At 54.1% G+C, this 57,671-nt stretch carries 52 protein-coding genes (2 of these 52 only partly in view); 35 read left to right on the top strand and 17 right to left on the bottom strand.

Annotated features, from left to right (window positions below):
• The 4 genes from thrA to OGX80_RS01730 all read left to right on the top strand — a co-directional run.
• Positions 1-1,855 carry the 3' portion of a bifunctional aspartate kinase/homoserine dehydrogenase I gene (gene thrA / locus OGX80_RS01745; protein WP_112001209.1) on the top strand. Its footprint begins 608 nt before the window's first position, so 1,855 of the gene's 2,463 nt are visible here — the last part of the coding sequence; its start codon lies off the left edge, out of view; it ends in the stop codon at positions 1,853-1,855.
• Between the two features lies 1 nt (position 1,856).
• Positions 1,857-2,786: a homoserine kinase gene (gene thrB / locus OGX80_RS01740; protein WP_012134169.1), complete on the top strand. Its 930-nt coding sequence runs from the start codon at positions 1,857-1,859 to the stop codon at positions 2,784-2,786.
• 3 nt (positions 2,787-2,789) lie between these two features.
• Positions 2,790-4,076, top strand: a complete 1,287-nt coding sequence (thrC, locus tag OGX80_RS01735; protein ID WP_049010528.1) for a threonine synthase — start codon at positions 2,790-2,792, stop codon at positions 4,074-4,076.
• A gap of 237 nt (positions 4,077-4,313) precedes the next feature.
• A complete protein-coding gene (locus OGX80_RS01730) occupies positions 4,314-4,604 on the top strand; it encodes a DUF2502 domain-containing protein (protein WP_012134167.1) in 291 nt (96 codons plus the stop codon).
• Between the two features lie 98 nt (positions 4,605-4,702).
• Here the strand turns inward: OGX80_RS01730 and yaaA are convergent, their stop codons facing one another.
• Entirely contained in the window at positions 4,703-5,479 is a 777-nt protein-coding gene (gene yaaA, locus OGX80_RS01725) for a peroxide stress protein YaaA (protein ID WP_047459033.1), read from the bottom strand.
• A gap of 77 nt (positions 5,480-5,556) precedes the next feature.
• On the bottom strand, positions 5,557-6,987 hold the full coding sequence (locus OGX80_RS01720; protein ID WP_115182017.1) for an alanine/glycine:cation symporter family protein: 1,431 nt from the start codon (positions 6,985-6,987) through the stop codon (positions 5,557-5,559).
• 285 nt (positions 6,988-7,272) lie between these two features.
• On the opposite strand from OGX80_RS01720, the gene tal reads away from it, so the two are divergent.
• The 3 genes from tal (at position 7,273) to OGX80_RS01705 (ending at position 10,359) form a co-directional block, all read left to right on the top strand.
• The gene (tal, locus tag OGX80_RS01715; RefSeq protein ID WP_012134163.1) at positions 7,273-8,226 is read left to right on the top strand and encodes a transaldolase; all 954 of its coding nucleotides are present in this window, start codon (positions 7,273-7,275) and stop codon (positions 8,224-8,226) included.
• 113 nt (positions 8,227-8,339) lie between these two features.
• Complete coding sequence (gene mog, locus OGX80_RS01710; RefSeq protein WP_012134162.1) at positions 8,340-8,927, top strand: molybdopterin adenylyltransferase; 588 nt, start codon at positions 8,340-8,342, stop codon at positions 8,925-8,927.
• A 124-nt stretch (positions 8,928-9,051) separates the two neighbouring features.
• Positions 9,052-10,359 carry an MFS transporter gene (locus OGX80_RS01705; protein WP_012134161.1) on the top strand — a complete coding sequence of 436 codons (1,308 nt, stop codon included), beginning with the start codon at positions 9,052-9,054 and terminating at the stop codon, positions 10,357-10,359.
• 34 nt (positions 10,360-10,393) lie between these two features.
• On the opposite strand, the gene satP is transcribed toward OGX80_RS01705, so the two are convergent.
• Positions 10,394-10,960: an acetate uptake transporter gene (gene satP / locus OGX80_RS01700; protein ID WP_012134160.1), complete on the bottom strand. Its 567-nt coding sequence runs from the start codon at positions 10,958-10,960 to the stop codon at positions 10,394-10,396.
• A 401-nt stretch (positions 10,961-11,361) separates the two neighbouring features.
• Between satP and dnaK the strand changes: the two genes are divergently transcribed.
• The 4 genes from dnaK to nhaR all read left to right on the top strand — a co-directional run bounded on the left by dnaK (position 11,362) and on the right by nhaR (position 16,813).
• Positions 11,362-13,278, top strand: a complete 1,917-nt coding sequence (dnaK, locus tag OGX80_RS01695; protein ID WP_012134158.1) for a molecular chaperone DnaK — start codon at positions 11,362-11,364, stop codon at positions 13,276-13,278.
• A gap of 87 nt (positions 13,279-13,365) precedes the next feature.
• The gene (gene dnaJ, locus OGX80_RS01690; RefSeq protein ID WP_047463780.1) at positions 13,366-14,499 is read left to right on the top strand and encodes a molecular chaperone DnaJ; all 1,134 of its coding nucleotides are present in this window, start codon (positions 13,366-13,368) and stop codon (positions 14,497-14,499) included.
• Positions 14,500-14,682: 183 nt separating this feature from the next.
• On the top strand, positions 14,683-15,849 hold the full coding sequence (gene nhaA / locus OGX80_RS01685) for a Na+/H+ antiporter NhaA (protein WP_115182016.1): 1,167 nt from the start codon (positions 14,683-14,685) through the stop codon (positions 15,847-15,849).
• 67 nt (positions 15,850-15,916) lie between these two features.
• Positions 15,917-16,813, top strand: a complete 897-nt coding sequence (nhaR, locus tag OGX80_RS01680; protein WP_012134154.1) for a transcriptional activator NhaR — start codon at positions 15,917-15,919, stop codon at positions 16,811-16,813.
• 97 nt (positions 16,814-16,910) lie between these two features.
• Here the strand turns inward: nhaR and rpsT are convergent, their stop codons facing one another.
• A complete protein-coding gene (gene rpsT / locus OGX80_RS01675; RefSeq protein WP_001518655.1) occupies positions 16,911-17,174 on the bottom strand; it encodes a 30S ribosomal protein S20 in 264 nt (87 codons plus the stop codon).
• Positions 17,175-17,276: 102 nt separating this feature from the next.
• Here rpsT and OGX80_RS01670 point away from each other — a divergent pair, with 102 nt between their 5' ends.
• From OGX80_RS01670 to ispH, 6 genes are all read left to right on the top strand, one after another.
• Positions 17,277-17,477, top strand: coding sequence for a DUF2575 family protein (locus OGX80_RS01670; protein WP_049008862.1), 201 nt, complete (start codon positions 17,277-17,279; stop codon positions 17,475-17,477).
• Positions 17,478-17,502: 25 nt separating this feature from the next.
• Positions 17,503-18,441 carry a bifunctional riboflavin kinase/FAD synthetase gene (ribF, locus tag OGX80_RS01665; protein WP_115182015.1) on the top strand — a complete coding sequence of 313 codons (939 nt, stop codon included), beginning with the start codon at positions 17,503-17,505 and terminating at the stop codon, positions 18,439-18,441.
• A gap of 37 nt (positions 18,442-18,478) precedes the next feature.
• A complete protein-coding gene (ileS, locus tag OGX80_RS01660) occupies positions 18,479-21,295 on the top strand; it encodes an isoleucine--tRNA ligase (protein ID WP_114847976.1) in 2,817 nt (938 codons plus the stop codon).
• Positions 21,295-21,783, top strand: a complete 489-nt coding sequence (gene lspA / locus OGX80_RS01655) for a signal peptidase II (RefSeq protein ID WP_047459022.1) — start codon at positions 21,295-21,297, stop codon at positions 21,781-21,783. The genes ileS and lspA overlap by 1 nt, the downstream gene beginning before the upstream one ends.
• Before the next feature lie 180 nt (positions 21,784-21,963).
• The gene (gene fkpB, locus OGX80_RS01650) at positions 21,964-22,413 is read left to right on the top strand and encodes an FKBP-type peptidyl-prolyl cis-trans isomerase (RefSeq protein WP_012134150.1); all 450 of its coding nucleotides are present in this window, start codon (positions 21,964-21,966) and stop codon (positions 22,411-22,413) included.
• A 1-nt stretch (position 22,414) separates the two neighbouring features.
• The gene (gene ispH / locus OGX80_RS01645) at positions 22,415-23,365 is read left to right on the top strand and encodes a 4-hydroxy-3-methylbut-2-enyl diphosphate reductase (RefSeq protein WP_012134149.1); all 951 of its coding nucleotides are present in this window, start codon (positions 22,415-22,417) and stop codon (positions 23,363-23,365) included.
• Positions 23,366-23,412: 47 nt separating this feature from the next.
• Here the strand turns inward: ispH and OGX80_RS01640 are convergent, their stop codons facing one another.
• Both OGX80_RS01640 and OGX80_RS01635 read right to left on the bottom strand, forming a co-directional pair.
• Positions 23,413-24,105: a response regulator gene (locus tag OGX80_RS01640; protein WP_071257520.1), complete on the bottom strand. Its 693-nt coding sequence runs from the start codon at positions 24,103-24,105 to the stop codon at positions 23,413-23,415.
• Positions 24,095-25,732 carry an ATP-binding protein gene (locus OGX80_RS01635; RefSeq protein WP_012134147.1) on the bottom strand — a complete coding sequence of 546 codons (1,638 nt, stop codon included), beginning with the start codon at positions 25,730-25,732 and terminating at the stop codon, positions 24,095-24,097. Before OGX80_RS01635 ends, OGX80_RS01640 begins: the two co-directional genes overlap by 11 nt.
• A gap of 333 nt (positions 25,733-26,065) precedes the next feature.
• On the opposite strand from OGX80_RS01635, the gene OGX80_RS01630 reads away from it, so the two are divergent.
• The 5 genes from OGX80_RS01630 (at position 26,066) to OGX80_RS01610 (ending at position 30,821) form a co-directional block, all read left to right on the top strand.
• Positions 26,066-27,433: a 2-hydroxycarboxylate transporter family protein gene (locus OGX80_RS01630; RefSeq protein WP_012134145.1), complete on the top strand. Its 1,368-nt coding sequence runs from the start codon at positions 26,066-26,068 to the stop codon at positions 27,431-27,433.
• Positions 27,434-27,457: 24 nt separating this feature from the next.
• On the top strand, positions 27,458-28,321 hold the full coding sequence (locus OGX80_RS01625) for a fumarylacetoacetate hydrolase family protein (protein ID WP_071257526.1): 864 nt from the start codon (positions 27,458-27,460) through the stop codon (positions 28,319-28,321).
• Positions 28,322-28,469: 148 nt separating this feature from the next.
• A complete protein-coding gene (gene rihC, locus OGX80_RS01620; RefSeq protein WP_115182013.1) occupies positions 28,470-29,384 on the top strand; it encodes a ribonucleoside hydrolase RihC in 915 nt (304 codons plus the stop codon).
• A gap of 98 nt (positions 29,385-29,482) precedes the next feature.
• A complete protein-coding gene (locus tag OGX80_RS01615; RefSeq protein WP_115182012.1) occupies positions 29,483-30,046 on the top strand; it encodes a glucose-6-phosphate isomerase family protein in 564 nt (187 codons plus the stop codon).
• On the top strand, positions 30,039-30,821 hold the full coding sequence (locus OGX80_RS01610; protein ID WP_115182011.1) for a glucose-6-phosphate isomerase family protein: 783 nt from the start codon (positions 30,039-30,041) through the stop codon (positions 30,819-30,821). Before OGX80_RS01615 ends, OGX80_RS01610 begins: the two co-directional genes overlap by 8 nt.
• Positions 30,822-30,925: 104 nt before the next feature.
• Here the strand turns inward: OGX80_RS01610 and OGX80_RS01605 are convergent, their stop codons facing one another.
• From OGX80_RS01605 to OGX80_RS01585, 5 genes are read right to left on the bottom strand one after another with little or no spacing between them, the layout of a single operon-like run.
• Positions 30,926-31,744, bottom strand: a complete 819-nt coding sequence (locus OGX80_RS01605; protein ID WP_115182010.1) for a PTS system mannose/fructose/sorbose family transporter subunit IID — start codon at positions 31,742-31,744, stop codon at positions 30,926-30,928.
• The gene (locus OGX80_RS01600) at positions 31,744-32,538 is read right to left on the bottom strand and encodes a PTS mannose/fructose/sorbose/N-acetylgalactosamine transporter subunit IIC (protein WP_115182009.1); all 795 of its coding nucleotides are present in this window, start codon (positions 32,536-32,538) and stop codon (positions 31,744-31,746) included. Before OGX80_RS01600 ends, OGX80_RS01605 begins: the two co-directional genes overlap by 1 nt.
• Positions 32,539-32,548: 10 nt before the next feature.
• The gene (locus OGX80_RS01595; RefSeq protein WP_115182008.1) at positions 32,549-33,043 is read right to left on the bottom strand and encodes a PTS sugar transporter subunit IIB; all 495 of its coding nucleotides are present in this window, start codon (positions 33,041-33,043) and stop codon (positions 32,549-32,551) included.
• An 11-nt stretch (positions 33,044-33,054) separates the two neighbouring features.
• Complete coding sequence (locus OGX80_RS01590) at positions 33,055-33,483, bottom strand: PTS sugar transporter subunit IIA (RefSeq protein WP_115182007.1); 429 nt, start codon at positions 33,481-33,483, stop codon at positions 33,055-33,057.
• A gap of 4 nt (positions 33,484-33,487) precedes the next feature.
• Complete coding sequence (locus OGX80_RS01585; RefSeq protein ID WP_115182006.1) at positions 33,488-35,233, bottom strand: class I mannose-6-phosphate isomerase; 1,746 nt, start codon at positions 35,231-35,233, stop codon at positions 33,488-33,490.
• A gap of 187 nt (positions 35,234-35,420) precedes the next feature.
• Here OGX80_RS01585 and OGX80_RS01580 point away from each other — a divergent pair, with 187 nt between their 5' ends.
• The 5 genes from OGX80_RS01580 to caiF all read left to right on the top strand — a co-directional run bounded on the left by OGX80_RS01580 (position 35,421) and on the right by caiF (position 42,882).
• Positions 35,421-36,428, top strand: a complete 1,008-nt coding sequence (locus tag OGX80_RS01580) for a LacI family DNA-binding transcriptional regulator (protein ID WP_115182005.1) — start codon at positions 35,421-35,423, stop codon at positions 36,426-36,428.
• Positions 36,429-36,561: 133 nt separating this feature from the next.
• Positions 36,562-37,383 (top strand): 4-hydroxy-tetrahydrodipicolinate reductase, encoded by an 822-nt coding sequence (gene dapB / locus OGX80_RS01575; RefSeq protein WP_049010172.1) that lies wholly within the window; start codon positions 36,562-36,564, stop codon positions 37,381-37,383.
• 456 nt (positions 37,384-37,839) lie between these two features.
• Entirely contained in the window at positions 37,840-38,988 is a 1,149-nt protein-coding gene (carA, locus tag OGX80_RS01570) for a glutamine-hydrolyzing carbamoyl-phosphate synthase small subunit (protein ID WP_024130719.1), read from the top strand.
• Between the two features lie 18 nt (positions 38,989-39,006).
• Positions 39,007-42,231, top strand: coding sequence for a carbamoyl-phosphate synthase large subunit (carB, locus tag OGX80_RS01565; protein ID WP_012134136.1), 3,225 nt, complete (start codon positions 39,007-39,009; stop codon positions 42,229-42,231).
• Between the two features lie 258 nt (positions 42,232-42,489).
• Positions 42,490-42,882 (top strand): carnitine metabolism transcriptional regulator CaiF, encoded by a 393-nt coding sequence (caiF, locus tag OGX80_RS01560; protein ID WP_012134135.1) that lies wholly within the window; start codon positions 42,490-42,492, stop codon positions 42,880-42,882.
• 84 nt (positions 42,883-42,966) lie between these two features.
• Here the strand turns inward: caiF and caiE are convergent, their stop codons facing one another.
• The 6 genes from caiE to caiT all read right to left on the bottom strand — a co-directional run bounded on the left by caiE (position 42,967) and on the right by caiT (position 50,037).
• Positions 42,967-43,560, bottom strand: a complete 594-nt coding sequence (caiE, locus tag OGX80_RS01555) for a carnitine operon protein CaiE (RefSeq protein ID WP_115182004.1) — start codon at positions 43,558-43,560, stop codon at positions 42,967-42,969.
• Between the two features lie 64 nt (positions 43,561-43,624).
• Complete coding sequence (gene caiD, locus OGX80_RS01550) at positions 43,625-44,410, bottom strand: crotonobetainyl-CoA hydratase (RefSeq protein ID WP_058668554.1); 786 nt, start codon at positions 44,408-44,410, stop codon at positions 43,625-43,627.
• Positions 44,411-44,450: 40 nt separating this feature from the next.
• Positions 44,451-46,004, bottom strand: coding sequence for a crotonobetaine/carnitine-CoA ligase (caiC, locus tag OGX80_RS01545; protein ID WP_058668555.1), 1,554 nt, complete (start codon positions 46,002-46,004; stop codon positions 44,451-44,453).
• Positions 46,005-46,069: 65 nt separating this feature from the next.
• Positions 46,070-47,287: an L-carnitine CoA-transferase gene (gene caiB / locus OGX80_RS01540; protein ID WP_115182003.1), complete on the bottom strand. Its 1,218-nt coding sequence runs from the start codon at positions 47,285-47,287 to the stop codon at positions 46,070-46,072.
• A 56-nt stretch (positions 47,288-47,343) separates the two neighbouring features.
• Positions 47,344-48,486, bottom strand: coding sequence for a crotonobetainyl-CoA dehydrogenase (gene caiA, locus OGX80_RS01535; RefSeq protein WP_012134130.1), 1,143 nt, complete (start codon positions 48,484-48,486; stop codon positions 47,344-47,346).
• Positions 48,487-48,519: 33 nt separating this feature from the next.
• Entirely contained in the window at positions 48,520-50,037 is a 1,518-nt protein-coding gene (caiT, locus tag OGX80_RS01530; protein ID WP_012134129.1) for an L-carnitine/gamma-butyrobetaine antiporter, read from the bottom strand.
• Between the two features lie 480 nt (positions 50,038-50,517).
• Here caiT and OGX80_RS01525 point away from each other — a divergent pair, with 480 nt between their 5' ends.
• The 8 genes from OGX80_RS01525 to kefC all read left to right on the top strand — a co-directional run.
• A complete protein-coding gene (locus tag OGX80_RS01525; protein WP_115182002.1) occupies positions 50,518-51,288 on the top strand; it encodes an electron transfer flavoprotein FixA in 771 nt (256 codons plus the stop codon).
• Positions 51,289-51,303: 15 nt separating this feature from the next.
• Entirely contained in the window at positions 51,304-52,245 is a 942-nt protein-coding gene (locus OGX80_RS01520; RefSeq protein WP_110494691.1) for an electron transfer flavoprotein subunit alpha/FixB family protein, read from the top strand.
• A gap of 61 nt (positions 52,246-52,306) precedes the next feature.
• Complete coding sequence (locus tag OGX80_RS01515; protein ID WP_110494690.1) at positions 52,307-53,593, top strand: FAD-dependent oxidoreductase; 1,287 nt, start codon at positions 52,307-52,309, stop codon at positions 53,591-53,593.
• The gene (gene fixX, locus OGX80_RS01510; RefSeq protein ID WP_012134124.1) at positions 53,590-53,877 is read left to right on the top strand and encodes a ferredoxin-like protein FixX; all 288 of its coding nucleotides are present in this window, start codon (positions 53,590-53,592) and stop codon (positions 53,875-53,877) included. The genes OGX80_RS01515 and fixX overlap by 4 nt, the downstream gene beginning before the upstream one ends.
• A gap of 117 nt (positions 53,878-53,994) precedes the next feature.
• A complete protein-coding gene (locus OGX80_RS01505) occupies positions 53,995-55,326 on the top strand; it encodes an MFS transporter (RefSeq protein WP_024130715.1) in 1,332 nt (443 codons plus the stop codon).
• Between the two features lie 102 nt (positions 55,327-55,428).
• Positions 55,429-55,662 (top strand): YgdI/YgdR family lipoprotein, encoded by a 234-nt coding sequence (locus OGX80_RS01500; RefSeq protein WP_012134122.1) that lies wholly within the window; start codon positions 55,429-55,431, stop codon positions 55,660-55,662.
• A 104-nt stretch (positions 55,663-55,766) separates the two neighbouring features.
• A complete protein-coding gene (kefF, locus tag OGX80_RS01495; protein WP_047458991.1) occupies positions 55,767-56,297 on the top strand; it encodes a glutathione-regulated potassium-efflux system oxidoreductase KefF in 531 nt (176 codons plus the stop codon).
• On the top strand, positions 56,290-57,671 hold the 5' portion of the coding sequence (gene kefC / locus OGX80_RS01490; protein WP_115182001.1) for a glutathione-regulated potassium-efflux system protein KefC. 481 nt of this gene lie beyond the right edge of the window; 1,382 of the gene's 1,863 nt are visible here — the first part of the coding sequence; the start codon lies at positions 56,290-56,292; its stop codon lies off the right edge, out of view. The genes kefF and kefC overlap by 8 nt, the downstream gene beginning before the upstream one ends.

Below are 57,671 nucleotides of genomic sequence, written 5' to 3'. Positions count from 1 at the left end.
CCGCAACGGTTCTGATTACTCCGCTGCGGTGTTGGCTGCCTGCTTACGCGCCGACTGTTGTGAGATCTGGACTGACGTCGACGGCGTGTATACCTGCGATCCGCGCCAGGTGCCGGACGCCAGGTTGCTGAAGTCGATGTCCTATCAGGAGGCGATGGAGCTTTCTTACTTCGGCGCCAAAGTCCTTCATCCTCGTACCATCACCCCCATTGCCCAGTTCCAAATCCCATGCCTGATTAAAAACACCGGAAACCCGCAAGCTCCTGGTACGCTGATCGGCGCCAGCGTCGATGAAGATGAACTGCCGGTGAAAGGGATCTCGAACCTGAACAATATGGCGATGTTCAGCGTTTCCGGCCCAGGAATGAAAGGGATGATCGGGATGGCGGCGCGCGTATTCGCGGCAATGTCCCGCGCGGGGATCTCCGTGGTGCTGATCACGCAATCCTCTTCTGAATACAGTATCAGTTTCTGCGTACCGCAGGGCGACTGCGCGCGGGCCCAGCGTGCAATGCAGGATGAGTTCTACCTGGAACTGAAAGAAGGGTTGCTGGAGCCGCTGGCGGTGACTGAACGTCTGGCGATCATCTCGGTGGTTGGCGACGGTATGCGCACGCTGCGCGGCATCTCGGCGAAGTTCTTTGCGGCGCTGGCGCGCGCGAATATCAATATTGTCGCGATTGCGCAGGGCTCGTCCGAACGATCGATTTCGGTGGTCGTGAATAACGATGACGTCACAACGGGCGTACGTGTTACCCACCAGATGCTGTTCAACACCGATCAGGTGATTGAAGTGTTCGTTATCGGCGTTGGCGGCGTTGGCGGCGCGTTACTTGAGCAGCTTAAACGCCAGCAGTCCTGGCTGAAAAACAAGCATATCGACCTGCGCGTCTGCGGCGTGGCGAATTCGAAAGCGCTGTTGACCAATGTGCATGGCCTGAACCTGGATAACTGGCAGGCGGAACTGGCGGAAGCGAAAGAACCGTTTAATTTAGGGCGCTTAATTCGCCTGGTGAAAGAGTATCACCTGCTTAACCCGGTCATTGTTGACTGTACCTCCAGCCAGGCGGTGGCGGATCAATACGCCGACTTCCTGCGCGAAGGCTTCCATGTGGTAACGCCGAACAAAAAAGCCAATACGTCGTCGATGGATTACTACCATCAACTGCGTTTTGCCGCGGCGAAATCCCGACGTAAGTTCCTGTACGACACCAACGTAGGCGCGGGCTTACCGGTTATCGAGAACCTGCAAAACCTGCTGAACGCGGGTGACGAACTGCAACACTTCTCCGGCATCCTGTCTGGATCGCTCTCTTTTATTTTCGGCAAGCTGGATGAAGGCATGAGCCTTTCGGCCGCGACCACGATGGCGCGCGAGTTGGGCTATACCGAACCCGATCCGCGTGACGATCTTTCCGGGATGGATGTGGCGCGCAAATTGCTGATCCTCGCTCGTGAAACGGGACGTGAGCTGGAACTGTCCGATATCGTGATTGAGCCGGTGCTGCCGGAAGGTTTCGACGATTCCGGCGATGTCGCCACGTTTATGACCAATCTGTCGCAGCTTGACGACGCGTTTGCCGCCCGCGTGGCGAAAGCCCGTGATGAAGGCAAAGTATTGCGCTATGTTGGCAACATTGAAGACGACGGCGTGTGTCGCGTGAAGATCGCCGAGGTTGACGGCAACGATCCGCTGTTTAAAGTGAAAAACGGGGAGAACGCGCTGGCGTTTTACAGTCACTATTATCAACCGCTGCCGCTGGTTCTGCGCGGTTACGGTGCGGGGAACGATGTGACGGCGGCGGGTGTTTTTGCCGATCTGCTGCGTACCCTTTCATGGAAGTTAGGAGTCTAAAATGGTGAAAGTCTATGCTCCGGCTTCCAGTGCCAATATGAGCGTCGGATTTGATGTGCTTGGGGCGGCCGTCACGCCGGTTGATGGCTCACTGCTGGGCGATGTGGTCTCGGTGGATGCGGCAGAAAGCTTCACGCTGAATAATTTAGGGCGTTTTGCCGACAAGCTGCCGTCAGCGCCGCGTGAAAATATCGTTTATCAGTGCTGGGAGCGTTTTTGCCAGGAGTTGGGTAAACAGATTCCGGTGGCGATGACGCTGGAAAAGAACATGCCGATTGGTTCCGGGTTAGGATCCAGCGCCTGTTCCGTGGTCGCCGCGCTGGTGGCGATGAATGAGTTCTGTGGCAAACCGCTGAACGACACGCGTCTGCTGGCGATCATGGGGGAACTGGAAGGGCGTATCTCTGGCAGCATTCATTACGATAACGTCGCGCCGTGCTTTCTTGGCGGCATGCAGTTGATGATCGAAGAAAACGGCATTATCAGCCAGCAGGTGCCAGGATTTGATGAGTGGCTGTGGGTACTGGCCTATCCGGGGATTAACGTTTCGACGGCTGAAGCGCGGGCGATTTTACCCGCGCAGTATCGCCGTCAGGACTGTATCGCCCACGGGCGGCATCTGGCCGGGTTTATTCATGCCTGCTATTCCCGTCAGCCGCAGCTTGCTGCAAAGCTGATGAAGGATGTGATTGCCGAACCGTACCGCGCTCGTCTGCTGCCGGGCTTCAGCCAGGCGCGTCAGGCGGTGGCGGAAATTGGCGCGCTGGCCAGCGGTATTTCCGGGTCCGGGCCGACGCTTTTCGCGCTCTGTGATAAGCCGGATACGGCGCAGCGTGTAGCAGACTGGCTGGGTAAAAATTACCTGCAAAATCAGGAAGGCTTTGTTCATATTTGTCAGCTGGATACGGCGGGCGCACGAGTACTGGGATAAACAATGAAACTCTACAATCTGAAAGATCATAATGAGCAGGTCAGCTTTGCGCAGGCCGTTACGCAGGGGCTTGGCAAGAATCAGGGGCTCTTTTTCCCGCACGACCTGCCGGAATTTAGCCTGACTGAAGTTGATGAGATGCTGAATCAGGACTTTGTGAGTCGTAGCGCAAAGATCCTTTCCGCGTTCATCGGGGATGAGATCCCGCAGGAAATCTTAGAAGAGCGCGTTCGCAAGGCATTCGCTTTTCCGGCGCCGGTGCGTCAGGTGGAAGGCGATGTCGGGTGCCTGGAGTTGTTCCACGGCCCGACGCTGGCCTTTAAGGATTTTGGCGGTCGCTTTATGGCGCAAATGCTGACGCACATCAGCGGCGACAAACCGGTGACTATCCTGACGGCAACCTCTGGCGATACCGGCGCGGCAGTTGCTCACGCATTCTACGGTCTGAAAAATGTACGCGTCGTGATCCTCTACCCACGCGGCAAGATCAGCCCGTTGCAGGAAAAACTGTTCTGTACGCTGGGCGGCAACATCGAAACGGTTGCGATTGACGGTGATTTCGATGCCTGCCAGGCGCTGGTAAAACAGGCGTTTGATGATGAAGAACTGAAGGCGGCGCTGGGGCTGAATTCGGCGAACTCCATCAACATCAGCCGTCTGCTGGCGCAGATTTGCTATTACTTTGAAGCGGTCGCTCAACTGCCGCAGGACGCGCGTAATCAGTTAGTGATTTCCGTGCCCAGCGGTAACTTTGGCGACCTGACTGCGGGGCTGCTGGCGAAGTCGCTCGGCCTGCCGGTGAAACGCTTTATCGCCGCCACTAACGTCAACGATACGGTGCCGCGCTTCCTGAAAGAGGGGCAGTGGTCGCCGAAAGCGACGCAGGCTACCTTGTCGAACGCGATGGATGTCAGCCAGCCCAATAACTGGCCGCGTGTGGAAGAGCTGTTCCGCCGTAAAATCTGGCGTTTGACGGAGCTGGGCTACGCTGCGGTTGACGATGAGACGACGCAGGAGACCATGCGCGAACTGAAAGCGGCAGGTTATACCTCTGAACCGCACGCTGCCGTGGCGTACCGCGCGCTGCGTGATCAGCTGCATCCGGGGGAGTATGGCTTGTTCCTCGGGACTGCGCATCCGGCGAAATTCAAAGAGAGTGTGGAGGCGATTCTTGGTGAAACATTGGATCTGCCAAAAGAGCTGGCGGATCGTGCCGATCTGCCGCTGCTCTCGCATAATCTGCCTGCCGATTTTGCCGAATTGCGTAAGCTGATGATGACACGCGGCTAACGGTTGTACCCGGTGGCGCTTCGGGGCTATTGTAGCTATTGTAGGCCGGATAAGGCGTTAGCCGCCATCCGGCTTTTTTATGGAGAAAATAAGGAGAAATTTAGCAGGTAAAAAGGAGTAATTCTCAATAAATGCGGTAACTTAGAGATTAGGATTGCAGAGAATAACAACCCGCGTTCTCATCAAGTAATCTCCTTTCATCGACCCAAATCGGGCAATGGTAAAAAGGAGTACCTCATGAACAAGTTGAAACCCGTGCTTCTTGCACTTTCCATGATGCTGGTGGCTCCCCTCGCAGCACAGGCTGCCGAAATTACTCTCGTACCGGCAGTTAAACTTCAGATTGGCGATCGCGATAACCACGGTAATTACTGGGATGGCGGTCACTGGCGCGACCACGGCTGGTGGCAGAAGCATTATGAGTGGCGAGAAAACCGCTGGCAGCCGCATGGACCACGTCCGCAACCGCATCATAATAAGCATGACGAGCATCGTCATGATGATCGCCGCGACGACCACCGCCATTAAGCACGCAGGCCTGATAAGCGTAGCGCTATCAGGCAGTTATGCGGTTTTAGCGCCGGATAGCGACAAAAGGCGTCTTATCCGGCCTGCGCTTCAGGGCATCAGTTTTGCTCGTGGCGTTTAAACACCAGCTCGCCTTTTCCTGACGCTTGCTCATCATAGAAATAGCCTTCGCTGTTAAATGCGGTGAGCTGTTCCGGCTTCGTCAGCCGGTTTTCAATGATGTAACGGCTCATCAGGCCGCGCGCTTTTTTGGCGTAGAAGCTGATAACTTTGAATTTGCCGTTTTTCTCGTCAAGGAACACGGGCTTGATAACCTCCGCATTCAGCTGCTTCGGCTTCACGGATTTATAATATTCATCCGAGGCCAGGTTGATGACGATTTTATCGCCTTGCGCAGCCAGCGCTTCGTTCAGCTTATCGGTAATCACATCGCCCCAGAACTGATAAAGGTCTTTCCCTTTGGCGTTCTCAAGGCGAATGCCCATCTCCAGACGGTAAGGCTGCATCAGATCCAGCGGACGCAGGACGCCGTACAACCCGGAAAGCATACGCAAATGCTGCTGCGCGAAATCAAAATCGGCTTCGCTGAACGTTTCCGCCTGTAGTCCGGTATAGACGTCGCCTTTAAACGCCAGAATCGCCTGGCGGGCGTTTTCAGGGGAGAAGTCAGGCTGCCAGTCATGAAAACGGGTGGCATTCAGATCGGCCAGTTTGTCGCTAATGCCCATTAGCTTGCCAATCTGCGGCGCCGAGAGCTTGCGCGCCTCGCGGATCAACTGCTGGGAGTAATCCAGCAGTTCAGGCCGCGTATAGCGCGTCGTGGCCAGCGGGCTTTGGTAATCGAGCGTTTTTGCAGGTGAAATCAGAATCAGCATATCCAGTCCTTGCAGGAGATTTACTGCGACTTTAGCAAAAAAACCGACCGATTTGATCGATGGTTGTGATTGCCGCGCTAGTGACGCGGCAACTCATCCCATGTATCCGGCGCCAGTTGCTGCTCAATTTCAGGGTAGCGGAACGGGTCGAACACGGGTTGTACGCCGAGCTTACGCTGTCGCAGATAGTCGCTGGCGATCGTATGCACCACCGGCGAGAGCAGCAGAATCGCCGTCAGGTTGGTGATGGCCATACAGGCCATAATAATGTCGGCCAACTGCCAGACGAGCGGAAAGCTGAGTAACGTGCCCGCCACGACCATCCCGACGGTGACAATACGCAGCGCCCAGCGCATTCGCAGACTGTCCAGACGCAGAAAAATCAGGTTATTTTCGGCGTAAACGTAGTTGGCGACAATCGAGCTGAAGGCGAACAACACCACAATAAACGCGACAAAGCTTGCGCCCCATTCGCCGGTCAGTGAAATCATTGCCTGTTGCACCAGCTGGATGCCTTCCGTTGGCATATGCGAGGCGCCATTGCCTGCCAGCAGAATAATCATCGCGCTGGCGGTGCAGATAATAATGGTATCGGTAAAGACGCCGATCATCTGCACAATTCCCTGCGCGGCAGGGTGCGGCGGCCAGGATGAAGCGGCGGCCGCAATGTTAGGCGCAGAACCCATTCCCGCTTCGTTGGAGAACATGCCGCGCTGGAAACCGCTGGTAATCGCCTGGCTGAGCGTATACCCGGCCGCCCCGGCAGTGGCTTCCTGCCAGCCGAATGCGCTTTTCACAATCGACGCGATAATGTCGGGCAACTGTTCGATGTGCCAGAGGCAAATCACTAAACCGGTGAGCGTCCACAGAAGGGCCATTGCAGGGACGAACCATTGCATGAGCTTTGCGACATCTTTAATGCCGCGAACGATGACAAAAAAGGCCGCCAGCGCCAGCACGATACCGGAGATAATGGGCGGTATGTCAAAGGCAAAAGCGAGCGCCCGCGAGACGGAGTTCGCCTGTACGCTATTAAAAATCAGACCATACGCAATGAGTAAGAAAATCGCGAAGAGAACGCCCATCCAGCGCATACCCAGGCCACGCGCCATATACCATGCCGGGCCGCCGCGATACTGCCCTGTGCTGTCGCGCTCTTTGTAGAGCTGGGCCAGAGAACATTCGGCAAACGAGGTCGCCATGCCGATAAGCGCAGATACCCACATCCAGAATACGGCGCCTGGCCCGCCTGCGGCGATAGCCAACGCAACGCCTGCCAGGTTGCCGCTGCCAATACGCGCGGCAAGGCTGGTACACAGCGCCTGAAATGACGTAAGCCCGCCCGGCTGGGGATGTATGCTGTTTTTAAGACTTTTGCCAAACTGGCGGATATAGCGAAACTGAACGAATCCGGTACGGTAAGTAAACCAAAACCCTGCGCCAAGCAGGAGGTAGATCATTACCGAACCCCAGAGTATTTCATTAATAAAGGCGAAGAAATCAGGCATTAACATCCCTCTTGTTGATGCCGGTACGCTTTTGGGTTCCAGTGTAAGCGTTACCAATTCACGAACAGTATAGACCCTGTCAGGCTATTGAATGGGGGGAGTCTACCATACTATATGGCAATATCCTTTAATTGCGCGCAGCCCTGTCGAGGGGCTGAAAAGGGGCAAACAAAGAGGGGAGTGGGATAACCGCATTGTCTGCGGTTGCGCTGTGAGTGCGTCGTGTTATCATCAAGGCAGACCGGTTACATCCCCCTAACAAGCTGTTTAAAGAGAAACACTATCATGACGGACAAATTGACCTCCCTTCGTCAGTTCACCACCGTGGTGGCCGACACCGGAGACATCGCGGCAATGAAGCTGTACCAGCCGCAGGATGCCACAACCAACCCTTCTCTCATTCTTAACGCAGCACAGATCCCGGAATACCGTAAGCTGATTGACGATGCCGTTGCCTGGGCGAAACAGCAGAGCAGCGATCGCGCGCAGCAGATTGTTGACGCGGCCGACAAGCTGGCGGTGAACATTGGTCTGGAGATCCTGAAACTGGTCCCTGGCCGTATCTCCACCGAAGTTGACGCTCGTCTGTCCTACGACACCGACGCGTCTATCGCCAAAGCAAAACGCATCATCAAGCTCTACAACGACGCGGGCATCAGCAACGATCGCATCCTGATCAAACTGGCGTCTACCTGGCAGGGGATTCGTGCTGCTGAACAGCTGGAAAAGGAAGGTATCAACTGTAACCTGACTCTGCTGTTCTCCTTCGCGCAGGCGCGTGCTTGTGCGGAAGCGGGCGTATACCTGATCTCTCCGTTCGTGGGCCGTATTCTTGACTGGTACAAAGCCAATACCGACAAGAAAGAGTACGCTCCGGCAGAAGATCCGGGCGTGGTTTCCGTTACGGAAATCTACGAATACTACAAACAGCACGGTTATGAGACAGTGGTGATGGGTGCGAGCTTCCGCAACGTCGGCGAAATTCTGGAGCTGGCGGGTTGCGATCGTCTGACCATCGCTCCGGCGCTGCTGAAAGAGCTGGCGGAAAGCGAAGGCGCTATCGAACGTAAACTGTCCTTCTCTGGCGAAGTGAAAGCGCGTCCAGAACGCATCACCGAGTCTGAGTTCCTGTGGCAGCACAACCAGGACCCGATGGCGGTAGACAAACTGGCGGACGGTATCCGTAAGTTTGCTATTGACCAGGAAAAACTGGAAAAAATGATCGGCGATCTGCTGTAATCATTCGGCGTGACCAGACAGGTTTCTGGTCACGCTACCTCTTCTGAAACCTGTCTGTCCTTCCCTTTGCAGTGTATCATTCTGTTTAACGAGACTGTTTAGACGGAATAATCATGAACACCTTACGTATTGGTTTAGTTTCCATTTCTGACCGCGCGTCCAGCGGCGTATACCAGGATAAAGGCATTCCTGCTCTTGAAGAGTGGCTGGCCTCCGCGCTGACTACCCCTTTTGACGTGCAAACCCGACTGATCCCGGATGAGCAGGCGATCATTGAGCAAACGCTGTGTGAGCTGGTGGATGAAATGAGCTGTCACCTGGTACTGACGACGGGTGGTACGGGGCCGGCGCGTCGTGATGTCACGCCTGACGCGACTCTGGCCGTCGCCGACAGAGAAATGCCCGGCTTTGGCGAGCAGATGCGCCAGATCAGCCTGCACTTTGTTCCTACGGCGATCCTTTCCCGCCAGGTTGGCGTGATCCGTAAGCAGGCGCTGATCCTGAACTTACCGGGGCAGCCAAAATCCATCAAAGAGACCCTGGAAGGGGTGAAAGATGCCGAGGGTAAGGTTGTTGTGCCGGGAATTTTCGCAAGCGTACCGTATTGTGTACAGTTGCTTGAAGGGCCTTATGTGGAAACCGCAGCGGAAGTGGTAGCATCTTTCCGCCCGAAAAATGCCAGACGCGACATAAACGCCTGAAGTTGGCCTTTCTGTGACATAAATTACGCAGGTGGTGGAGTATTGAATTGTTTACGGTATAGTAATTTTTGATTTACACATATCGATAAGCGCCCTCAATAACTCCACTGACTCATGGTTTGCTATGTCACGACACACACGACCTCTGAATCGCCAGGATTATAAGACTCTTTCACTTGCCGCTCTCGGCGGCGCGCTCGAGTTTTACGACTTCATCATCTTTGTTTTCTTCGCAGCGGTTGTGGGCGAACTATTTTTCCCCGCCGATATTCCTGAGTGGCTTCGTCAGGTTCAGACGTTTGGGATCTTCGCCGCCGGTTATCTGGCGCGCCCGCTGGGCGGCATTATCATGGCGCACTTTGGCGATCTGGTAGGGCGCAAGAAGATGTTCACCCTGAGTATTCTATTGATGGCTGTTCCAACGCTGGCGATTGGCCTGCTGCCGACTTACGCCTCAATGGGCATCCTTGCGCCGTTGTTATTGCTGCTGATGCGTATTTTGCAAGGCGCAGCGATTGGCGGCGAAGTGCCGGGAGCGTGGGTGTTTGTGGCTGAACATGTGCCGGAGCGCCGTATCGGCATCGCCTGCGGCACGCTGACTGCGGGACTGACGGTCGGTATCCTGCTTGGTTCTGTCGTGGCGACGCTGGTGAATACCAGTATGACCCAGCAGGCGGTGCATGATTATGGCTGGCGTATTCCCTTCCTGCTCGGCGGCGTATTTGGTCTGATTGCGATGTATTTACGTCGTTGGTTGCAGGAAACGCCCATCTTCCTTGAAATGCAGCAGCGCAAAACGCTCGCGCAGGAATTGCCCGTCAAAGCGGTAGTGGTGAAACATAAAAAAGCGGTGGCGATTTCGATGCTGCTGACCTGGTTGTTATCGGCCGGCATTGTCGTCGTGATTTTGATGTCGCCGGTCTGGTTGCAAAAGCAGTACGGGTTTGCGCCCGCGTTAACTTTACAGGCAAATAGCGTGGCGACCATTATGCTGTGCGTGGGATGCCTGCTGGCGGGGTTCATTGTCGATCGGGTTGGCGCCAGCAAAACCTTTATTGTAGGCAGTTTTCTGCTGGCCTGCTCAAGCTGGATCTTCTATCACCTGTCTGGCGCGCATCCCGAGCAGTTGTTTTTATTATACGGGCTGGTGGGGCTGTGTGTTGGTGTTGTTGGCGCGGTGCCGTACGTAATGGTGCGAGCCTTCCCGGCGGAAGTGCGTTTCACCGGCATCTCTTTTTCTTACAACGTCTCGTATGCCATTTTTGGCGGCCTGACGCCAATTGCGGTCACCATGTTGATGGGCGTGTCGCCAATGGCGCCGGCCTGGTATGTGCTGGCGTTGTCACTGGTGGGGCTGGGGTTGGGCGTCTGGTTGCGACAGGATATTTATTATCGCGATGCGGATGTGCAGGCAGAATTACAACAGCTGTAAAAATTATCCCCCCGGTCGGGGGGATAACGGAAGATTAGTGCGCTTCACCGATTGGCAGGATGGTGCGGCCAAACTGTTCGTTCAGCACTTCGCCCATCGCCAGGTAAATGGCGCTGGCGCCACACACTAAGCCAATCCAACCCGCAACGTGGATCACCGCTTCATTACCCGCGATGTTGCCGAAGGCCAACAGGGCGAACAGTACGGTCAGGCTCAGGAAGACAAACTGTAGCGCGCGAGCGGCTTTCAGCGTGCCAAAGAACATGAACAGTGTGAACACGCCCCACAGCCCCAGGTAGGCGCCCAGGAACTGCGCGTTCGGCGCTTCTGTCAGACCCATTTTCGGCATTAACAGGATCGCGACCAGCGTCAGCCAGAAAGAACCGTAAGAGGTAAATGCGGTTAAGCCGAAGGTGTTGCCTTTTTTGTATTCCAGCAGGCCAGCAAAAATTTGCGCGATACCGCCGTAGAAAATGCCCATCGCCAGAATAATGCCGTCTAAAGCGAAGAAACCCGCGTTGTGCAGGTTAAGCAGAATGGTGGTCATGCCGAAGCCCATCAGGCCCAGCGGAGCCGGGTTAGCCAACTTAGTGTTGCCCATAATTCCTCAAAATCATCATTAATCGAATGGTGAAATAGTTTCCCCGAACAACCGATACCGTATTCGGGGCGCGGCATGATAATCAGGGGAATAGAGGCTGTCTATGATCTAATAGGGGGAAAATGAAATATTTCCCCTTGTGATGACGATCACGGAAGAAAAAGGCTTAACCGTCGTGCTGGCAGAGGTGTTTTCCATATGCCCGGTGAAGAAAATTATCGTTTTTCGCAAAAAAAATTTTTCATGCCCCCCTTGATGACGTGGGTTACGACCCCATCTTGTAGTCAACCGCAGTGAGTGAGTCTGAAAAAAAACGATTCAGGGTAGTTGAAACCGCACGTTTCGCCCTTATTACAGATTCACAACCACATGATGACCGAATTTTTAGTGGAGACGTTTAGATGGGTAAAATTATTGGTATCGACCTGGGTACTACCAACTCTTGTGTAGCGATTATGGATGGCACAACTGCACGTGTGCTGGAGAACGCCGAGGGCGATCGCACCACGCCTTCTATCATTGCTTATACCCAGGATGGTGAAACTCTGGTTGGTCAGCCGGCTAAACGTCAGGCAGTGACAAACCCGCAAAACACCCTGTTTGCGATTAAACGCCTGATTGGCCGCCGCTTCCAGGACGAAGAAGTTCAGCGTGACGTTTCCATCATGCCGTACAAAATCATCGGCGCCGATAACGGCGACGCATGGCTTGATGTGAAAGGTCAGAAAATGGCACCGCCGCAGATCTCTGCTGAAGTGCTGAAAAAAATGAAGAAAACCGCAGAAGATTACCTGGGCGAACCGGTAACTGAAGCTGTTATCACCGTACCTGCTTACTTCAACGATGCTCAGCGTCAGGCAACGAAAGATGCCGGTCGTATCGCAGGTCTGGAAGTAAAACGTATCATCAACGAACCGACCGCCGCCGCGCTGGCTTATGGTCTGGATAAAGAAGTCGGCAACCGTACTATCGCGGTTTACGACCTCGGTGGTGGTACTTTCGATATCTCTATTATCGAAATCGACGAAGTTGACGGCGAAAAAACCTTCGAAGTTCTGGCAACCAACGGTGATACCCACCTGGGTGGTGAAGACTTCGACAGCCGTATGATCAACTACCTGGTTGAAGAATTTAAGAAAGATCAGGGCATTGACCTGCGTAACGACCCGCTGGCGATGCAGCGTCTGAAAGAAGCGGCAGAAAAAGCGAAAATCGAGCTTTCTTCCGCACAGCAGACCGACGTGAACCTGCCGTACATCACCGCAGATGCCACCGGTCCGAAACACATGAACATCAAAGTGACTCGCGCGAAACTGGAAAGCCTGGTCGAAGACCTGGTGAACCGTTCCATCGAGCCGCTGAAAGTCGCGTTGCAGGATGCTGGCCTGTCCGTATCTGATATCAACGACGTTATCCTCGTTGGTGGTCAGACGCGTATGCCGATGGTGCAGAAAAAAGTGGCGGAGTTCTTTGGTAAAGAACCGCGTAAAGACGTTAACCCGGACGAAGCTGTTGCTATCGGCGCAGCGGTGCAGGGCGGCGTACTGACCGGTGATGTGAAAGACGTTCTGCTGCTGGACGTTACCCCGCTGTCTCTGGGTATCGAAACCATGGGCGGCGTAATGACGGCGCTGATCAGCAAAAACACCACTATCCCGACCAAGCACAGCCAGGTGTTCTCTACCGCTGAAGACAACCAGTCTGCGGTAACCATCCATGTGTTGCAGGGTGAGCGTAAACGCGCGTCTGATAACAAATCTCTGGGTCAGTTCAACCTGGATGGCATCAACCCGGCGCCGCGCGGTATGCCGCAGATCGAAGTCACCTTTGATATCGATGCTGACGGTATCCTGCACGTTTCCGCGAAAGACAAAAACAGCGGTAAAGAGCAGAAGATCACCATCAAGGCTTCTTCTGGTCTGAACGAGGACGAAATTCAGAAAATGGTTCGCGATGCTGAAGCGAACGCAGAATCTGACCGTAAGTTCGAAGAGCTGGTTCAGACGCGTAACCAGGGCGACCATCTGCTGCACAGCACGCGTAAGCAGGTTGAAGAAGCGGGCGATCAGCTGCCAGCAGACGACAAAACGGCTATCGAGTCTGCACTGAGCGCGCTGGAAACGGCGCTGAAAGGCGAAGACAAAGCGGCTATCGAAGCGAAAATGCAGGAACTGGCGCAGGCTTCCCAGAAACTGATGGAAATCGCTCAGCAGCAGCATGCACAGCAGCAGGCTGGCGGCGCTGACGCTTCTGCAAACAACGCGAAAGATGACGATGTTGTCGACGCTGAGTTTGAAGAAGTGAAAGACAAAAAATAATCGCCCTTTGAACGGGTAAAATACTGGCACGGGCGAAGAGGGTTCCTCTCCGCCCGTGCACGCATGTTAGGGGCAGATAAAAACAAGATGGCTAAGCAAGACTATTACGAGATTTTAGGCGTTTCCAAAACAGCGGAAGAGCGTGAAATCAAAAAGGCGTACAAGCGCCTGGCCATGAAATATCACCCGGACCGTAACCAGGGTGATAAAGAGGCCGAGGCCAAGTTCAAAGAGATCAAGGAAGCCTACGAAGTTCTGACCGATGCGCAAAAACGTGCGGCATACGATCAGTACGGGCACGCCGCGTTTGAACAGGGCGGTGGTGGATTTGGCGGCGGCTTCGGCGGCGGTGCTGACTTCAGCGATATCTTTGGTGACGTTTTCGGCGATATCTTTGGCGGCGGACGTGGTCGTCAGCGCGCAGCGCGTGGTGCTGATTTACGTTACAACATGGATCTCACCCTGGAAGAAGCCGTACGTGGCGTGACCAAAGAGATCCGTATTCCAACGCTGGAAGAGTGCGACGTTTGCCACGGCAGCGGTGCGAAAGCAGGCACTCAGCCGCAGACCTGTCCAACCTGTCATGGCTCTGGTCAGGTGCAGATGCGTCAGGGCTTTTTCGCCGTGCAGCAAACCTGCCCGCACTGTCAGGGGCGCGGTACGCTGATTAAAGATCCGTGCAACAAATGCCACGGTCATGGCCGCGTAGAGAAAACCAAAACCCTGTCGGTTAAAATCCCGGCGGGTGTGGACACAGGCGATCGTATTCGTCTCTCCGGCGAAGGTGAAGCGGGCGAGCATGGCGCGCCAGCGGGCGATCTGTACGTTCAGGTGCAGGTGAAGCAGCACCCGATCTTCGAGCGTGAAGGCAACAACCTGTATTGCGAAGTGCCGATTAACTTTGCAATGGCGGCGCTGGGTGGCGAGATTGAAGTCCCGACGCTGGATGGCCGTGTGAAGTTGAAAGTGCCGCACGAAACGCAAACCGGCAAGCTGTTCCGCATGCGCGGAAGAGGCGTGAAATCCGTACGCGGCGGCGCGCAGGGCGATCTGCTGTGCCGTGTTGTGGTCGAAACGCCGGTAGGTCTGAACGAGAAGCAGAAGCAGTTGCTGAAAGATCTGCAAGAAAGCTTCGGCGGCCCGACAGGTGAGAAAAACAGTCCGCGTTCGAAGAGTTTCTTCGACGGCGTGAAGAAGTTTTTCGATGATTTGACGCGTTAATCACCGCTGTTACATTGCATAAAAAGCCCGGGATTGCACAATCCCGGGCTTTTTTGTTTGTCGGCGACGATGATTTTATTTCGTAAAAACCGAACATTTCACCATAAATAATCTAATTTTAACGATAGATCATGCGAGGTAAGATAGACGCCACGAGGTTTGATTATATTGAGAGAATAAAAAGTGAAACACCTGCATCGTTTTTTTAGCAGTGATGCCTCCGGGGGCATCATTCTCATTATCGCCGCCGTGCTGGCTATGCTGATGGCGAACAGCGGATTCATCAGCGGATGGTATCACGCCTTTCTGGAGACGCCCGTTCAACTGCGGGTTGGGGCGCTTGAGATCAACAAAAATATGCTGCTGTGGATCAACGACGCGCTAATGGCGGTATTTTTCCTGCTGATTGGTCTGGAGGTCAAGCGCGAGCTTATGCAGGGCTCGCTTGCCAGTTTACGTCAGGCGGCGTTTCCGGTGATTGCCGCCATTGGCGGTATGATTGTTCCGGCGCTGCTCTATCTGGCTTTTAACTATTCCGACCCGATTACGCGCGAAGGCTGGGCGATCCCGGCGGCAACGGATATTGCTTTTGCGCTGGGCGTATTGGCCTTGCTGGGCAGCAGGGTGCCGCTGGCGTTGAAGATATTCCTGATGGCGCTGGCTATTATTGACGATCTGGGCGCGATTGTGATCATTGCGCTGTTCTACACCAGCGATCTTTCGATGGTCTCGCTGGGGGGTGCGGCATTTGCGATTGTGCTTCTGGCCGTGCTGAACCTGTGTGATGTCAGACGAACAGGGGTTTATATCCTGGTCGGCGTGGTGCTGTGGACTGCCGTATTGAAATCTGGCGTTCATGCCACTCTTGCCGGGGTGATCGTCGGTTTCTTCATCCCATTGAAGGAGAAGCATGGTCGTTCTTCGGCGAAGCGTCTGGAACATGTGCTGCACCCGTGGGTGGCGTATCTGATTCTGCCGCTGTTCGCCTTCGCCAATGCGGGTGTCTCGCTACAGGGGGTAACGCTTGACGGGCTGACCTCAATACTCCCACTGGGGATCATTGCCGGGTTGCTGATCGGTAAACCGCTGGGGATTAGCCTGTTTTGCTGGCTGGCGCTGCGTCTCAAACTGGCGAAGCTGCCGGAAGGAACACGTTTTCAGCAAATTATGGCGGTCGGTATTCTGTGCGGGATCGGTTTTACGATGTCGATTTTCATCGCCAGTCTGGCGTTCGGTAGTGTAGATCCGGCACTGATTAACTGGGCGAAGCTGGGGATTTTGATTGGTTCTCTGCTTTCGGCAGTGATCGGCTATAGCTGGCTGCGTACACGTTTAAGCCCGGTGGTCTGAGCGGGGTCAGAGGGTTGGGGGGCTGATGTGGCCCCCCTTGCGACACAGATCAGGGAGAGGAGTGAGCATGTCTCATATTAACTACAACCATCTTTATTATTTTTGGCATGTGTATAAAGAAGGTTCCGTTGTCGGGGCGGCAGAAGCGCTTTACCTGACGCCGCAAACCATCACCGGTCAGATCAAAGCCCTTGAGGAGCGCTTGCAGGGAAAATTATTCAAGCGTAAAGGGCGTGGGCTGGAGCCCAGTGAATTAGGGGAACTGGTGTTTCGCTATGCGGACAAAATGTTTACCTTAAGCCAGGAAATGCTGGATATCGTTAACTACCGCAAAGAGTCTAACCTGCTGTTTGATGTCGGCGTGGCGGATGCGTTGTCAAAACGTCTGGTCAGCAATGTGCTGGACGCGGCCGTGGTTGACGACGAACAAATTCATTTGCGCTGTTTTGAATCCACCCATGAGATGCTGCTTGAGCAGCTTAGCCAGCATAAGCTGGATATGATTATCTCGGATTGCCCAATCGACTCTACTCAGCAGGAAGGGCTGTTTTCGGTGAAGATAGGTGAATGCAGCGTGAGCTTCTGGTGTACGAAACCGCTGCCTGCAAAACCCTTCCCGGCGTGTCTGGAAGAGCGTCGGCTGCTGATCCCTGGCCGTCGCTCTATGCTCGGTCGCAAATTATTAAACTGGTTTAATTCGCAGGGCTTAAACGTCGAAATCCTCGGCGAGTTTGATGATGCGGCGCTGATGAAAGCGTTTGGCGCTACCCACAATGCGATTTTCGTCGCGCCGACGCTCTATGCGCATGATTTTTACGCCGATGAATCGATCGTTGAGATTGGCCGTGTGGAAAACGTCATGGAAGAGTACCACGCCATTTTTGCCGAGAGGATGATTCAGCACCCGGCCGTACAGCGTATTTGTCACGCGGATTATTCGGCGCTATTTAGCCACAAAGGGTAAGTGCTACAGGCCGGGTAAGGCGTTTGCCCGCCATCCGGCAGACATAAAAAAACCCGCTTGCGCGGGCTTTTTTACAAAGCTGATAACAAGCGAGCGATTAAGCCAGTTTGTTGATCTGTGCAGTCAGGTTTGCTTTATGACGTGCAGCTTTGTTTTTGTGGATCAGACCTTTAGCAGCCTGACGGTCCACGATCGGTTGCATTTCGTTAAATGCTTTCAGTGCAGCAGCTTTGTCGCCAGCTTCGATAGCTGCGTATACTTTCTTGATGAAAGTACGCATCATAGAGCGACGGCTTGCGTTGTGCTTACGAGCCTTTTCAGACTGAACGGCGCGCTTCTTAGCTGATTTGATATTAGCCAAGGTCCAACTCCCAAATGTGTTCTATATGGACAATTCAAAGGCCGAGGAATATGCCCTTTTAGCCTTCTTTTGTCAATGGATTTGTGCAAATAAGCGCCGTTAATATGGCGGCACTCGTTACGTAGTGATGGCGCAGGATTCTACCAGCTTGCGGGTCGTGAATACAGCTTTTCCACGATAAAAATTACATTGAATGGGCAGTTTCTTGTTCTGATTTGCCCCATAACAATGAAAACAATCTTCTTTATGTTTCACAGGGGCAATCGTCGGTTAACCTTGACCGCTGTACAAGGTATACTCTGACGATTTTCACTGTTTTGAGCCAGACATGAAGCTGATACGCGGCATACATAATCTCAGTCAGGCCCCGCATGGGTGTGTGCTGACTATTGGTAATTTCGACGGTGTGCATCGTGGCCATCGTGCATTGCTGCAGGGCTTGCGGGAAGAAGGGCGCAAGCGGGGTTTACCGGTGATGGTAATGATTTTCGAACCGCAGCCGCTGGAACTCTTCGCTACGGAAAAGGCCCCTGCGCGCCTGACCCGCCTGCGGGAAAAACTGCGTTACCTGGCGGAATGCGGCGTGGACTACGTGCTGTGCGTACGCTTCGATCGCCGCTTTGCCGCCCTGACCGCACAAAACTTTATCAGCGATCTGCTGGTGAAGCGTCTCGGCGTGCGGTTCCTCGCTGTCGGTGATGATTTCCGTTTTGGCGCTGGTCGCGAAGGCGATTTCTTGTTATTACAGAAAGCCGGAGCGGAGTACGGTTTTGACATCACCAACACGCAGACCTTTTGCGCAGGTGGCGTACGCATCAGCAGTACGGCCGTGCGTCAGGCGCTGGCGGAGGACAACCTGCCGCTGGCTGAAAGTTTGCTGGGGCATCCGTTTACCATCTCCGGGCGTGTCGTCCACGGCGATGAGTTAGGGCGCACCATTGGTTTCCCGACGGCGAATTTACCGCTGCGTCGTCAGGTCTCCCCGGTAAAAGGGGTTTATGCGGTGGAAGTGATGGGGCTGGGTGATAAACCCATGCCTGGCGTTGCCAATATCGGCACGCGTCCGACAGTGGCAGGCGTACGCCAACAGTTAGAAGTGCATCTGCTGGACGTTGTAATGGACCTCTATGGTCGCCATATAGATGTAATACTGCGTAAAAAAATACGCAACGAACAGCGATTCGCATCGCTGGATGAACTAAAAGCGCAGATTGCGCGTGATGAGTTAACTGCCCGCGATTTTTTTGGGCTATCAAAACCGGCTTAATGCCTATACGAGTTTTAAATACGGAACCGAGAATCTGATGAGTGACTATAAATCAACCCTGAATTTGCCGGAAACAGGGTTCCCGATGCGCGGCGATCTCGCCAAGCGTGAACCGGGAATGCTGGCGCGTTGGACCGATGATGACCTGTACGGCATCATTCGTGCGGCCAAAAAAGGCAAAAAAACCTTCATTCTGCATGATGGCCCTCCTTATGCGAATGGCAGCATTCATATTGGTCACTCGGTTAACAAGATTCTGAAAGACATTATCGTGAAGTCCAAAGGACTCGCGGGATTTGACTCGCCTTACGTTCCGGGCTGGGACTGCCACGGTCTGCCGATCGAGCTGAAAGTCGAGCAGGAATACGGTAAGCCGGGCGAAAAATTCACGGCTGCGGAATTCCGTGCGAAGTGTCGCGAATACGCCGCCACCCAGGTTGACGGCCAGCGTAAAGACTTCATCCGTCTGGGCGTGCTGGGCGACTGGTCGCATCCGTATTTGACGATGGACTTCAAAACTGAAGCCAACATCATTCGCGCGCTGGGTAAAATCATCGGCAACGGCCATCTGCATAAAGGCGCGAAACCGGTGCACTGGTGCGTGGACTGCCGTTCCGCGCTGGCGGAAGCGGAAGTTGAATATTATGACAAAACGTCTCCGTCTATCGACGTGGCGTTCCACGCCGCTGACCAGGATGCGGTGAAAGCGACGTTTGGCGTTTCCAGCGTCAACGGCCCGATCTCGCTGGTTATCTGGACCACCACCCCGTGGACGCTGCCTGCGAACCGCGCGATCTCTCTGGCGCCGGATTTTGATTACGCGCTGGTACAAATTGACGGCCAGGCGCTGATTCTGGCGAAAGACCTGGTGGAAAGCGTGATGCAGCGCCTTGGCGCGGCTGACTATACCATCCTCGGCACCGTAAAAGGCGCGGAGCTGGAGCTGTTGCGCTTTACCCATCCGTTTATGGACTTCGACGTTCCGGCTATCCTCGGCGATCACGTCACGCTGGATGCCGGTACGGGGGCGGTGCATACCGCGCCTGGTCATGGCCCGGACGACTATGTCATCGGTCAAAAATACGGTCTGGAAACCGCTAACCCGGTCGGACCGGACGGCGCTTACCTGCCAGGCACGTATCCGACGCTCGATGGCGTGAACGTTTTCAAAGCGAACGACATCGTCGTTGCGCTGCTGCGTGAAAAAGGCGCGCTGCTGCACGTTGAGAAGCTGCAACACAGCTATCCGTGCTGCTGGCGTCACAAAACGCCGATCATCTTCCGTGCGACGCCGCAGTGGTTCGTCAGCATGGATCAGAAAGGCCTGCGCGAGCAGTCGCTGAAAGAGATCAAAGGCGTACAGTGGATCCCGGACTGGGGTCAGGCACGTATTGAATCAATGGTTGCGAACCGTCCTGACTGGTGTATTTCCCGTCAGCGTACCTGGGGCGTGCCGATGTCTCTGTTCGTACATAAAGACACCGAAGAGCTGCACCCGCGCGCCATCGAACTGATGGAAGAAGTGGCGAAGCGCGTTGAAGTGGACGGCATTCAGGCATGGTGGGATCTCGATCCGAAAGAGATCCTCGGCGACGACGCTGACCAGTACGTAAAAGTGCCGGATACGCTGGACGTCTGGTTTGACTCCGGTTCGACGCACGCTTCTGTGGTCGATGTGCGTCCTGAGTTTGCCGGTCATGCGGCGGATATGTATCTGGAAGGTTCCGACCAGCATCGCGGCTGGTTCATGTCCTCCCTGATGATCTCCACTGCGATGAAGGGCAAAGCGCCGTACCGTCAGGTACTGACCCACGGCTTCACCGTGGATGGTCAGGGCCGCAAAATGTCCAAATCCATCGGTAACACCGTTTCTCCGCAGGATGTGATGAACAAACTGGGCGCGGATATTCTGCGTCTGTGGGTGGCGTCTACCGACTACACCGGCGAAATGGCCGTTTCCGACGAGATCCTGAAACGCGCTGCCGACAGCTATCGTCGTATCCGTAACACCGCGCGCTTCCTGCTGGCGAACCTGAACGGGTTTGATCCGGTAAAAGATATGGTGAAACCGGAAGAGATGGTGGTGCTGGATCGCTGGGCGGTGGGCTGCGCGAAAGCGGCGCAGGACGATATCCTGAAAGCCTACGAAGCCTATGATTTCCACGAAGTGGTACAGCGTCTGATGCGCTTCTGCTCCGTTGAGATGGGCTCGTTCTACCTCGACATCATCAAAGACCGCCAGTACACCGCGAAAGCCGACAGCGTGGCGCGTCGTAGTTGCCAGAGCGCGCTGTACCATATCGCAGAAGCACTGGTGCGCTGGATGGCGCCGATCATGTCCTTCACCGCAGATGAAATCTGGGGTTATCTGCCAGGCGATCGTGAGAAGTACGTCTTTACCGGTGAGTGGTATGAAGGCCTGTTTGGCTTAGGCGAAACCGAAGCGATGAATGACGCTTACTGGGACGAGCTGCTGAAAGTGCGTGGCGAAGTGAACAAGGTTATCGAGCAGGCGCGTGCGGACAAGAAAGTCGGTGGTTCTCTCGAAGCGGCTGTCACCCTGTACGCTGAACCGGAACTGGCGGCGAAGCTGACTGCACTGGGCGATGAATTACGATTTGTCCTGTTGACCTCTGGCGCGAAAGTCGCTGACTATGCGGAGGCTTCTGCTGATGCGCAGCAGAGCGAACTGCTCAAAGGGCTGAAAGTCGCGTTGAGTAAAGCCGAAGGTGAGAAGTGCCCACGCTGCTGGCACTACACCACGGATGTCGGCAAGGTAGCGGAACACGCAGAGATCTGCGGCCGCTGTGTCAGCAACATCGCCGGTGATGGCGAAAAACGTAAGTTTGCCTGATGAGTAAGCCTCTTTGTTCAACAGGACTGCGCTGGCTGTGGCTGGTGGTAGTCGTGCTGATTATCGATTTAGGCAGCAAGTACCTGATCCTCCAGAACTTTGCTCTGGGGGATACGGTGTCGCTGTTCCCGTCGCTTAATCTGCACTACGCGCGTAACTATGGTGCGGCGTTTAGCTTCTTAGCCGACAGCGGCGGCTGGCAGCGCTGGTTCTTTGCCGGTATCGCCATCGGTATTTGCGTTATCCTGATGGTGATGATGTATCGCTCGAAGGCGACGCAAAAGCTGAACAACATCGCCTATGCGTTAATCATTGGCGGTGCGCTGGGCAACCTGTTCGACCGCCTGTGGCATGGCTTTGTTGTCGATATGATCGACTTCTATGTCGGCGACTGGCATTTCGCCACCTTTAACCTGGCCGATAGCGCGATTTGTATCGGTGCGGCGTTGATTGTGCTGGAGGGTTTCCTGCCGAAAAAGCAGGCGTAATAAAATGCCGGATGGCGGCGTAAGCGCCTTATCCGGCCTACAAAATAGCGCGATTCTTGTAGGCCCGGTAAGCGTAGCGCCACCGGGCAAACAGGTAGCCCAAAACAAGCCTCTTGTAGGCCCGGTAAGCGTAAGCGCCACCGGGCAAACAGGTGACCCAAAACAAGTGAGCAAACCTGCATGTCTAAATCAGTACAGAGTAACAGTGCGGTGCTGGTGCACTTCACCTTAAAGCTTGACGATGGCTCTACCGCTGAGTCAACGCGTAACAATGGTAAGCCAGCGCTATTCCGCCTGGGTGACGGCTCCCTGTCCGAAGGGCTGGAGCAGCATCTTCTGGGACTGAAAGACGGCGACAAAACCACGTTTTCTCTGGAACCGGATGCCGCGTTTGGCGTACCGAGCCCGGACCTGGTTCAATACTTCTCTCGCCGCGAGTTTATGGACGCGGGCGAGCCTGAAGTGGGGGCAATTATGCTCTTTACCGCAATGGACGGCAGTGAGATGCCTGGCGTGATCCGCGAAATTAACGGTGACTCGATTACCGTCGATTTCAACCATCCGCTGGCCGGGCATACCGTTCATTTTGATATTGAAGTGCTGGAAATCGATCCGGCACTGGAGGCGTAAAATGCAGATCCTGTTGGCCAACCCGCGCGGCTTTTGCGCAGGTGTAGACCGCGCTATCAGCATTGTAGAAAACGCGCTGGCTATTTACGGCGCGCCAATTTATGTCCGTCACGAAGTGGTGCACAACCGCTACGTGGTGGATAGCCTGCGTGAGCGCGGGGCGATTTTCATCGAGCAGATCAGTGAAGTGCCGGACGGCGCGATCCTGATTTTCTCCGCACACGGGGTTTCCCAGGCGGTACGTAACGAGGCGAAAAGCCGCGATCTCACCGTTTTTGACGCCACCTGTCCGCTGGTAACAAAAGTGCATATGGAAGTGGCGCGCGCCAGCCGTCGCGGCGAAGAGTCAATCCTGATCGGTCATGCCGGGCACCCGGAAGTGGAAGGGACGATGGGGCAGTACAGCAACCCGGAAGGGGGCATGTATCTGGTCGAGTCGCCGGACGACGTTTTGTCGCTTGATGTCAAAAACGAAGGCAAACTCTCATTTATGACCCAGACGACGCTCTCCGTCGATGACACGTCTGATGTGATTGACGCGCTGCGTCAACGCTTCCCGAAAATTGTCGGGCCGCGTAAAGATGACATTTGCTACGCCACGACGAACCGCCAGGAAGCGGTGCGCGCGCTGGCGGAACAGGCCGATGTTGTGCTGGTGGTCGGTTCGAAAAACTCCTCCAACTCCAACCGTCTGGCTGAACTGGCGCAGCGTATGGGGAAAGCGGCGTTTCTGATCGACGATGCCACCGACATCCAGGAAGCCTGGGTGAAAGAGGCGAAGTGCGTTGGCGTGACCGCTGGCGCTTCCGCACCGGATATTCTGGTGCAGAACGTGATCGCTCGCCTGCAAGAGCTTGGCGGCGGCGAAGCCATTCCGCTGGAAGGCCGCGAAGAGAACATCGTTTTCGAAGTGCCGAAAGAACTGCGTGTGGATGTTCGTGAAGTAGAGTAATTACGCTTTGACGCCGGTCTGCTATCCGACCGGCATCTTTTATGCCATTACGTATCGCTCAGGCGATACATCCTGCGCGGATGTCCTGGCTTGCCATACAGCATCTCGACGCGAAGAAACCCCGTCTCGACACCGTGTTCAACATAGCGGCGTGCCGTGGTTTTACTTAACCCCGTTCCGGCAACCACATCGTCAACGGAGAAGCTGCGCGTGCTGTTTTCTGTAAAAAGCTTCTGCACCAGCGCCAGCGTGATTTCTTCAATCCCCTTACTGCTATTCTCCTGACGGTAATTCTTCGCCTGTAACAGGTAGAGTGAATCGACGTTTTGCTGATCGACAATTTTCCATACCCGCTGCTGTTCGGCAAACTGGACAAAACGTTCCAGCGACTGGCTGAGCCGTTTCCACGAGATTGGCTTCAGAATATAGTCAAACGCGCCGTTGCGAATCGCCAGGCTACAGGTATCCATATCACTGGCGGCAGTAATAAAGATCACTGAGCAATTCGTGTTCATGACTAACGGATCGCTGATGAGCGTAATACCCTTACCATCCGGTAGATAGTTGTCCAGCAGCAGTAGCTGAGGCCGCAGCTGGTTGAGTTTTTGCCGGGCATCGGCAAGCGTGGAGGCAATGCCAGCCAGTCGGAGTCTCGGATGTTTGTCGATCAGTTCAGCGTGCAGCTGCGCCAGTTCGTTCTCGTCCTCAACGATCAGGACATCGATAAGTTCAGGTTGCATAATCGGTACCTTCCAGTTCCTGTACGGGACTGCGGGAAATTCCCGTAGCGGGAATAAACAACGTAAATATGGCGCCGCGCGGTGAATTATCAGCGACTTCTATCACCCCTCCCGCCTGAGTGACATAACTTTCAATCAGATACAATCCAATGCCATGATCGCCCCGGGTTTTCGTGGTGACGCCACGTTCGAAAATATGCTCGCGAATCTCCGGTTTAATACCGACTCCCTGATCGGCCACTTCGATAATCAGCTCATGCTCGTTGAGTCTGATCAGCACGTCCACTGGCGCATGCGGTAATGGCGATCGCTGCGTTGCTTCGATCGCGTTATCGAGTAAATTGCCCAGGATCGAAATCAGTTCTGATTCTGCAAGTGGCGGAAAAGGCCTATCCATCCGGCAGCTGGGATCGAAATTCAGTTCCACCCCTTTTTCACCCGCTCTTGCCGCTTTACCTAACAGCAGGCCGCACAACGTCGGTGAACTGAAGCGCGATGAGATAAAGTCCAGCAGCTCCTGGGCATGTTCCGACTGAGCCTGAATATAATCAATGGCTTCATTGTAACGACCCATATGCAGTAAACCAGAAAGGGTCGTCATGCAATTGAGCTGCTCGTGGCGCATGATGCGCAAATTATCTACGTAACGTTTTACCTGGCTTAGCTGAGCGCTCAAACTGTCTATTTCATTGCGATCGCGGAAGGTTATCACCCATCCCTGAAGCGAGTTCTCCAGCATGATGCGCACCCGGCTGGCGATAACCGTCAATTCATTGAAACGGCAGATTTCATCATGAGTGTCATTCTTCAGCATCACTTCTTTAAGGAAGAAGGGGGATGGCGTAATCACTTCGGTAATGTGTTGCCCGCGTATCGCCTGCGCAGGCTGGCCTAAACCCAGCAGCTCGCGGGCAGCCTGATTGATCACCTCAATGTGCAAATTATTATCAATGGCGATTACCCCTTCATAAATTGATTCCATCATCGCTTTTTGCTGACGAACCAGCAGGCCTATCTCTCGAGGCTCCAGTGAAAAAATCTGTTTTTTAATACTGCGGGTGAAGAACCAGGAAAAGACAAAAAGGGATATCAGCAGCAGGATGGCGGCAACCAGGATACTGACGGCTTTATTCACCGTAATGGTGTTGAGGTAACTGGTGAGGTATCCAACGGAGACGATACCAATAACCTCGCCCTGATCGTCAACAATGGGCGCTTTACTGCGCAGGGAGATGCCCAGGCCGCCACGGCGAATTGTCGTGGTGCTCTTTCCGTGAAGCACTTCAGTGTTATCGTCACCAACCAGCTTTTTTCCTACTCTGTCGGCATAAACAGAATGAAACAGATGGATACCTTCTTTATCTCCGATAACAATAAAACTGGCGTCGCTATGCGCGGCTATTTTTTGCATAAATTGATGAATCGCCGTGGTATCTCTTTCCACGACTTCTTTTCGCAAATTCGGAATAAGCGCAATTTCTTCCGCCTGTATTTTCGCCCTGGCTCCCATCTCCTGATAAAGCTGCTTTTCTACGTGCATATAATAGTATCCACCCAGTAAGGCAAATAATATGGAGAAAAAAGCAATCAGCGATATAAACAGTTTGATCTGAAATGAAACTTTCATAATGTTCAGGCATCGTCATCAGGGATACGTCACTGTATCATCTTTTGGCCTGAATGAAGCGATTTTGCCAGAAACCTGTGATCTTTTGCACAGCAGAATATATTGCGGTAGGCAGCGCGCAGGCGCAACGATGTTACCAAACGTTGCTTTAAATACGCGCTGAAAAGAAACCATAAAAACCACGGCGTTAAATAAGAGATAAATCACATAAAATAATAGAAACCATTAAAACTATAGAGACCATTAAAACTTCTTTTTGAATTCGTCAGCACTCACACAAAGTAAATATTGAAGCCCATAAACTAACCCTGAAAAATAACCGAGGGCTTAATAATGAGCACGACTGATGATTCTTTCTCTGTTACTCATGAACCGTTAAACATTCAGCGCTTGTCACTTAAAGAGCGCTGGTGGCACATTATGGATACATGGAAAATCGGTATTATTCCATTACCGATGTTTTTGTTGGCCGGCGCATTAATCGCGATTGATTGCCTGGGCGGGAAGCTGCCGAGCGATATTGTCGTGATGGTCGCCACGCTGGCTTTTTTTGGCTTTGCCTGCGGAGAGTTTGGAAAGCGTTTGCCCATCGTCGGCAAACTGGGGGCCGCCGCAATTTGCGCGACCTTTATTCCTTCCGCGTTAGTTTACTATGGTCTGCTGCCGGATGTGGTGGTGGAGTCGACGACCAAGTTCTATAAATCTACCAACATCCTGTATCTCTATATCTGCTGCATTATCGTCGGCAGTATTATGAGTATGAACCGCACCGTGCTGATTCAGGGTTTTCTGCGTATTTTCTTCCCAATGTTATGCGGTGAAATCGTCGGCATGGTTGTTGGTATGGGCGTCGGCCTGGCGCTTGGCCTCGAACCCTTTCAGATTTTCTTTTTTATTATTTTGCCCATCATGGCCGGCGGCGTTGGCGAAGGCGCCATTCCGCTTTCAATCGGCTATGCGACCCTGTTACACATGGATCAAGGGGTGGCGCTTGGTCGTATCTTACCGATGGTAATGCTGGGCAGTCTGACCGCCATTATCATCTCCGGCTGCCTGAACCAACTGGGTAAGCGCTTCCCGCATCTGACCGGCGAAGGTCAATTGATGCCAAACCGTGCGAATGCCGATGAACAATCGCCGTCACTGGCGGAAGGCGTCTCTGGCAAAACGGATGTGACCACGATTGCCGCAGGCGCGCTGCTGGCGATACTGCTCTATATGCTGGGGATGTTAGGGCACAAGCTGATTGGCTTGCCCGCACCGGTTGGCATGTTGTTTGTGGCAGTGCTGGTCAAGTTAGTTAACGGCGTATCGCCCCGCGTTCTTGAAGGCTCGCAGGTGGTGTACAAATTCTTCCAGACTTCAGTGACTTACCCCATTCTGTTCGCGGTTGGCGTAGCCATTACGCCGTGGGAGGAGCTGGTGAACGCCTTCACCCTGACCAATCTTCTGGTCATTATCAGTACCGTTGCTGCGCTGGTCGCGACAGGATTCTTTGTCGGTAAAAAAATCGGTATGCATCCTATTGATGTCGCCATTGTCTCCTGCTGTCAGAGTGGGCAAGGCGGTACGGGCGACGTAGCGATTTTAACCGCAGGCAACCGCATGAGCCTGATGCCATTCGCACAAATTGCGACGCGTATCGGCGGGGCGATAAATGTTTCCATTTCGCTGCTGGTGCTGGGTAACTTTCTTATTTAATTGAAGTATGCAGGATTGATAATTATGAAACTCGCAAGCTTTCTTTATCAGGGTACTCGCAGCTATGGCATCGTTACTGCCGGAGGCGTTATTGATTTGGGGAACCGCATCGGCGACCAGTATCGGGACCTGAAGGCGCTATTGCAGGGGGATGGTCTGGAGCAGGTGCGGCGCTTCGCGCAGGCGCCGGTCGATCTAAAAATGGATGCAATCACCTTTTTACCGGTGATAGAGCGACCGGAAAAAATACTCTGTGTCGGCATGAACTACGCCGAAAAGCGCCAGGAGTTCGATCAGCATGACCCCGCGCCGACGCTGTTTGTTCGTTTTGCGGATTCGCAAACCGGGCACAACATGCCGGTACTCAAGCCTCGCCATTCGCATGAGTTTGATTACGAGGGGGAGCTGGCGGTGATCATCGGTAACGGTGGCGAGAATATCTCCCGTGACCATGCGCTTGACCATGTCGCCGGATACAGCTGCTATATGGATGGCTCCGCACGCGACTGGCAGCACAGCTGGTTTACTGCGGGGAAAAACTGGCGGCAGACCGGCGCTTTTGGCCCGTGGATGGTCACTGCCGATGAAATTCCCGACCCGCATCAGCTGGCGATCCGCACCTGGCTCAACGGCCGCATGGTACAGGAAGATAACACCAGCAGTATGATCCATAAAGTTGCTGAATTAATTGAGTATATAAGCACTTTCACCCGTCTTAATTCCGGGGACGTCATCATTACGGGCTCGCCGGGCGGCGTAGGGAAAAAGAGGAATCCGCCGTTATTCATGCAGGAAGGCGATCGTATTGAGGTGGAGATTGAGCACATTGGCCATCTGAGTAATGTCATTATGGAAGCCCCGCTACAGGCCTTTGCGGCGGCGCATTAATACGATGAGCCAACACGTTTTGGCGTATGGGATTAATGACAAATTTTGTTTCGTCTCCTTTTGTCGGTCGGTCGCTTGCCAACCGGCAAAAGGTTTGCCAATAATCGGATGCCAACCCTGGAGCTTGTCATCTTTTTATGGAGGAAACATGCGCCTGCCCATTATTCTGGATACCGATCCGGGCATCGACGATGCCGCCGCCATTGCTGCCGCCCTGTTTGCCCCGCAGCTTGACCTGCAACTGATGACCACCGTCGCGGGGAATGTCTCCGTAGAGAAAACCACCCGCAACGCGCTGCAACTGCTGCATTTCTGGAACGTGGATATCCCGCTAGCGCAGGGGGCCGCCACGCCGCTGCTGCGCCCGTTGCGCGATGCTGCTTACGTCCACGGCGAGTCGGGCATGGAAGGCTATGACTTTGTCGCCCATGATTGCCAGCCATTGGCAAAACCGGCCTTTATCGCCATTCGGGATGCCCTGATGAGCGCCCCGGAACCCGTCACGCTGGTCGCGATCGGCCCGTTGACCAATATTGCGCTGCTGCTGATTCACTACCCGGAATGCGCTTTTAACATTCGTCGTCTGGTGATCATGGGCGGCTCTGCGGGGCGGGGGAACTTTACGCCGAATGCCGAATTCAATATTGCCGTCGACCCGGAAGCCGCTTCCCGCGTTTTTCAGAGTGGGGTAGAGATTGTGATGTGCGGGCTGGACGTGACCAACCAGGCCCTGCTGGCGCCGGATTATCTGGCAAAACTGCCCGAACTTAACCGGACGGGAAAAATGCTGCATGCGTTGTTTAGCCACTACCGCAGCGGCAGCATGAACACCGGGCTGCGTATGCACGATCTCTGCGCCATCGCCTGGCTGGTTCGTCCGGATCTGTTCACTGTTAAACCCTGTTTTGTCGCGGTAGAGACGCAGGGGGAATACACCGCAGGCACAACGGTTGTTGATATTGAAGGCCGGCTGGGTAAAAGCCCTAACGTGCAGGTGGCGCTGGAGATAGATGTGGCTGGCTTCCAGCAGTGGGTCGCCGACGTGCTGGCGCTGGCGCCCTGAGGTTTGTGATACGGTCCACAACGTCCTGAAGGAATGGGTAGATTAATCGATTAATCTGCTATTCTGAAACGGTTGTTCTCCTCGGGCCGGAGACACATATGAATCTTTCCTTTATCCAGCCACCACAGGTGGAGTGGGCGAGCGGCGTTTTAGCCGATGGCCCATTATTGCGTAAATCAACACGAATTCAGGATCTCGCCGGTGTTTTTGCCGATGAGCCCGCCCGTCAGCAACTGGCGGGTGAGCGGGTCGTGTATGACGTTGAGATGCTTGATACTTCACCCGCCGAAGGCGAACTCTATACCGGCGTCACGCATCTGTATCCGGGGCGCGTGGGACGAGAGTATTTTATGACCCGGGGCCATTTCCACGCGCGTCGCGAGCAGGGGGAAGTCTATTTCGGCCTGCGCGGTAATGGGCTGCTGCTTCTGCAAACTGAGCAGGGTGAGGTGCGGCTTGAAAACGTTTTTGCGGGCTCTATCCATATCATCCCCGGCTTTACTGCACACCGGTTAATCAATACGGGGAGTGATGTACTTTCTGCGCTTGCCGTGTGGCCTGGGGTTGCGGGGCATGATTATATGGCGCTGGCGAGCGGCTTCAAACTCAGACTCTTTGAGGAAAACCAGACGATTCAGGTGAAAGAGGTGCAGAATGGTTGATGATACTCATCTCTACGGTCTGGATATGACAGTTCATCATCATCCACTGGGTTTTAGCTATGGGGACGATGTTACTGGGCCAATGCCAGAAATTCGCCGACTCGAGCAAATTCGTGCTTCGCTGCGCGATCCGCAGTGTGAAGGGCCGGAAGAGGTATACGCCATCGCGATGGACGTTGCGCGGATGCAGGATCGTGATGAGTTGGAAAAGCGTATGCTGCTGTTTGGCGTAGTGACTTATGCGGCCGGTCGGCTGGGTGAAGAACCGATCCGTAGTCAGGGGCATATTCATCGCATCAGTCAGCATAGCGGCTGGTCTCCGCCGGAACTTTATGAGATCTGGCAGGGAAAAGCGATTATTTACATGCAGGAGTATGTCGAGGACGATCCCGGTCGCTGTTTTGCGGTGATTGCCGGGCCCGGCGAGAAAGTGCTGGTGCCGCCCGGCTGGGGGCATGCAACGGTATCTGCCGATCCAGATGAACCCTTAACGTTCGGAGCGTGGTGCGATCGTGAATATGGTTTCGAGTATGAGGCTGTACGGGCGCATAAAGGGCTGGCATGGTACCCGTTATTGCAGGATAAGAATGTTATCTGGCAGCACAATCCGCGCTATATTCCCGGGAGATTACAGGCTGTTACTCCCCGGCAATATACCGAATTCGCGATAACTTCCGCCCCCATCTATCAGCAGTTTATTGAAGATCCTGGACGTTTTCAGTTTATCTCCCGTCCAGATAAGACCGCAGAGTTGTGGCAAAACTTTCATCCATAAAAGACGGTGACTGCTCAGTGGGTAGGCCGGATAAGGTGCTTGCACCGCCATCCGGCAATATAATCTGACCGGGGCGGGACCCCGGTCGTACAGTCAGTCAGAAATTAACCTGCAAACAGGCCCGTAGCGACCCCAAGCGCGGCCAGTATCAGAAGCAGGACCATCGCTTTTACCGGTGAAACGCCGCGTTTTGCCATGATGTACCAGGTACCCAGCACAACGGCCAGCGGCAACAATTGCGGGAAGATACCATCCAGCATCTGCTGAACGTGAATATTCACCCCATCTTTGGTAATAAACTCCAGCCCGGTTCCCAGCTTAACGTAGCTTGCTGCGACACCGCCCATCACAAACACCCCCAGCAGCGACAGGGCTTCGCGCAGGCGGGCAGATTTACTGCTCACCAGCATTTCCACCGAGCCGGAGCCCATCTTGTAGCCTTTCAGGAACAGAAACCATGAACCGGGAATGATGATGGCAAGCCATGCAACGGTATAAAACAGCGGCCCGAGAATATTACCGCCAGCCGCCAGGGCCATACCGATGCTGAGCAGAATAGGGATAAGCATTCCTGGGATCATCGAATCACCAATCCCGGCAATAGGTCCCATCAGACCCACTTTCAGGGTGTTGATCGTCTCTCCGTCGATCGGTTCGCCGTTTGCCTTTTTCTCTTCCAGCCCCAACGCCATACCGTTCACGATGGCGCCTATCTGGGGTTCAGTATTATAGAACGACGCATGACGACGCAGCATTTCAGTGCGCTGTGCGGCGTCGGGATAGAGCTTTTTGGCGACCGGGAGCATGCTCAGGCAGAAGCCGAACGACTCCAGACGTTCAAAGCTCATTGATGACAGGTTATGCATCATCCATGCACGCCAGCAGCGGCGTAGGTCTTTACGGGTAAGTGTACGTTCTTCCATCAGAATTCGTCCTCATCATCATCGGCGACCGCCTTCACAGCCTGCGGTGGTTCCGGCTTATAGTTGTAGTGGATCAACGCCAACAGTGAACCGACGATCACCAGCGCGACCATGTTGAGCTTTAAAAAGACGATGCAGACGAAACCGACGAGAAAGTAGATCAACATGGTGTAGTTTTTGATGATCTGCTTGAGCAAAATTGCGATCCCGACGGCGGGTAAAATGCCGCCCAGTACGTTCATCGTCGACAGTACAGCTTTCGGCAGGCTGTCCATAAAGCCGCTGATGTACTGCGCGCCAAAATAGACGGCAATGAACGTTGGCACGAAACGAAGAATGAAGTTGGTGGCCTGTGGCCAGATGGCGCTGTTGAGATAAATACCACGTTCGTCGCCGCGATCTAACGCGACGTCGGCCCGGTGGTTCCAGAAGGAGTTCAGCACCATCATGGCATTAAACAAAATGGTTCCAGCGATACCGATGGTCGCTGCCAGCGCCACCGCAACCTCCGGGCCTTTTCCTGAGAGGATACCCAGCGCGATTGCCGGGTAAGCGACAAAGTTGAGATCGGCAGGCATTGAGCCGCCGGGGGTGACCATCGCGATATATACCGCCTGTACCGCGACCCCAATCATGATCCCGGTTTTCAGGTCGCCTAAGATAATCCCGACCAGCATTCCAGAAACCAGTGGTCGGGTTATCAGATACCAACCGCCGGTCAGCCCCAGTAGCCAGGGGCTACTGAGGGCGCCGAGATAGCAAAGAATGCCAATCAGCGTAGCTTCGATAATCATCGTGCGCTCCTTATTTCAGCTTCTGGCGTGCATCCTGCCAGCTGTAACAACTGGCATCCGGCACCAGGCGAAATTCGACCAGATGCCCGTGCTGCGTTAGCCAGTCAAAGGCGGCGATTTCATCCGCATTGACTGACTGATTAGGACCAATTGTCGTGGTATCAGCACGGGCGCTCATTGGGCCCACGTTAATCTTGCCGTTGGCGTTTGTCAGACTGATGCCCGCTTCTTCAATGCGTTTCAGCGTGACGGGCGATTTGCCAATAACAAAATAACGTTTCTCGCTGGCAATGACTTTTGGCAGTTTTTCAATCGCCGTTGCCGTATCAAACAACCAGACTTTGGTGTCCTGAACGGCGCCTTTCATCACCGACGAGAGCAAAGGATCGGCCGCAGCGGCATCATCAATGGCGACAATTCCGTCACAGGGCAGCTCTTTGGCCCATCGTGTCACGAGCTGCCCATGAATAACGCGGTCATCGATACGTACAAAAGAAATACTCATAACGGTTTCCTTTAAAAATCATCTGACTGAACGGATAAAACCGGGGCGGCTTTAATCAGTGTGGGGACGGTTAATGCCAGCAGCTCCACGGCTGCGGCGTGAACATCCGTTAAATGGCAAATTTCTTCGCTTTGCAGCAGCATGGGGAAATTTACGCCCGCAACGACGGCGACAGGAGGAACCGTCTGTGGCGAAAAAGCATGTTGGCAGGCAACGTTCCACGGCGTACCGCTTTGCATATCACATAACACCAGTACGCCATCAGCGTTTTGCCCTGCATTCGCGAGTACCTGGGAAAAGTTATCTTTAAAGCCTTCGATACCCGCTTGTTCGTTTAGCGTAACGGAGTAAACATGCGGTAAGTCTCCGTAAACCATTCGACCACTGGCGAGGAACGCTTCTGCCAGAGGGCCGTGGGTGGCGACAATAACATTAATCATCTGCTTATCCTCTTACCCAGGCTTTGATGGTGGCGAGCTGCTGCCCAACGCTTTCACCCGAGGGAGAAATGCGGTATTCGCCGACGGCAGCAGGAATGATAAAGGTCTCAGCATAGTGGACGATAAAGGGGGAAAAGGCACCGCTCGGGCTGTCGACGACCGCTTCCGCGCCTTCGACTAGGTTCAGCACGTTAACGCCGCCATGAGTATGGTGCATGACCGGCGCGGTAAACCAGTGGCGACGAGTTTCGATAAATTCTCTCTCATGCATACCGGTTCTTTCCTCCCGCCAGCCTTCACCCTCTGCGATGGGCTCAATACGGTTTACCAGGTTGTCATAAACCCATTGTGTATCACGCTGCCAGTCGATGACTTGCTGACCATGATCCAGATGGACCGGACGCGGCAATCCATCTAAACCTAAGCGTCCCCAGTCCCATAGTTTAAAGGTGAAGATGTAGGGCGTCGCACTGATCTCCAGAACCATTGTTCCCGCGCCTGAGCAGTGTACGGTTCCTGCGGGGATGAGAAAGTGATCGTGTTTATGTGCGGTTATCTGATTAACGAAGCGCTCGTCATCAAACGTTTTTTCTCCGCGACCTGCTGCCCGGAGGCAGTCCAGCATATCCTGAGGTTCGATCCCGGTTTTGGTGCCCAGATAAACCACCGCTTCCGGCTCGGCTTCGAGAATGTAATAACTTTCATCCTGGGTATAGTGCATACCGAATTGCTGCTGGATGTATTCGGTCACAGGATGGACCTGGAAACTCAAATTCTGACCGCCGATAGTGTCGAGGAAGTCAAAACGGATCGGAAATTCTGCGCCGAAGCGGGCATGAACTTTCTCGCCAAGTAGCGCCCGGGGATAAATGAGCACCAGATCCTGAGAGGGGATCTCGATCCGCACGTTGCCAAAACGCAGTAACAGGCTGTTTTCCTCGGGCACGCAATCAAAACACCACGCGTAATTGGGGGCTGAGGGATCGAGATCGAAGTGTTGTTTCATCCATTGGCCGCCCCAGACGCCAGGATCAAAGAAAGGGGCGACACGAAACGGTTGGGTGGTGGTTTGTTGCAACCCGGCGCGTAGCGCTTCGCCGCTGACCATTGCCGGGGCATTTTCTTCTGTGGTATCGAGCAAATAATCGGCGCGCTTGAGCAGCGGTGTTTTATGTCTGTCAAATACCCGCCATTCGATGAAAAAGGCGCGTTTGTAACGACGCAGAATATCCTCATCCTGGTTTTCCGCGCCCCAGTTACCGAGCCCGTCATGACGCATACGTTGTTGGATCTCCCAACGCGGGAGATCGGCATAAATTAGCACGTCGCCAGAGTGTGCCAGTGCGGCCCCCGAACCATAAACGATGACGAGGCCTTCGGTAACCGCATCAATTTGTTGACGGAGTTGGTTGAGTTTATCGGCATTAAAAAACTCATCAAGATGGTGGCAGGAAAGCACGCCAAATACGCGATCGTCGGTCAGGTTGCGTGCCAGTAGATCATGCAACGCCTGTTCATCGCGGCGGGCGGACTCGATATTCAGTACGAGCGCGCTGTTAAACGCCGTGAAAAGCTGCTGTTCGAGCTCTTCAAGCCGCACGCCCGGATAACAGTCCACAACCAGAACAGTTTTAGATGATTCAGAAACCCTGGTGTTAAGCACAGAATGGATTGACTCCCAGCCTTGCCAGGCCTGGTTGTCATAACCCTGAACCTTTACTTCAGGAAATTTATTATAGGTTGTACGCATTTTCTCTCTCCGTATTGGCTAAATAAAGATTAATCGATTAACCTTATTTTCATAGTGTGGTTAACGCGATTAACCCGCCATAATGAGAAACAAACGCGGTAAAATGCACGCCAGCGTGATGTGAATCACACGTAAAAATGCAAAATTTGGGTTATTCGATTAACCTACGCTAAACACAGGAGAAGTCATGACCACAGTCACGCTGGCGCAGGTAGCAGAACGCGCAGGGGTCTCCACGGCGACCGTTTCAATGGTGCTGCGAAATCGTGGACGAATTTCACAGGCTACTCGCGATCGCGTACTAAAAGCGCTGGATGATACTGGCTATGTCTACAATCAGACCGCCGCTAACTTGCGTAACCGTAGCAGCAATCAGGTTGGATTGTTGTTGCACGATATCACCAACCCGTTTTACGGCGAGATGACCGCAGGACTCAGTCATGAAATGGAACGCCATGATCTGCTCTTATTTCTTGCCAACAGTGAGGAGTCGGGTGAGCGACAGCAAAAATTTGTCGATTCGCTGATGCGTAACAACGCTTGCGGGATGGTGTTATGCGCTGCACGGGAAACGCCGGCATCCTTTTTTGAAGCGCTGAAAAGACGCAATATTCCCGCCATCATGGTTGTCCGTCCGCTGAATGACCCGGACTTTGATTTTGTGGGCACAGATAACTTTCTCGGTACGCAAATGGCCACGACTCACTTGTTGAAAATGGGACATACGAATATTGCTTTTATCGGGGGGAGTCCAAGTTCCGGGAGTCGGGCGCAGCGTATTGGCGGGTTCACCAGCACGTTGCTGGAGCAGGGGATATCGCCGAATCCTGAATGGATTGTTGCGACCCAGGCCAGCCAGATTGACGGTGCCAGAGTCGCTGAGTCTTTGCTAATGCGTCATCCACAAATTACTGCCGCAGTGTGTTACCAGGATATTGTGGCGTTAGGGGTGATGCAGGCGCTACGTAAAATGGGGCGCGAACCTGGGCGTGATTTTGCCCTTGTTGGTTTTGATGATATTACTGAAGCCGCGTTGGTTCAGCCTGCGCTCACTACCGTTTCGGTTGCGGCGAAAGAGATCGGTCGTAAGGCTGGAGAACTGCTTTACAGCCGAATCCAGGGGAATGATGAGCCGCCGAAGCGTATCATCCTGCCACCTGCGCTGGTGGTCAGAGAGTCATGCGGTTTTTGCTGATCGTCATGCCTTTTACTGATATCTCTCCCTGTTTATCATTAAATTCTAATTATCGACGTTTTTGGCTAGCGGCGCGGCGTGGCGCTGGTTAATCTGAAAACGATTTACGCAAAATTAACAAAAGAGAATAGCTATGCATGATGCACAAATCCGCGTTGCCATCGCGGGAGCCGGGGGACGCATGGGACGTCAGCTGATTCAGGCCGCCCTGGGGATGGACGGCGTTCAACTCGGCGCGGCGCTGGAGCGGGAAGGTTCTTCATTACTGGGCAGCGATGCCGGTGAATTAGCAGGCGCAGGGAAAACGGGCGTCACCGTGCAAAGTAGCCTGGAAGCGGTAAAAGATGATTTTGACATCTTTATTGATTTCACTCGCCCGGAAGGGACGCTGGCGCACCTGGCGTTTTGCCGTCAGCACGGTAAAGGCATCGTCATTGGCACGACGGGATTTGATGACGCAGGCAAGCAGGCCATTCGCGATGCCGCGCAGGATATCGGCATTGTGTTCGCCGCCAACTTTAGCGTCGGTGTTAACGTCATGCTGAAGCTACTTGAGAAAGCGGCGAAAGTGATGGGCGACTATACCGATATTGAAATTATCGAAGCGCACCATCGCCATAAAGTGGATGCGCCGTCAGGCACCGCGCTGGCGATGGGGGAAGCGATCGCCCACGCGCTGGACAAAGATCTGAAAGCGTGCGCGGTATACAGTCGTGAAGGTTATACCGGCGAACGCGTGCCGGGCACCATCGGTTTTGCGACGGTTCGTGCCGGCGACATTGTGGGTGAACATACTGCGATGTTTGCTGATATTGGTGAACGTATTGAAATCACGCATAAGGCCTCCAGCCGTATGACGTTTGCGAATGGCGCGGTCAGATCGGCTATCTGGCTAAAATCAAAGCCAAATGGTCTTTTTGATATGCGAGATGTGCTGGATTTAAACAATTTATAGCTGGTTTTTACCCTTCGTGATGTGGTTATGGTAATCATAATTTGTTGATTACATAGGGCAATAATTTATTGCCCTATTATTTTTAGCTTTATCTTTCTGTTTTTTATTTAAACTCGTGAATTTATCTGTTTTCTTCTGTTTATTTGTTGCTTTTATGTAAATTTTGACCAAGTGGTCCACTTTTTTCTTCTCACTGGTTTCATAATGCATTCTTTCAGCCACGCAAGCGTTTTCCAGGACAAGTTAGCTGATCTTTTTGCCTGTTAAATCAGAACATCCTTCCCTGAGTCGTAAAACAATACAAAAAATACCGCCTTTAAGTTGACTTTTACCCGCCTTATCTTCAGAATGCCGCCGTTTGCCAGAAATCCACGGGTAAGCAGATTTGCATTGATTCAGGTTATACAAATGAATTAATATGCAAATAAAGTGAGTGAATATTCTCTGGAGGGTGTTTTGATTAAGTCAGCGCTATTGGTTCTGGAAGACGGAACCCAGTTTCACGGTCGGGCCATAGGGGCAACAGGTTCGGCGGTTGGGGAAGTCGTTTTCAATACTTCAATGACCGGTTATCAAGAAATCCTCACTGATCCTTCCTATTCCCGCCAAATTGTCACTCTTACTTATCCTCATATCGGTAATGTCGGCACCAATGAAGCCGATGAAGAATCCTCTCAGGTTCATGCGCAAGGTCTGGTCATTCGCGATCTGCCGCTGATTGCCAGCAACTTCCGCAATACTGAAGACCTCTCTTCTTACCTGAAACGCCATAACATCGTGGCGATTGCCGATATTGATACCCGTAAGCTGACGCGCCTGCTGCGTGAGAAGGGCGCACAGAACGGCTGCATTATCGCAGGTGATAACCCGGATGCGGCACTGGCGCTGGAGAAAGCGAAAGCCTTCCCGGGCCTCAACGGAATGGATCTGGCGAAAGAAGTGACCACCGCTGAATCCTATAGCTGGACGCAGGGAAGCTGGACGCTTGCAGACGACCTGCCGGAAGCCAAATCAGAAACTGACCTGCCGTTCCACGTTGTGGCTTACGACTACGGCGCGAAACGCAACATCCTGCGTATGCTGGTAGACAGAGGCTGCCGCCTGACGGTGGTTCCGGCGAAGACCTCCGCCGAAGAGGTGCTGAAGATGAACCCGGACGGTATCTTCCTCTCTAACGGCCCTGGCGATCCGGCGCCGTGCGATTACGCTATCGAGGCGATTCAGGCATTCCTCGAAACCGATATTCCGGTTTTCGGCATCTGCCTCGGCCATCAGCTGCTGGCGCTGGCGAGCGGCGCGAAAACCATCAAGATGAAGTTCGGCCACCACGGCGGTAACCATCCGGTAAAAGATATCGATAACAATACCGTGATGATTACGGCGCAGAACCACGGTTTTGCGGTGGATGAGGCTTCTATGCCTGCAAATCTGCGAGTGACGCACAAATCGCTGTTCGACGGCACTCTGCAAGGGATTCATCGCACCGATAAACCGGCGTTCAGCTTCCAGGGACACCCTGAGGCGAGCCCTGGCCCGCATGATGCCGCGCCATTGTTCGACCACTTTATCGAGTTAATTGAGCAGTACCGTCAGTCCGCGAAATAATCAGGAGTAAACAGAGCCATGCCAAAACGTACAGACATAAAAAGTATCCTGATTCTGGGTGCGGGCCCGATTGTTATCGGCCAGGCGTGTGAGTTTGACTACTCTGGCGCCCAGGCGTGTAAAGCGCTGCGTGAAGAAGGTTATCGCGTCATCCTGGTGAACTCTAACCCCGCGACCATCATGACCGACCCGGAAATGGCCGATGCGACCTACATTGAGCCGATTCACTGGGAAGTGGTGCGTAAAATTATTGAGAAAGAGCGCCCGGATGCGGTGCTGCCGACGATGGGCGGCCAGACGGCGCTGAACTGCGCGCTGGAGCTGGAGCGTCAGGGCGTGCTGGCTGAGTTCGGCGTGACCATGATTGGCGCCACTGCCGATGCGATTGATAAAGCCGAAGACCGCCGCCGTTTCGACGTGGCGATGAAGAAAATCGGCCTCGACACTGCCCGCTCCGGTATTGCGCATACGATGGAAGAGGCGCTGGCGGTTGCCGCTGACGTCGGTTATCCGTGCATTATCCGTCCATCCTTTACGATGGGCGGCACCGGCGGCGGTATTGCCTACAACCGCGAAGAGTTCGAAGAAATTTGCGCGCGCGGTCTGGATCTCTCCCCAACCAACGAACTGCTGATAGATGAGTCGCTGATTGGCTGGAAAGAGTACGAAATGGAAGTGGTGCGTGATAAGAACGACAACTGCATTATCGTCTGCTCCATTGAGAACTTTGACGCGATGGGCATCCACACCGGTGATTCCATCACGGTGGCTCCGGCGCAAACGCTGACGGACAAAGAGTACCAAATCATGCGTAACGCCTCGATGGCGGTACTGCGTGAAATCGGCGTGGAAACCGGCGGTTCCAACGTTCAGTTTGCGGTGAACCCGAAAAACGGTCGTCTGATTGTTATCGAAATGAACCCGCGCGTCTCCCGCTCCTCGGCGCTGGCGTCAAAAGCCACCGGCTTCCCGATTGCCAAAGTGGCGGCGAAACTGGCGGTGGGTTACACCCTCGACGAACTGATGAACGACATCACCGGCGGCCGTACTCCGGCATCGTTCGAACCGTCCATTGACTACGTTGTCACCAAAATTCCTCGCTTCAACTTTGAAAAATTCGCGGGCAGCAACGACCGTCTCACCACCCAGATGAAATCCGTCGGCGAAGTGATGGCGATTGGCCGCACTCAGCAGGAATCCTTACAGAAAGCGCTGCGCGGTCTGGAAGTGGGCGCCGCCGGTTTTGACCCGAAAGTCAGCCTGGATGATCCGGAAGCGCTGACCAAAATTCGTCGCGAGCTGAAAGATGCGGGCGCCGAGCGTATCTGGTACATCGCTGATGCGTTCCGCGCGGGGCTGTCTGTCGATGGCGTCTTTAACCTGACCAACATCGACCGCTGGTTCCTGGTGCAGATTGAGGAACTGGTTCGTCTGGAAGAGAAAGTGGCAGAGCTTGGCATCACCGGTCTCGACGCTGACTTCCTGCGGATGCTGAAGCGCAAAGGCTTCGCCGATGCGCGTCTGGCTAAACTGGCGGGCGTGCGCGAAGCGGAAGTGCGCAAACTGCGTGACCAGTTCAACCTGCACCCGGTTTACAAGCGCGTGGACACCTGTGCGGCGGAATTTGCTACCGACACCGCCTACATGTACTCCACTTATGAAGATGAGTGCGAAGCGAATCCGAACCAGGATCGCGACAAAATCATGGTGCTCGGCGGCGGCCCGAACCGTATCGGCCAGGGGATTGAATTTGACTACTGCTGCGTACACGCCTCGCTGGCGCTGCGCGAAGACGGTTACGAGACCATTATGGTCAACTGTAACCCGGAAACGGTCTCCACCGACTACGACACCTCCGACCGCCTGTACTTCGAGCCGGTCACGCTGGAAGATGTGCTGGAAATCGTGCGCGTCGAGAAACCGAAAGGCGTCATCGTACAGTACGGCGGCCAGACTCCGCTGAAACTGGCGCGCGCGCTGGAAGCGGCAGGCGTGCCGGTTATCGGCACCAGCCCGGATGCGATTGACCGCGCGGAAGACCGTGAGCGCTTCCAGCAGGCGGTTGACCGTCTGAAACTGAAACAGCCTGCTAACGCCACCGTGACGGCGATTGAACAGGCCGTTGAGAAGGCAAAAGAGATTGGCTATCCGCTGGTGGTTCGCCCGTCCTACGTGCTGGGCGGCCGCGCGATGGAAATCGTTTACGACGAAGCTGACCTGCGTCGTTACTTCCAGACCGCAGTCAGCGTCTCTAACGATGCGCCGGTACTGCTGGACCGCTTCCTTGATGACGCGGTGGAAGTGGATGTGGATGCTATCTGCGACGGTGAAATGGTGCTGATTGGCGGCATCATGGAACACATCGAACAGGCGGGCGTGCACTCCGGTGACTCCGCATGTTCTCTGCCGGCCTACACGTTAAGCAAAGAGATTCAGGACGTGATGCGCCAGCAGGTGCAGAAGCTGGCCTTTGAGTTGCAGGTGCGTGGTCTGATGAACGTGCAATTCGCGGTGAAAGACAACGAAGTCTACCTGATTGAAGTGAACCCGCGTGCGGCGCGTACCGTACCGTTCGTCTCCAAAGCGACCGGCTTACCGCTGGCGAAAGTGGCGGCGCGCGTGATGGCGGGCAAATCGCTGACCGAGCAGGGCGTGACGAAAGAAATCATCCCGCCGTACTACTCGGTGAAAGAAGTGGTGCTGCCGTTCAACAAATTCCCGGGCGTTGACCCGCTGTTAGGGCCAGAAATGCGCTCTACCGGGGAAGTGATGGGCGTCGGCCGCACCTTCGCTGAAGCGTTCGCCAAAGCGCAGCTTGGCAGCAGCTCGACGATGAAGAAATCGGGCCGTGCGCTGCTCTCCGTTCGTGAAGGCGACAAAGAACGCGTGGTGGACCTGGCGGCGAAGCTGCTGAAACAGGGCTTCGAACTGGATGCGACTCACGGTACGGCGATTGTGCTGGGTGAGGCGGGTATCAACCCGCGTCTGGTCAACAAGGTGCATGAAGGTCGTCCGCACATTCAGGACCGTATCAAGAATGGCGAATACACCTACATCATCAACACCACCGCAGGTCGTCAGGCGATTGAGGACTCTAAACTGATTCGCCGCAGCGCGTTGCAGTATAAAGTGCATTACGACACGACCCTGAACGGCGGTTTCGCCACGACGATGGCGCTGAACGCCGATGCGACTGAAAAGGTGATTTCCGTACAGGAAATGCACGCGCAAATTACGAAGTAAGCGGCAGACGCATTTATCTGGTGATATAAAAAGGTTCCTGCAAAGGAACCTTTTTTTACGCCATAAGGTCATTCTTGGTCACATACGCTTCCTGGATGTGGTTTTCAATGTAACAAGCACGATTTCGCTCACACTAATCAACAATTAAGTCGCATACTATCCCCTTATATCCACAATTTATTTATGGTTAATGGCGTTATTTATATTCAGGCCATAACGAACCGTAGCAAGATTTTTAATTTGTAAAATGGTGTGCTTATGAGTGAAAAATATGTTGAGAAACCACTTTATTTGTTAATTGCTGATTGGGTAATGGCAGAAAACCGGTGGGTGAGCGCCAAAGAGATCGCGAAGCAATTTAATATGGATTATTGCAAAGCGATTAATACGGTTTCGTATATTCTTTCTGAAGTGGGGGAAATAGAGTGCGAGACCAGGACGATCCCTAATCAGCTGGAAGGGCGAGGATGCCAGTGCCAACGCCTGGTGCGTATTAAGCGTATTGACGCGCAGCTCTATGCGCGTTTGGGTCATAGCGCGCAGGAGAAGATGGTAAAAGCGGAGAGAACCCCGCGAATGCCGGTTCCGCCCGCAGAGCTAAACCGCGAGCAGAAATGGCAGATGATGCTATCAAAAAGTATGCGTCGGTAATGTCGGCGTAAATGCCTTATCCGGCCTGCAACGGTGTGTTGACTCGTAGGCCGGATAAGCGCCAGCGCCATCCGGCACAAAGCGCTACGCCGATTTTGGCTTCACCTCCGTCGTGCCTTTCAGGCGTGGCCGGTTCTTTTCGACCTGGGTTAAGGGTTGCGTTTCACATAGCGATGCCCGACAGCGTACCGCGAGATCCTGATATTCCTGCGTGTTGAGCCGTTTCCAGTGCAGCTCTTCATCCGTGACATCACGTTTGACGCGTGCAGGCGCACCAACCAGCAGCTGCCTGGGCGCGCCGACAAAACCCGCTTTTACAAAACTCATGGCGGCGACGATACTCTCTTCGCCGATGATTGCGCCATCCATGATTACGCTGTTCATGCCTACCAACGCATCACGACCAATCACGCAGCCGTGAAGGATTGTGCCGTGCCCGATATGCCCGTTTTCATGCACGATGGTGTCGGTATCGCAATAACCGTGCATGATGCAGCTATCCTGAAGGTTAGCGCCCGCCTCAAGAATCAGACGCCCATAGTCGCCGCGCAGCGATGCAAGCGGGCCGATATAGACGCCCGCACCAACGATGACATCGCCAATCAACACGGCGCTGGGATGCACGTACGCCTCTGGATGTACTACCGGAATCAGGCCTTCAAAGGCGTAATAGCTCATGGTTATTCCTCCGTGATTGTTGTCGGATGGCGTATAAGCGTTAGCGCCATCCGGCAGCGCGGCGCTAGCGGCCTTTCCAGACCGGATCGCGTTTTTCGGCAAACGCCTGCGGGCCTTCGATCGCATCTTCAGAGTGCAGTACCGACGGGTAATGCTTCAATGCGCCGCTGCGAATGTAGCGATAGCCTTCTTCCACCGGCATTTCGCTGGTTGCGCGGTAGATCTCTTTGAGGGCGGCGATCGCCAACGGCGCGCTGTTCACCAACTGTTGCGCCAGTTCGCGGGCGCTGTCCATTAACGCTTGCTGGCTGACAACCCGGTTCACAATTCCCCAGCGCAAGGCTTCTTCTGCGTCCATTCGTCTGCCGGTCATCAGCATTTCGTTGACGATAGCAGGCGGTAGTAGCTTAGGCAGGCGCAGCACGCCGCCGCTGTCAGGCACAATGCCGAGCTTTGCTTCAGGCAGCGCGAAACTGGCGTTATCGGCGCAGACGATAAAATCCGCCGCCAGCGCCAGTTCGAACCCGCCGCCGAAGGCATAGCCGTTAACGGCGGCAATCACCGGTTTATCCAGGTCAAAGATCTCGGTTAAACCGGCAAACCCGCCGGGGCCAAAATCGGCGTCCGGGGCTTCGCCTTCGGCCGCCGCTTTTAAATCCCAGCCTGCGGAGAAGAATTTTTCGCCGCCACCGGTGATGATCGCCACACGCAATTCGGGATCGTCACGGAAATTGAGAAAAACTTCGCCCATCTCAAAACTGGTTTTTGCGTCTATTGCATTCGCTTTCGGGCGATCCAGCGTAATTTCCAGAATCGGGCCGTGACGGGTCAAATGTAATGATTCACTCATATCTTCACTCCATTATTTAAAATCGGACGGGTAAGAATGCTTATTTCAGGTTCTTTTTAATTATTTTTCCTGAACAATTTCGGGGCAGATCATTTCTTATCTCAAGAAAAGAGGGGACTTTGAATTTCGCCATATTCTGTTCACAGAAAGCGAAAAACTCCTCTTCCGTTAATGTTTCACCTTCATTAAGCACCACAAAGGCTTTAATGGCTTCATCGCGGATCGAATCGTGAATACCAATAACGACGATGTCCTGAATTTTGGGATGAGCCGAAATAATGTTTTCCAGTTCGACGCAGGAGACATTTTCGCCGCCGCGTTTAATCATGTTGCAACGCCTGTCAACGAAATAGAAAAATCCCTCCTCATCCCGATAGCCGGAATCACCGGTATGCAGCCAGCCGTTGGCTTCCAGCGCTTTGGCGGTGGCTTCCGGCCTGGCGTAATACTCTTTAAAGAGGGTTTTTCCCGGCACGCCTTTAATACAGATTTCACCGATTTCTCCGGCGGGCAGCGAGCGGTTCTGCTCATCGCGGATGTCCGCCTCATAGCAAAATCCAGGGCGACCAATAGATGGCCAGCGCCGTTTATCGCCGGGACGATCGCCAATAATGCCGACAATGGTTTCCGTCATCCCGTAAGAGGTCAGCAGTCGGACGCCGAAACGTGCAATAAAAGCGTCTTTTTCCTGCACGGAAAGGTTGAGATAGAACATCACTTCGCGCAGACAATGCTGCCTCTCTTCCGGGGAAGCGGGCTGCACCATCAGCGTCCTGATCATCATCGGAATACATTCCGTAACGGTGGCGCGATACTTTCGTACCTGTCCCCAGAACGCGCGGGCGCTGTATTTTTCGATCAGCACAAAGGTGCTGCCTGCGGAGAATGCCGCCATTGCCGCAGTACACTGACAGTCAATATGAAAGGCGGGCATCACCGTCAGATAGACGTCATCTTCACGCAGCGCACACTGCCAGGAGGAGTAGTAACCCGCAAAACGCAGGTTGTAATGGGTAATGACCACGCCTTTGGGCCGCGAGGTGGTGCCAGAAGTAAACAGAATCTCCGCCGTGTCGTCAGTGGATAACGGCGGCGCATAGCACAATGTGGCAGGCTGCTGGTCTTTCAATTGAGAAAAATGGCTAACGTTATCTTCAACGGGCGCATTTTCGCCAATCAGACAGATATGATTGAGCAGGGTATCGTCCTCAAGCAGTATCTGGCGATACATCGGATAAAATTCAGCGCTGGTGACGATGAGCTGCGCGCGGCTGTTTTGTAAAATCCAGGCGCTCTCTTCGCGCAGGAGCCTGGCATTGATCGGCACCATGATGGCGCCAATTTTGGCCAGACCAAACCAGCAGAAAAAGAACTCCGGGCAGTTATCCAGATGCAGCGCGACGTTATCGCCTTTCTGAATGCCTGAGGCGAGGAAAAGGTTCGCTGTGCGGTTGATCTCCTCATTCAGCGACGCGTAGCTGAATTGCCGGACAACGCCTTCGCTGGATTCAAAAATAAGCGCCGTTTTATTTCCGTATACCTCGGCCAGGTCGTCCCACATCTGACGTAAGTTTTGTCCGCCAACGATATCCATTGCACTGTTATCCGTTCGAAAATAGGCATGCGCGCTAACCGGATAAACCGGTTAGCGCTTTGCGTTTAATCCTCAACTTTGGCCAGACCCTTGCTGACCAGTTCCTGTATATCTGCTTCGTTGTAACCGATGTTTTTTAGAATGGCGGCGGTGTCCATGCCATGCGACGGCATGCCACGCCAGATTTTCCCTGGGTTGTTTTTGAATTTCGGCATGATGTTTGGCCCTTTACAGGTGCGGCCATCCATCGTTTGCCACTCGGTAATGGATTTGCGGGCGACGTACTGCGGGTTGTTTTCCAGTTCTGGAATGGTCAGCACTTTCGCGCAGGCGATATTCAGCTCGGCGAAACGCGCCTGCACGTCGGCGATGGAACGGGTCGCCAGCCACGCATCCAGTTTTTCCTCGACTAACGGCCCGTAAGGGCACTCAACGCGATGGATAAGCTGGGTGCCTTCCGGCACCTCTGGCGTACCCAGAATGTGCGCCAGGCCGATATCCTTAAAGCACTCGTTGATCTGCGTAATACCGACCAGCTCCATCACGATGTAACCGTCTGCGCATTTATACAGCCCGCATCCGGCGTAGTAGGGGTCTTTGCCTTTGGTCATGCGCGGGCAAATTTCGCCGCCGTTGAAGTAATCCATCATGAAGTACTGGCCCATACGCAGCATCACTTCATACATCGCCACATCAATGCTTTCGCCTTTGCCGGTTTCACGCACTCTGTGCAAAGCCGCCAGCGCGGCGGTGGTGGCGGTCATCCCGGAAAAATAGTCCGCCGTATACGGGAACGCGGGCATGGGTTGATCGACATCGCCGTTCTGAATCAGGTAGCCGCTAAAGGCCTGGGCGATGGTGTTGTAAGCCGGGAGGTTGGTGTACTCCTCCGTGCCGTACTGGCCGAAACCGGAAAGGTGGGCGATCACCAGTTTGGGGTTGTGCTCCCACAGCACGTCATCGGTAATTCCGCGACGGGCAAACGCCGGGCCTTTGCTGGCTTCGATGAAGATGTCAGTGGTTTCCATGAGTTTCAGAAACGCTTCCCGACCTTCATCTTTGAAGATGTTAAGGGAGAGGGCATGCAAGTTTCGGCGTGAAAGCTGCGGATAGTTCGGCTGGACGCGAATGGTATCGGCCCAGGCGACGTTTTCAATCCAGATCACTTCCGCGCCCCATTCTGCGAACATTTGTCCGGCGAACGGCCCGGCGATTTCAATCCCGGAGAACACGACCCGCAATCCGGCGAGCGGCCCGAAAGTGGGCATCGGTAAACGGTTCATAAATAAATTCCTGCATTTTTTGTAGACCCGGTAAGCGCAGCGCCACCGGGCAATGTTTAACGGTATTGCTTCAGCACGGCGCGGCCGAGCGTCAGGATCTGCATTTCGTCAGAGCCGCCGGAGACGCGGTCAACGCGCAGGTCACGCCAGAAACGCGTAATGCGGTGGTTGCCCGCAATCCCGACGCCGCCCAATACCTGCATGGCGCTGTCTACCACGTCAAACGCGGCGTTGGCGCAGAAGTATTTACACATCGCGGCATCGCCCGAGGTGATGGTGCCGTTATCCGCTTTCCACGCGGCTTCCAGCAGCATGTTTTTCATGGAGTTTAATTTGATCGCCATATGCGCGAACTTCTCCTGAATCAGCTGGAAGCGGCCGATCGTCTCGCCAAACTGCACGCGCTGATTGGCGTAACGCGCAGCATCTTCGAACGCGCACATCGCCGTACCGTAGTTGGTTAAAGCCACCAGAAAACGTTCGTGGTCGAACTCTTCTTTTACGCGGTTAAAGCCATTACCTTCCCGGCCGAACATGTCTTTTTCGTCCAGCTCAACATCGTCAAAATTGATTTCACAGCAGCTGTCCATGCGCAGGCCGAGCTTCTCAAGTTTGTTAACCTTGATGCCGGGTTTGCTCATATCGACAAACCATTCGGTATAAATCGGTTTGTCCGGGGAGGCGCCGTCCCGTGCCATCACCACGATGTAGGGGGTGTAGGCGCTACTGGTGATGAAACACTTGCTGCCGTTAAGATAAACCTTACCATTTTTACGGGTATAGGTAGTTTTTAAACTGCCAACATCCGATCCCGCTCCCGGTTCGGTGATCGCCGAGTTCCACATCTGCTTGCCGGTTCCCTGGAACGCCATGATTTTATCAATTTGTTCCTGGGTCCCTTCACGCAGGAAAGTGTTAAAACCTCCCGGCAATTGGTACAACACGTAAGTTGGCGCGCCCAGACGCCCCAGTTCCATCCATACGGCGGCAACGGTGACGAAACCGGCTTCCAGCCCGCCGTGTTCTTCCGGGATCAACAGGCTGTCGATGCCCATATCCGCCAGCGCTTTCACAAAACGTTCCGGGTAGACGCTGTCGCGATCGCACTCGGCAAAGTAGGCTTCCCAGTTCTCACTGGCCATCAGTTCACGAATACCGGCGACAAACAGTTCCTGCTCGTCATTCAAATTAAAATCCATCTTCCAGCCTCATTTGTAAGGAGTTTATTGAGTTTATTTATCTTTCCAGTGCACTTTGGCGTCTTTGATAAAGGAGAGCGTTACCATGATGTTGACGAAGAACAGCGGGCATCCTCCGGCGATAATCGCGGTTTGAATGGGTTTTAACCCGCCGAGCGCTAACAGGACGATGCCGATAACGCCAACCAGCACCGACCAGCCGATACGTACCAGCAGCGGCGGCTCTTCACCGTCGCGCACTTCGCGGCAGGTGGACATGGCCAGCGTGTAGGAGCAGGCGTTAATCAGCGTGACGGTAGCGATAAAGCAGAGGATGAAGAATCCCCACATCGTAGCCGTGCTGAATGGCAGTGCGGCCCAGGTTTCGATGATGGCGCGCGCCACGCCGTGCTGTTCGATAAGTTGTGGAATATTGAGGATATTTTTATCCATCAGCAGCAGGGTGTTGCTGCCAAGAACGGTCCACAGAATCCAGGTGGAGGCGGTCAGGCCGAGCACCATCCCAAAGCACAGTTCGCGCACGGTACGGCCGCGGGAAATACGCGCGAGGAAGATACTCATCTGGATGGCGTAAATGACCCACCATGCCCAGTAGAAAACGGTCCAGCCTTGCGGGAAGCCGCCTTTGCCGATCGCATCGGTGTAGAACAACATGCGTGGCAGATACATCAACAGCATACCGACGGAATCGGTGAAGTAGTTCATGATGAAGCTGGCGCCGCTGACGATAAACACCCAGCCGAGCATCAGGAAGCTGAGATAGCTACGCACGTCACTGGCGATTTTCACCCCTTTTTGCAGGCCGCAGGCCACGCAAATGGCGTTCAGAACGATCCAGCAGGTAATGATGATGGCGTCCAGTTCCAGCGTATGAGGGATGCCGAACAGATACTGCATACACTCTGTCACCAGCGGCGTCGCCAGGCCGAGGCTGGTGCCCATCGCGAAGATCAGCGCCACCAGATAGAAGTTATCGACAATAGTACCGAATAACCCTTTTGCGTGTTTCTCGCCCACTAAAGGTACCAGCGTCGAGCTGGGACGAATCACGTCCATTTTGCGAACAAAAAAGAAGTAGGCGAATGCGACGGAGAGGAAGCTGTAAGTCGCCCACGGTAACGGCCCCCAGTGAAACAGGCTGTAGGCGAGGCCGATCTCTTTGGCGCCGTTGGAGCCAGGTGCCAGAGCAAAGGGCGGCGTCGAGATGTAATAATAAATTTCGATTGAGCCCCAGAACAGCACGGCGGCGGAAGTGCAGGAGGCGAACATCATGAAAATCCAGCTGGCGGTGCTGAATTCCGGCGGTTCATCACCTAATCTTTTTTTAGCGTAAGGGCCGAAGACCAGCCAGAACCAGCCAAAAAGCATCACCACCATGTACCATTCAAATGCCCAACCCCAGATATTTGTGACATAACTGAAGACGGCATTAATAACAATATTCGCAGCGTCGAGATCTCTGACGGTTAGCCAACAAAGTATCCCTACAATTATTAACGGCGGGAAAAAAACCTTAGGTTCAATCCCGGACTTTCTCTTTTCATTTTTCATGAGTCAATTCCAGTGTCAAAACGAAATTTATGTTACGTTCCCGTTTGTTATATTTTGTTTATTTTTCTTAGTAATAATCTGATGACAGTTAGACCTCAGAGTCGCTTTGGCGAGTAACTCATAATGGGTATTCATTTTGCGGTAATCCGTTATGTTGATCACACTTTTTTGTCTGGTGTTTTTGACCCTTATTTTCAAATAAAATCAATGTAAAACAATTAGATGTGATGTATTTTGGTCGAATTGCGCGCATCTCTCATTCAATATTGGTGATCCATCAAACAATATTGAAAATTTTTATGTTCTACGGGGTCTGTTCAATATTAGTGAGGTGCTTAACAATATTGAAAGTTGTAAATGTCAGCGTGTGACATTTTCAATATTGGTGATTAAAGTTTTATTTCCGAATTAAAGAGCGTGATATCTGTATTTAACACCGCCGATATGGATGACGTTTCCTTCATGATTTCTGGAGATGCAATGAAGATAATTACTTGTTACAAGTGCGTGCCTGATGAACAGGATATTGCGATCAATAATGCCGATGGTTCATTAGATATCAGCAAAGCGGATGCCAAAATCAGTCAGTACGATCTGAATGCGATTGAAGCTGCCTGCCAGTTAAAGCAGCAGACAAGCGATGCCCAGGTGATTGCCATGAGCGTAGGCGGCAAGGCGCTGACCAACGCCAAAGGGCGTAAAGATGTGCTCTCCCGTGGGCCAGATGAACTGGTCGTGGTGATAGACGACCAGTTTGAACAGGCTTTGCCGCAACGCACCGCCGCAGCGCTTGCCGCCGCCGCGCAAAAATCGGGCTTTGATCTGATCGTTTGCGGCGACGGTTCCTCCGACCTTTATGCCCAGCAGGTCAGCCTGCTGGTGGGTGAAACGCTGAACATTCCGGCCATCAACGGCGTGAGCAAAATCCTCTCCCTGACGGAAAGTGCGCTTACCGTTGAGCGTGAACTGGAAGATGAAATTGAAACCCTGAGTATTCCCCTGCCTGCGGTGGTGGCGGTCTCCACAGACATTAACGCTCCGCAGATCCCGTCGATGAAAGCGATTCTGGGCGCGGCAAAAAAACCGGTGCAGGTCTGGTCTGCGGCGGATATTGGTTTCAGTGCGCCAGACGCGTACTCCGTCCAGAAGGTCGCCGCACCGAAACAACGCGAGCGTCAGCGCATCGTTATTGAAGGCGATGGTGAAGAACAGATCGCCGCGTTCGCCGAACATCTGCGCAAAATCATTTAATTACCGGGGGATATTATGAACACGTTTTCTCATGTCTGGGTATTCAGCGATACCCCTTCTCGTCTGCCGGAACTGATGAGCGGCGCACTGGCTTCAGGCGAGCAGATTCATGCGTTTGTGCAGCACGACGCCGAGGGCGAGACGGCACGCCAGCTGGGGGCGAATCACATCTGGCATTTACGCGGTAAACCGGACGACCGCATGGTGGAAGATTACGCCGGGGTGATGGCGCAGACGATTCGCCAGCAGGGGGATTCGGGTCTGGTGCTGCTGCCTAATACCCGCCGTGGCAAACTGCTGGCGGCAAAGCTGGGATTTCGTCTCGCGGCGGCCGTCTCTAACGACGCCAGTGCGGTAACGCAGCAGGAGGGCCATGCGACCGTCCGGCATATGGTCTACGGCGGGCTGGCGATTGGCGAAGAGACCATCACATCACCGTATGCGGTGATCACCGTTGGCAGCGGCACGTTTGAGGCGCAACAGGCGGATGCGTCCCGCCACGGCGAGTCGCATGACGTGCAGTGGCAGTCGCCAGATGTCGTCGTAACGCGCACCGCAACGCAGGCGCGCCAGAGCAACACGGTCGATCTTGATAAAGCGCGACTGGTGGTTAGCGTTGGGCGCGGCATCGGCAGCAAAGAGAATATCTCGCTGGCCCAGGCGCTGTGTCAGGCCATTGGCGCGGAACTGGCGTGTTCTCGTCCGGTGGCGGAAAACGAAAAATGGATGGAGCACGAGCGTTATGTCGGCATCTCCAACCTGATGCTTAAACCAGAGCTTTACCTCGCGGTGGGCATTTCCGGGCAGATCCAGCACATGGTGGGCGCGAACGGTTCACAAACCATCTGCGCCATCAACAAAGATAAAAATGCGCCGATATTTCAATACGCTGATTACGGCATTGTCGGCGATGTGATGAAGATTCTGCCTGCGCTTACGAGCGCTTTAGCACGCTGATCCACTCGGGCAGGGCTTGTGGGTATCGGCCCTGCCGCTGACAGGTAAATCTGGAGTTCTTATGTCCGAAGATATCTTTGATGCCATCATCGTGGGGGCCGGGCTGGCGGGTTCCGTCGCGGCGCTGGTGCTCGCCCGCGAAGGGGCACAGGTGCTGGTTATTGAGCGCGGCAATTCCGCTGGCGCGAAGAATGTCACCGGCGGGCGCATCTACGCGCACAGTCTGGAGCGCATTATCCCCGGTTTTGCTGAACATGCCCCAGTTGAACGCGTGATCACCCATGAAAAACTCGCTTTTATGACCGAAAAAGGGGCGATGGCGGTGGATTACGTCAATGGCGAGGATGCCGCGCCTTCGCAGGTCTCTTATTCCGTATTGCGCAGTAAATTTGACGCCTGGCTGATGGAACAGGCTGAAGAGGCGGGCGCGCAGCTGATAACCGGCATCCGCGTGGATAATCTTGTTCAGCGCGACGGCAAAGTGGTGGGCGTTGAGGCGGATGGCGACGTTATTGAAGCGAAAACGGTCATTCTCGCTGATGGCGTGAACTCGCTGTTGGCGGAAAAACTGGGAATGGCGAAACGTGTAGATGCCGCCCATGTCGCGGTAGGCGTAAAAGAGTTAATTGAGTTGCCTGAATCGGTCATTGTGGATCGCTTCGGATTACAGGGAAATGAAGGCGCAGCCTGTCTGTTTGCCGGTTCTCCGACCGATGGTCTGATGGGCGGCGGCTTCCTCTATACCAATAAAACGACCCTCTCTTTGGGGCTGGTTTGCGGTCTGCATCATCTGAAAGAGGCGAAAAAGTCGGTTCCACAAATGCTGGAAGATTTTAAACAGCATCCGGCGGTGGCGCCGCTGATTGCGGGCGGAAAACTGCTGGAGTACGCCGCGCACGTCGTCCCGGAAGCGGGAATGAATATGCAGCCGGAGCTGGTGGGCGACGGCGTGCTGATTGCCGGTGACGCCGCCGGTATGTGTATGAACCTCGGTTTTACGATTCGCGGTATGGACCTGGCCGTCGCGGCAGGGGAAGCGGCGGCGAAGACCGTACTTTCGGCCATGCAGAGCAACGATTTCAGCCGACAGGGGCTGGCGGAATATCAACAGCATCTCGACAACGGGCCGATGCGGGATATGCGTATGTACCAGCGCTTACCGGCGTTTCTGGACAACCCGCGTATGTTCACGCGCTACCCTGAAATGGCGGTGGGCATTGCCCGCGATCTGTTTACCGTCGATGGCAGCGCTCCCGTCCCTGTGCGTAAAAAAATCCTGCGCCACGCGAAGAAAGTGGGCTTCATCAACCTGATGAAGGATGGCATCAAAGGAGTGACCGTATTATGACTTCTCCCGTCAATGTGGACGTCAAACTGGGCGTCAATAAATTCAATGTGGATGAAGACAATCCGCACATCATCCTGAAAACCGAACCGGATAAGCAGGCGCTGGAGGTGCTGATCAAGGCGTGTCCGGCCGGGTTGTATAAAAAGCAGGACGACGGCAGCGTGCGCTTTGATTACGCCGGGTGCCTGGAGTGCGGCACCTGTCGAATTCTCGGGTTGGGGACGGCGCTGGAGAAATGGGAATACCCGCGCGGCACCTTTGGCGTGGAATTTCGCTACGGCTGAGGTTGATGCCGGATGGCGTCGCTGACGCGTCTTATCCGGCCTACAAAATACGTGATTCGTAGGCCTGATAAGCGTAGCGCCATCAGGTATCAAGTGAAAACAAAACAGGACGCGGCTATGCAGCAGCCCAGGAACTTTGACGACATTAAATTCTCCTCTATTCACCGCAGAATTATGCTGTGGGGAAGCGGCGGGCCGTTCCTGGACGGTTACGTACTGGTCATGATTGGCGTGGCGCTGGAGCAGCTCACGCCTGCGCTGAAGCTGGATGCGCAGTGGCTGGGGTTACTGGGGGCAGGCACGCTGGCCGGGTTGTTTGTCGGTACGTCGCTGTTCGGCTATATCTCAGACAAAGTGGGGCGACGTAAAATGTTCCTCATCGATATCATCGCCATTGGGGTGATATCGGTAGCGACGATGTTTGTCTCATCGCCGATGGAGTTGCTCGTTATGCGCGTGCTGATTGGGGTGGTGATTGGCGCGGATTATCCTATCGCCACCTCGATGATTACCGAGTTTTCCAACACCCGCCAGCGCGCCTTCTCTATCAGTTTTATTGCCGCGATGTGGTATGTCGGCGCCACCTGCGCCGATCTGGTCGGCTACTGGTTGTACGATGTGGCGGGCGGATGGCGCTGGATGCTGGGGAGCGCGGCAATTCCCTGCATCATGATCCTGATCGGGCGCTTCGATCTTCCCGAATCACCGCGCTGGCTGTTGCGTAAGGGGCGGGTGAAAGAGTGCGAGGAGATGATGATTAAACTGTTTGGCGAACCGGTGGCGTTTGATGAAGAACCGCCTCAGGAGACGCGCTTCTTACAGCTGTTTAATCGCCGTCACTTCCCGTTTGTTTTGTTTGTCGCCGCCATCTGGACCTGCCAGGTCATCCCGATGTTCGCCATCTATACCTTTGGCCCGCAGATTGTCGGCCTGCTGGGGCTGGGCGTCGGGAAAAGCGCGGCGCTGGGCAATGTGGTGATCAGTTTGTTCTTTATGCTGGGCTGTATTCCGCCGATGTACTGGCTTAACAGCATAGGGCGACGGCCATTGCTGATCGGCAGCTTTGTCATGATGACGCTGGCGCTGGCTGTGCTGGGGTTGATCCCAGAAATGGGGATCTGGCTGGTGGTTGCGGCCTTTGCGGTGTACGCCTTTTTCTCCGGCGGCCCGGGGAACCTTCAGTGGCTCTACCCGAATGAGCTGTTCCCGACGGATATTCGCGCGTCTGCCGTGGGCGTCATTATGTCCCTGAGTCGAATTGGCACCATCCTTTCAACGTGGGCGCTGCCGATCTTCATCACCAGATATGGGATCAGCTACGTCATGCTGATGGGGGCGGGAATTTCACTTATCGGTCTGCTTATTTCCATCGCCTTTGCGCCGGAGACGCGTGGACTGACGCTTGCCCAGACGAGCAGTATGACGATTCGCAACAAGCCTCTGTGCTAGGGGATATCTTCAGAGTGTTCTGTATTTTCTTTTAAGGTCAGTCAGTTAGTCTATAGTTAATGGGTATACCACTGAAAATGACTGAAAAGCAGGGAGAACACCATGCAAAAACAACTTCTTATTGCGTCTCTTTTTGCCGCTGCGACGGTATTTACCGTAGCGGGCTGTTCATCAAACCAGGCCATAAAAACCACCGACGGCAAAACGATCGTCACCGATGGTAAACCACAGGTCGATGATGATACCGGACTGGTGTCCTACAAAAATGCAGAAACCGGTAAAACGGAACAGATCAACCGCGATCAGGTGAAGAACATGAGCGAACTGGATAATTAATTCAGTTTTATCCATTTGGCTGCTCAATAATATTCACTATTAGCCTGTTAAATTACTGACTACACTCTGTGATAAAACAGAGATGTAAAATAACAGGCTACTTCATGATCCTCATTATTTATGCCCATCCGTATCCGCAGCACTCGCATGCGAATAAACGGATGCTGGAACAGGCAAGGACGCTGGATGGCGTCGAAATTCGCTCGCTCTATCAACTTTACCCTGACTTCAATATTGATGTTGCCGCCGAGCAGCAGGCGCTGGCGCGCGCGCGTCTTATCATCTGGCAGCATCCAATGCAGTGGTACAGCGTTCCCCCTTTACTCAAACTCTGGATGGACAAAGTCCTCGCGCATGGCTGGGCCTACGGGCATGGCGGCACGGCGCTCCGGGGCAAAGATCTGATGTGGGCCGTGACGACCGGCGGAGGCGAAAGCCACTTCGCTATTGGCGCCTATCCGGGCTTTGATGTGCTCTCGCAGCCGTTACAGGCTACCGCGCTCTATTGTGGGCTCAACTGGCTGCCGCCTTTTGCGATGCACTGTACGTTTGTCTGTGATGACGAAACGCTCCAGGCGCAGGCTCGCCACTATAAGCAACGTTTGCTGGCGTGGCAGGAGGCAAATCATGGATAGCCATACGCTGATACAGGCGCTGATTTACCTGGGATCGGCCGCGCTGATTGTGCCGATTGCCGTCCGGCTGGGCTTAGGGTCGGTGCTGGGCTACCTCATTGCCGGGTGTATTATCGGCCCGTGGGGGCTGCGTCTGGTGACGGACGCTGAAGCTATTCTCCATTTCGCCGAAATTGGCGTGGTGCTGATGCTGTTTGTGATTGGGCTGGAGCTGGACCCGCAGCGTTTGTGGAAACTGCGTGCGTCGGTTTTTGGCGGCGGCGCGTTGCAGATGGTGGTATGCGGTGGGTTGATTGGCCTGTTCTGTATGTTCCTCGGCCTGCGCTGGCAGGTGGCGGAGCTGATCGGCATGACGCTGGCGCTCTCTTCCACGGCGATTGCGATGCAGGCGATGGATGAGCGTAACCTGACCGTCTCGCAAATGGGCCGTAGCACATTCGCCGTGCTGCTGTTTCAGGATATTGCCGCTATTCCACTGGTGGCGATGATCCCCTTACTGGCCGCCAGCAGCGCTTCAACGACGCTGGGCGTCTTTGCACTGTCTGCGTTAAAAGTGGCAGGGGCGCTGGCGCTGGTGGTGCTGTTAGGGCGCTATGTCACGCGCCCGGCGTTGCGTTTTGTCGCGCGTTCCGGTTTGCGTGAAGTGTTCAGCGCCGTGGCCCTGTTTCTGGTCTTTGGCTTCGGCTTGCTGCTGGAAGAAGTGGGGCTGTCGATGGCGATGGGGGCGTTTCTGGCGGGCGTGTTGCTGGCAAGCTCGGAATACCGGCATGCGCTGGAAAGCGACATAGAACCGTTTAAAGGGCTGCTGCTGGGGCTGTTCTTTATCGGCGTTGGCATGTCTATCGACTTTGGCACGCTGATCGATAATCCGTTACGCATTCTTATCCTGCTGGTCGGTTTCCTGGTCATTAAAACGGTAATGCTGTGGCTTGTCGCCAGGCCGCTACGGGTGCCGAATAAGCAACGTCTCTGGTTTGCCGTATTATTAGGACAGGGGAGTGAGTTTGCCTTTGTGGTATTCGGCGCGGCGCAAATGGCCAATGTACTCGACCCGGAATGGGCGAAGGCCTTGACGCTCACCGTTGCGCTCTCAATGGCGGCGACGCCCATTTTTCTGGTGCTCCTGAGCCGTCTGGAAAAATCCGCAATCGGTGAAGCGCGTGAAGCGGATGAGATCGATGCGGAACAACCGCGCGTGATCATCGCCGGATTTGGCCGTTTTGGGCAGATTACGGGGCGTTTGCTGCTGTCGAGCGGGGTAAAAATGGTGGTTCTCGACCATGACCCGGATCATATTGAAACGCTGCGCAAATTTGGCATGAAGGTCTTTTACGGTGACGCGACGCGCATGGATTTGCTGGAGTCCGCGGGTGC

Origin of the sequence: Citrobacter sp. CK194 (assembly GCF_030333395.1) — a bacterium.
Lineage (GTDB): Bacteria > Pseudomonadota > Gammaproteobacteria > Enterobacterales > Enterobacteriaceae > Citrobacter_B > Citrobacter_B koseri.
The sequence above is the reverse complement of the archived record's forward strand: the minus strand, read 5'-3'. Positions and strand labels throughout refer to the sequence as shown.

Coding starts and splice junctions, on each gene's coding strand:
- OGX80_RS01585 (WP_115182006.1), bottom strand. CDS start 35,233: ATGCGTACAACCTATAATAAATTTCCTGAAGTAAAGGTTCAGGGTTAT.
- OGX80_RS01630 (WP_012134145.1), top strand. CDS start 26,066: ATGAGCACGACTGATGATTCTTTCTCTGTTACTCATGAACCGTTAAAC.
- OGX80_RS01610 (WP_115182011.1), top strand. CDS start 30,039: ATGGTTGATGATACTCATCTCTACGGTCTGGATATGACAGTTCATCAT.
- ribF (WP_115182015.1), top strand. CDS start 17,503: ATGAAGCTGATACGCGGCATACATAATCTCAGTCAGGCCCCGCATGGG.
- OGX80_RS01640 (WP_071257520.1), bottom strand. CDS start 24,105: ATGCAACCTGAACTTATCGATGTCCTGATCGTTGAGGACGAGAACGAA.
- nhaR (WP_012134154.1), top strand. CDS start 15,917: ATGTCTCATATTAACTACAACCATCTTTATTATTTTTGGCATGTGTAT.
- OGX80_RS01730 (WP_012134167.1), top strand. CDS start 4,314: ATGAACAAGTTGAAACCCGTGCTTCTTGCACTTTCCATGATGCTGGTG.
- OGX80_RS01500 (WP_012134122.1), top strand. CDS start 55,429: ATGCAAAAACAACTTCTTATTGCGTCTCTTTTTGCCGCTGCGACGGTA.
- OGX80_RS01590 (WP_115182007.1), bottom strand. CDS start 33,483: ATGATTAATGTTATTGTCGCCACCCACGGCCCTCTGGCAGAAGCGTTC.
- OGX80_RS01515 (WP_110494690.1), top strand. CDS start 52,307: ATGTCCGAAGATATCTTTGATGCCATCATCGTGGGGGCCGGGCTGGCG.
- OGX80_RS01520 (WP_110494691.1), top strand. CDS start 51,304: ATGAACACGTTTTCTCATGTCTGGGTATTCAGCGATACCCCTTCTCGT.
- kefF (WP_047458991.1), top strand. CDS start 55,767: ATGATCCTCATTATTTATGCCCATCCGTATCCGCAGCACTCGCATGCG.
- dnaJ (WP_047463780.1), top strand. CDS start 13,366: ATGGCTAAGCAAGACTATTACGAGATTTTAGGCGTTTCCAAAACAGCG.
- caiC (WP_058668555.1), bottom strand. CDS start 46,004: ATGGATATCGTTGGCGGACAAAACTTACGTCAGATGTGGGACGACCTG.
- OGX80_RS01615 (WP_115182012.1), top strand. CDS start 29,483: ATGAATCTTTCCTTTATCCAGCCACCACAGGTGGAGTGGGCGAGCGGC.
- caiT (WP_012134129.1), bottom strand. CDS start 50,037: ATGAAAAATGAAAAGAGAAAGTCCGGGATTGAACCTAAGGTTTTTTTC.
- carB (WP_012134136.1), top strand. CDS start 39,007: ATGCCAAAACGTACAGACATAAAAAGTATCCTGATTCTGGGTGCGGGC.
- yaaA (WP_047459033.1), bottom strand. CDS start 5,479: ATGCTGATTCTGATTTCACCTGCAAAAACGCTCGATTACCAAAGCCCG.
- rihC (WP_115182013.1), top strand. CDS start 28,470: ATGCGCCTGCCCATTATTCTGGATACCGATCCGGGCATCGACGATGCC.
- caiA (WP_012134130.1), bottom strand. CDS start 48,486: ATGGATTTTAATTTGAATGACGAGCAGGAACTGTTTGTCGCCGGTATT.
- ileS (WP_114847976.1), top strand. CDS start 18,479: ATGAGTGACTATAAATCAACCCTGAATTTGCCGGAAACAGGGTTCCCG.
- OGX80_RS01625 (WP_071257526.1), top strand. CDS start 27,458: ATGAAACTCGCAAGCTTTCTTTATCAGGGTACTCGCAGCTATGGCATC.
- caiE (WP_115182004.1), bottom strand. CDS start 43,560: ATGAGCTATTACGCCTTTGAAGGCCTGATTCCGGTAGTACATCCAGAG.
- OGX80_RS01635 (WP_012134147.1), bottom strand. CDS start 25,732: ATGAAAGTTTCATTTCAGATCAAACTGTTTATATCGCTGATTGCTTTT.
- caiD (WP_058668554.1), bottom strand. CDS start 44,410: ATGAGTGAATCATTACATTTGACCCGTCACGGCCCGATTCTGGAAATT.
- caiF (WP_012134135.1), top strand. CDS start 42,490: ATGAGTGAAAAATATGTTGAGAAACCACTTTATTTGTTAATTGCTGAT.
- fkpB (WP_012134150.1), top strand. CDS start 21,964: ATGTCTAAATCAGTACAGAGTAACAGTGCGGTGCTGGTGCACTTCACC.
- dnaK (WP_012134158.1), top strand. CDS start 11,362: ATGGGTAAAATTATTGGTATCGACCTGGGTACTACCAACTCTTGTGTA.
- OGX80_RS01705 (WP_012134161.1), top strand. CDS start 9,052: ATGTCACGACACACACGACCTCTGAATCGCCAGGATTATAAGACTCTT.
- OGX80_RS01580 (WP_115182005.1), top strand. CDS start 35,421: ATGACCACAGTCACGCTGGCGCAGGTAGCAGAACGCGCAGGGGTCTCC.
- OGX80_RS01605 (WP_115182010.1), bottom strand. CDS start 31,744: ATGGAAGAACGTACACTTACCCGTAAAGACCTACGCCGCTGCTGGCGT.
- thrC (WP_049010528.1), top strand. CDS start 2,790: ATGAAACTCTACAATCTGAAAGATCATAATGAGCAGGTCAGCTTTGCG.
- OGX80_RS01720 (WP_115182017.1), bottom strand. CDS start 6,987: ATGCCTGATTTCTTCGCCTTTATTAATGAAATACTCTGGGGTTCGGTA.
- caiB (WP_115182003.1), bottom strand. CDS start 47,287: ATGAACCGTTTACCGATGCCCACTTTCGGGCCGCTCGCCGGATTGCGG.
- lspA (WP_047459022.1), top strand. CDS start 21,295: ATGAGTAAGCCTCTTTGTTCAACAGGACTGCGCTGGCTGTGGCTGGTG.
- tal (WP_012134163.1), top strand. CDS start 7,273: ATGACGGACAAATTGACCTCCCTTCGTCAGTTCACCACCGTGGTGGCC.
- satP (WP_012134160.1), bottom strand. CDS start 10,960: ATGGGCAACACTAAGTTGGCTAACCCGGCTCCGCTGGGCCTGATGGGC.
- fixX (WP_012134124.1), top strand. CDS start 53,590: ATGACTTCTCCCGTCAATGTGGACGTCAAACTGGGCGTCAATAAATTC.
- mog (WP_012134162.1), top strand. CDS start 8,340: ATGAACACCTTACGTATTGGTTTAGTTTCCATTTCTGACCGCGCGTCC.
- OGX80_RS01505 (WP_024130715.1), top strand. CDS start 53,995: ATGCAGCAGCCCAGGAACTTTGACGACATTAAATTCTCCTCTATTCAC.
- dapB (WP_049010172.1), top strand. CDS start 36,562: ATGCATGATGCACAAATCCGCGTTGCCATCGCGGGAGCCGGGGGACGC.
- thrB (WP_012134169.1), top strand. CDS start 1,857: ATGGTGAAAGTCTATGCTCCGGCTTCCAGTGCCAATATGAGCGTCGGA.
- OGX80_RS01600 (WP_115182009.1), bottom strand. CDS start 32,538: ATGATTATCGAAGCTACGCTGATTGGCATTCTTTGCTATCTCGGCGCC.
- OGX80_RS01525 (WP_115182002.1), top strand. CDS start 50,518: ATGAAGATAATTACTTGTTACAAGTGCGTGCCTGATGAACAGGATATT.
- ispH (WP_012134149.1), top strand. CDS start 22,415: ATGCAGATCCTGTTGGCCAACCCGCGCGGCTTTTGCGCAGGTGTAGAC.
- OGX80_RS01595 (WP_115182008.1), bottom strand. CDS start 33,043: ATGAGTATTTCTTTTGTACGTATCGATGACCGCGTTATTCATGGGCAG.